Origin of the sequence: Moorena sp. SIO1G6 (genome assembly GCF_010672795.1) — a bacterium.
GTDB classification, from domain to species: domain Bacteria; phylum Cyanobacteriota; class Cyanobacteriia; order Cyanobacteriales; family Coleofasciculaceae; genus Moorena; species Moorena producens.
Map to the genome: position 1 here is coordinate 1 of NZ_JAAHFZ010000029.1, position 57,671 is coordinate 57,671.

Annotated in this window: 47 protein-coding genes and 6 pseudogenes (1 of these 53 running past the window's edge); 27 read left to right on the forward strand and 26 right to left on the reverse strand. The window is 43.1% G+C overall.

Annotated elements, in window-relative coordinates:
* From F6K63_RS23465 to brnA, 5 genes and pseudogenes are all read left to right on the forward strand, one after another.
* Nucleotides 1–483 (forward strand): annotated as a pseudogene (locus tag F6K63_RS23465) (tetratricopeptide repeat protein); the annotation flags it as partial.
* Nucleotides 456–1,541 carry a hypothetical protein gene (locus F6K63_RS23470; protein ID WP_287313236.1) on the forward strand — a complete coding sequence of 362 codons (1,086 nt, stop codon included), beginning with the start codon at nucleotides 456–458 and terminating at the stop codon, nucleotides 1,539–1,541. The pseudogene F6K63_RS23465 and the gene F6K63_RS23470, both read left to right, overlap by 28 nt.
* A gap of 35 nt (nucleotides 1,542–1,576) precedes the next feature.
* Nucleotides 1,577–4,576 carry a CHAT domain-containing tetratricopeptide repeat protein gene (locus tag F6K63_RS23475; RefSeq protein ID WP_287313237.1) on the forward strand — a complete coding sequence of 1,000 codons (3,000 nt, stop codon included), beginning with the start codon at nucleotides 1,577–1,579 and terminating at the stop codon, nucleotides 4,574–4,576.
* A gap of 114 nt (nucleotides 4,577–4,690) precedes the next feature.
* On the forward strand, nucleotides 4,691–4,966 hold the full coding sequence (locus F6K63_RS23480; protein ID WP_287313238.1) for a BrnT family toxin: 276 nt from the start codon (nucleotides 4,691–4,693) through the stop codon (nucleotides 4,964–4,966).
* Nucleotides 4,947–5,234: a type II toxin-antitoxin system BrnA family antitoxin gene (gene brnA, locus F6K63_RS23485; protein ID WP_287313239.1), complete on the forward strand. Its 288-nt coding sequence runs from the start codon at nucleotides 4,947–4,949 to the stop codon at nucleotides 5,232–5,234. The genes F6K63_RS23480 and brnA overlap by 20 nt, the downstream gene beginning before the upstream one ends.
* A 177-nt stretch (nucleotides 5,235–5,411) precedes the next feature.
* Here the strand turns inward: brnA and F6K63_RS23490 are convergent, their stop codons facing one another.
* Nucleotides 5,412–6,155 carry a Uma2 family endonuclease gene (locus F6K63_RS23490; protein ID WP_287313272.1) on the reverse strand — a complete coding sequence of 248 codons (744 nt, stop codon included), beginning with the start codon at nucleotides 6,153–6,155 and terminating at the stop codon, nucleotides 5,412–5,414.
* A gap of 146 nt (nucleotides 6,156–6,301) precedes the next feature.
* On the opposite strand from F6K63_RS23490, the gene F6K63_RS23495 reads away from it, so the two are divergent.
* The 3 genes from F6K63_RS23495 to F6K63_RS23505 all read left to right on the forward strand — a co-directional run bounded on the left by F6K63_RS23495 (nucleotide 6,302) and on the right by F6K63_RS23505 (nucleotide 10,055).
* Entirely contained in the window at nucleotides 6,302–8,041 is a 1,740-nt protein-coding gene (locus F6K63_RS23495; RefSeq protein WP_008189721.1) for a VWA domain-containing protein, read from the forward strand.
* A gap of 163 nt (nucleotides 8,042–8,204) precedes the next feature.
* Nucleotides 8,205–8,930 (forward strand): hypothetical protein, encoded by a 726-nt coding sequence (locus tag F6K63_RS23500; protein ID WP_008189722.1) that lies wholly within the window; start codon nucleotides 8,205–8,207, stop codon nucleotides 8,928–8,930.
* An 18-nt stretch (nucleotides 8,931–8,948) separates the two neighbouring features.
* Entirely contained in the window at nucleotides 8,949–10,055 is a 1,107-nt protein-coding gene (locus tag F6K63_RS23505) for a substrate-binding domain-containing protein (protein ID WP_071104013.1), read from the forward strand.
* Here the strand turns inward: F6K63_RS23505 and F6K63_RS23510 are convergent.
* Nucleotides 9,993–10,361: a hypothetical protein gene (locus F6K63_RS23510; RefSeq protein ID WP_271969197.1), complete on the reverse strand. Its 369-nt coding sequence runs from the start codon at nucleotides 10,359–10,361 to the stop codon at nucleotides 9,993–9,995. The two genes, F6K63_RS23505 and F6K63_RS23510, sit on opposite strands and share 63 nt — an antisense overlap.
* Between F6K63_RS23510 and F6K63_RS23515 the strand changes: the two genes are divergently transcribed.
* The 7 genes from F6K63_RS23515 to F6K63_RS23545 all read left to right on the forward strand — a co-directional run bounded on the left by F6K63_RS23515 (nucleotide 10,347) and on the right by F6K63_RS23545 (nucleotide 29,247).
* Nucleotides 10,347–10,481, forward strand: a complete 135-nt coding sequence (locus F6K63_RS23515; protein WP_267875591.1) for a hypothetical protein — start codon at nucleotides 10,347–10,349, stop codon at nucleotides 10,479–10,481. The two genes, F6K63_RS23510 and F6K63_RS23515, sit on opposite strands and share 15 nt — an antisense overlap.
* Before the next feature lie 119 nt (nucleotides 10,482–10,600).
* Entirely contained in the window at nucleotides 10,601–25,267 is a 14,667-nt protein-coding gene (locus F6K63_RS23520; RefSeq protein ID WP_287313240.1) for a hemopexin repeat-containing protein, read from the forward strand.
* Nucleotides 25,268–25,361: 94 nt separating this feature from the next.
* Nucleotides 25,362–26,765, forward strand: coding sequence for a hypothetical protein (locus tag F6K63_RS23525; protein WP_287254034.1), 1,404 nt, complete (start codon nucleotides 25,362–25,364; stop codon nucleotides 26,763–26,765).
* Between the two features lie 106 nt (nucleotides 26,766–26,871).
* Complete coding sequence (locus F6K63_RS23530; RefSeq protein WP_287313241.1) at nucleotides 26,872–27,363, forward strand: hypothetical protein; 492 nt, start codon at nucleotides 26,872–26,874, stop codon at nucleotides 27,361–27,363.
* 129 nt (nucleotides 27,364–27,492) lie between these two features.
* A complete protein-coding gene (locus F6K63_RS23535; protein WP_287256214.1) occupies nucleotides 27,493–28,164 on the forward strand; it encodes a TraB/GumN family protein in 672 nt (223 codons plus the stop codon).
* A 160-nt stretch (nucleotides 28,165–28,324) separates the two neighbouring features.
* The gene (locus tag F6K63_RS23540) at nucleotides 28,325–28,546 is read left to right on the forward strand and encodes a hypothetical protein (protein ID WP_287313242.1); all 222 of its coding nucleotides are present in this window, start codon (nucleotides 28,325–28,327) and stop codon (nucleotides 28,544–28,546) included.
* A gap of 11 nt (nucleotides 28,547–28,557) precedes the next feature.
* Nucleotides 28,558–29,247, forward strand: coding sequence for a hypothetical protein (locus F6K63_RS23545; RefSeq protein WP_287313243.1), 690 nt, complete (start codon nucleotides 28,558–28,560; stop codon nucleotides 29,245–29,247).
* Between the two features lie 414 nt (nucleotides 29,248–29,661).
* On the opposite strand, the gene F6K63_RS23550 is transcribed toward F6K63_RS23545, so the two are convergent.
* Both F6K63_RS23550 and F6K63_RS23555 read right to left on the reverse strand, forming a co-directional pair.
* Complete coding sequence (locus F6K63_RS23550; RefSeq protein WP_287313244.1) at nucleotides 29,662–29,964, reverse strand: helix-turn-helix transcriptional regulator; 303 nt, start codon at nucleotides 29,962–29,964, stop codon at nucleotides 29,662–29,664.
* Nucleotides 29,961–30,284 carry a type II toxin-antitoxin system RelE/ParE family toxin gene (locus F6K63_RS23555; RefSeq protein WP_287313245.1) on the reverse strand — a complete coding sequence of 108 codons (324 nt, stop codon included), beginning with the start codon at nucleotides 30,282–30,284 and terminating at the stop codon, nucleotides 29,961–29,963. Before F6K63_RS23555 ends, F6K63_RS23550 begins: the two co-directional genes overlap by 4 nt.
* Before the next feature lie 630 nt (nucleotides 30,285–30,914).
* Between F6K63_RS23555 and F6K63_RS23560 the strand changes: the two genes are divergently transcribed.
* The 4 genes and pseudogenes from F6K63_RS23560 (at nucleotide 30,915) to F6K63_RS37965 (ending at nucleotide 32,327) form a co-directional block, all read left to right on the forward strand.
* Nucleotides 30,915–31,253 (forward strand): DUF433 domain-containing protein, encoded by a 339-nt coding sequence (locus F6K63_RS23560; RefSeq protein WP_229419919.1) that lies wholly within the window; start codon nucleotides 30,915–30,917, stop codon nucleotides 31,251–31,253.
* Nucleotides 31,254–31,334: 81 nt separating this feature from the next.
* A complete protein-coding gene (locus tag F6K63_RS23565; protein WP_229419918.1) occupies nucleotides 31,335–31,496 on the forward strand; it encodes a hypothetical protein in 162 nt (53 codons plus the stop codon).
* Between the two features lie 335 nt (nucleotides 31,497–31,831).
* Nucleotides 31,832–32,050: a hypothetical protein gene (locus F6K63_RS23570; RefSeq protein WP_271969202.1), complete on the forward strand. Its 219-nt coding sequence runs from the start codon at nucleotides 31,832–31,834 to the stop codon at nucleotides 32,048–32,050.
* Nucleotides 32,043–32,327: pseudogene (locus F6K63_RS37965) on the forward strand (type II toxin-antitoxin system RelE/ParE family toxin). Before F6K63_RS23570 ends, F6K63_RS37965 begins: the two are co-directional and overlap by 8 nt.
* A 129-nt stretch (nucleotides 32,328–32,456) precedes the next feature.
* Here F6K63_RS37965 and F6K63_RS23580 read toward each other — a convergent pair.
* On the reverse strand, nucleotides 32,457–33,401 hold the full coding sequence (locus F6K63_RS23580) for a flagellar assembly protein H (RefSeq protein ID WP_287313246.1): 945 nt from the start codon (nucleotides 33,399–33,401) through the stop codon (nucleotides 32,457–32,459).
* Nucleotides 33,402–33,606: 205 nt separating this feature from the next.
* Nucleotides 33,607–33,831, reverse strand: coding sequence for a hypothetical protein (locus F6K63_RS23585; RefSeq protein ID WP_287313247.1), 225 nt, complete (start codon nucleotides 33,829–33,831; stop codon nucleotides 33,607–33,609).
* Nucleotides 33,832–34,007: 176 nt separating this feature from the next.
* Here F6K63_RS23585 and F6K63_RS23590 point away from each other — a divergent pair, with 176 nt between their 5' ends.
* Nucleotides 34,008–34,262, forward strand: a complete 255-nt coding sequence (locus F6K63_RS23590) for a hypothetical protein (protein ID WP_071107614.1) — start codon at nucleotides 34,008–34,010, stop codon at nucleotides 34,260–34,262.
* 131 nt (nucleotides 34,263–34,393) lie between these two features.
* Nucleotides 34,394–34,615 (forward strand): type II toxin-antitoxin system HicB family antitoxin, encoded by a 222-nt coding sequence (locus tag F6K63_RS23595; RefSeq protein ID WP_287255575.1) that lies wholly within the window; start codon nucleotides 34,394–34,396, stop codon nucleotides 34,613–34,615.
* Between the two features lie 82 nt (nucleotides 34,616–34,697).
* Here the strand turns inward: F6K63_RS23595 and F6K63_RS23600 are convergent, their stop codons facing one another.
* On the reverse strand, nucleotides 34,698–34,841 hold the full coding sequence (locus F6K63_RS23600; protein WP_287313248.1) for a hypothetical protein: 144 nt from the start codon (nucleotides 34,839–34,841) through the stop codon (nucleotides 34,698–34,700).
* Between the two features lie 82 nt (nucleotides 34,842–34,923).
* Here F6K63_RS23600 and F6K63_RS37970 point away from each other — a divergent pair.
* Nucleotides 34,924–35,031 (forward strand): annotated as a pseudogene (locus F6K63_RS37970) (type II toxin-antitoxin system HicA family toxin); the annotation flags it as partial.
* 255 nt (nucleotides 35,032–35,286) lie between these two features.
* On the opposite strand, the gene F6K63_RS23605 reads toward F6K63_RS37970, so the two are convergent.
* The 6 genes and pseudogenes from F6K63_RS23605 to F6K63_RS23625 all read right to left on the reverse strand — a co-directional run bounded on the left by F6K63_RS23605 (nucleotide 35,287) and on the right by F6K63_RS23625 (nucleotide 37,324).
* Nucleotides 35,287–35,553, reverse strand: coding sequence for a DUF2442 domain-containing protein (locus tag F6K63_RS23605; protein WP_008189761.1), 267 nt, complete (start codon nucleotides 35,551–35,553; stop codon nucleotides 35,287–35,289).
* Nucleotides 35,525–35,770, reverse strand: a pseudogene (locus F6K63_RS23610) (DUF4160 domain-containing protein). Before F6K63_RS23610 ends, F6K63_RS23605 begins: the two are co-directional and overlap by 29 nt.
* The gene (locus tag F6K63_RS23615) at nucleotides 35,724–35,981 is read right to left on the reverse strand and encodes a hypothetical protein (protein WP_137985248.1); all 258 of its coding nucleotides are present in this window, start codon (nucleotides 35,979–35,981) and stop codon (nucleotides 35,724–35,726) included. Before F6K63_RS23615 ends, F6K63_RS23610 begins: the two are co-directional and overlap by 47 nt.
* A 132-nt stretch (nucleotides 35,982–36,113) precedes the next feature.
* Nucleotides 36,114–36,329, reverse strand: coding sequence for a type II toxin-antitoxin system HicB family antitoxin (locus tag F6K63_RS23620; RefSeq protein ID WP_071102570.1), 216 nt, complete (start codon nucleotides 36,327–36,329; stop codon nucleotides 36,114–36,116).
* A pseudogene (locus F6K63_RS37390) lies at nucleotides 36,326–36,427 on the reverse strand (type II toxin-antitoxin system HicA family toxin); the annotation flags it as partial. The pseudogene F6K63_RS37390 and the gene F6K63_RS23620, both read right to left, overlap by 4 nt.
* 129 nt (nucleotides 36,428–36,556) lie before the next feature.
* Nucleotides 36,557–37,324: a peroxiredoxin-like family protein gene (locus F6K63_RS23625; RefSeq protein WP_287313249.1), complete on the reverse strand. Its 768-nt coding sequence runs from the start codon at nucleotides 37,322–37,324 to the stop codon at nucleotides 36,557–36,559.
* A 470-nt stretch (nucleotides 37,325–37,794) separates the two neighbouring features.
* Here F6K63_RS23625 and F6K63_RS23630 point away from each other — a divergent pair, with 470 nt between their 5' ends.
* Together F6K63_RS23630 and F6K63_RS23635 are read left to right on the forward strand one after the other, a co-directional pair.
* Nucleotides 37,795–38,163 carry a DUF433 domain-containing protein gene (locus F6K63_RS23630; RefSeq protein WP_287313250.1) on the forward strand — a complete coding sequence of 123 codons (369 nt, stop codon included), beginning with the start codon at nucleotides 37,795–37,797 and terminating at the stop codon, nucleotides 38,161–38,163.
* Nucleotides 38,164–38,171: 8 nt separating this feature from the next.
* Nucleotides 38,172–38,285, forward strand: a pseudogene (locus F6K63_RS23635) (ACP S-malonyltransferase); the annotation flags it as partial.
* Nucleotides 38,286–38,333: 48 nt separating this feature from the next.
* Here F6K63_RS23635 and F6K63_RS23640 read toward each other — a convergent pair.
* From F6K63_RS23640 to F6K63_RS23685, 10 genes are all read right to left on the reverse strand, one after another.
* Nucleotides 38,334–38,906, reverse strand: a complete 573-nt coding sequence (locus F6K63_RS23640; RefSeq protein ID WP_287313251.1) for a Uma2 family endonuclease — start codon at nucleotides 38,904–38,906, stop codon at nucleotides 38,334–38,336.
* 158 nt (nucleotides 38,907–39,064) lie between these two features.
* Nucleotides 39,065–39,331 (reverse strand): type II TA system antitoxin, ParD family, encoded by a 267-nt coding sequence (locus F6K63_RS23645; protein WP_287313252.1) that lies wholly within the window; start codon nucleotides 39,329–39,331, stop codon nucleotides 39,065–39,067.
* Between the two features lie 140 nt (nucleotides 39,332–39,471).
* Nucleotides 39,472–39,816 (reverse strand): type II toxin-antitoxin system RelE/ParE family toxin, encoded by a 345-nt coding sequence (locus F6K63_RS23650; protein WP_287313253.1) that lies wholly within the window; start codon nucleotides 39,814–39,816, stop codon nucleotides 39,472–39,474.
* 8 nt (nucleotides 39,817–39,824) lie between these two features.
* Nucleotides 39,825–40,085, reverse strand: a complete 261-nt coding sequence (locus tag F6K63_RS23655; RefSeq protein WP_287313254.1) for a ribbon-helix-helix domain-containing protein — start codon at nucleotides 40,083–40,085, stop codon at nucleotides 39,825–39,827.
* Between the two features lie 457 nt (nucleotides 40,086–40,542).
* Nucleotides 40,543–42,273 (reverse strand): ShlB/FhaC/HecB family hemolysin secretion/activation protein, encoded by a 1,731-nt coding sequence (locus F6K63_RS23660; RefSeq protein WP_287313255.1) that lies wholly within the window; start codon nucleotides 42,271–42,273, stop codon nucleotides 40,543–40,545.
* Nucleotides 42,274–42,277: 4 nt separating this feature from the next.
* Entirely contained in the window at nucleotides 42,278–42,496 is a 219-nt protein-coding gene (locus F6K63_RS23665; protein WP_287313256.1) for a hypothetical protein, read from the reverse strand.
* A complete protein-coding gene (locus tag F6K63_RS23670; protein ID WP_287313257.1) occupies nucleotides 42,469–42,678 on the reverse strand; it encodes a hypothetical protein in 210 nt (69 codons plus the stop codon). The genes F6K63_RS23665 and F6K63_RS23670 overlap by 28 nt, the downstream gene beginning before the upstream one ends.
* Nucleotides 42,679–42,696: 18 nt before the next feature.
* Nucleotides 42,697–43,389 carry a hypothetical protein gene (locus F6K63_RS23675; RefSeq protein ID WP_287313258.1) on the reverse strand — a complete coding sequence of 231 codons (693 nt, stop codon included), beginning with the start codon at nucleotides 43,387–43,389 and terminating at the stop codon, nucleotides 42,697–42,699.
* A 110-nt stretch (nucleotides 43,390–43,499) separates the two neighbouring features.
* A complete protein-coding gene (locus tag F6K63_RS23680) occupies nucleotides 43,500–44,090 on the reverse strand; it encodes a hypothetical protein (RefSeq protein WP_287313259.1) in 591 nt (196 codons plus the stop codon).
* A 297-nt stretch (nucleotides 44,091–44,387) separates the two neighbouring features.
* The gene (locus tag F6K63_RS23685) at nucleotides 44,388–44,657 is read right to left on the reverse strand and encodes a hypothetical protein (protein ID WP_287313260.1); all 270 of its coding nucleotides are present in this window, start codon (nucleotides 44,655–44,657) and stop codon (nucleotides 44,388–44,390) included.
* Between the two features lie 246 nt (nucleotides 44,658–44,903).
* Here F6K63_RS23685 and F6K63_RS23690 point away from each other — a divergent pair, with 246 nt between their 5' ends.
* Complete coding sequence (locus F6K63_RS23690; RefSeq protein ID WP_287255941.1) at nucleotides 44,904–45,056, forward strand: hypothetical protein; 153 nt, start codon at nucleotides 44,904–44,906, stop codon at nucleotides 45,054–45,056.
* Between the two features lie 49 nt (nucleotides 45,057–45,105).
* Here F6K63_RS23690 and F6K63_RS23695 read toward each other — a convergent pair whose 3' ends face one another.
* Nucleotides 45,106–51,591 carry a two-partner secretion domain-containing protein gene (locus F6K63_RS23695; RefSeq protein WP_287313261.1) on the reverse strand — a complete coding sequence of 2,162 codons (6,486 nt, stop codon included), beginning with the start codon at nucleotides 51,589–51,591 and terminating at the stop codon, nucleotides 45,106–45,108.
* Nucleotides 51,592–52,060: 469 nt separating this feature from the next.
* Between F6K63_RS23695 and F6K63_RS23700 the strand changes: the two genes are divergently transcribed.
* Nucleotides 52,061–54,841 (forward strand): CHAT domain-containing protein, encoded by a 2,781-nt coding sequence (locus tag F6K63_RS23700; protein ID WP_287313262.1) that lies wholly within the window; start codon nucleotides 52,061–52,063, stop codon nucleotides 54,839–54,841.
* A 29-nt stretch (nucleotides 54,842–54,870) separates the two neighbouring features.
* On the opposite strand, the gene F6K63_RS23705 is transcribed toward F6K63_RS23700, so the two are convergent.
* On the reverse strand, nucleotides 54,871–55,620 hold the full coding sequence (locus F6K63_RS23705) for a DUF928 domain-containing protein (RefSeq protein ID WP_008189805.1): 750 nt from the start codon (nucleotides 55,618–55,620) through the stop codon (nucleotides 54,871–54,873).
* Nucleotides 55,621–56,272: 652 nt separating this feature from the next.
* On the opposite strand from F6K63_RS23705, the gene F6K63_RS23710 reads away from it, so the two are divergent.
* Nucleotides 56,273–56,473, forward strand: coding sequence for a hypothetical protein (locus F6K63_RS23710; protein ID WP_083373530.1), 201 nt, complete (start codon nucleotides 56,273–56,275; stop codon nucleotides 56,471–56,473).
* Between the two features lie 720 nt (nucleotides 56,474–57,193).
* On the opposite strand, the gene F6K63_RS23715 is transcribed toward F6K63_RS23710, so the two are convergent.
* Nucleotides 57,194–57,671 carry the 3' portion of a sensor histidine kinase gene (locus F6K63_RS23715; RefSeq protein WP_287313263.1) on the reverse strand. The gene runs 1,457 nt beyond the window's last position, so the window shows 478 of its 1,935 coding nt (coding positions 1,458–1,935); its start codon lies beyond the right edge, outside the window — the gene reads right to left on this strand; it ends in the stop codon at nucleotides 57,194–57,196.

A 57,671-nucleotide genomic window follows, 5' to 3' on the forward strand; every position in this document is an offset into this window, starting at 1 on the left:
GATAAAGCCAGAACTCAATACCAATTCGCCGTAAAAGGCGGTTTTGTCAAAGCCTATAACAACTTAGGTCGCTTGCATATTCTGAACAACAAACCATCTTTAGCTATACCCCTACTCTTAAAAGGTTTAGCCAAGGCTGAGCAAGCCAGTATCAAAGTTAAATACGACCTGATGAAAAACTTGGGTTGGGCAAGGCTTAAGCAACAGCGCTGGTATGAAGCGGAGAAATTTATCCTGGGTGCTGTTTCTCTAGGAAGTAGTCAAGAAGGTAGTAAACGAATCTCTAATCGCGGTTCAGCCCACTGCTTATTAGCTCAGGTTTATCAAGGACAAAACCAGAAAACCAAAGCCCTGAACCAGTGGCAAAAATGTTGTCAATTCGGCTCAAGTGCTAATCCTGATGAGGATCTGTGGCTGGGCTTAGCTCATAAAAAATTAAAGGAGGACAATCAATCATGTGGTCAAAACAATCGAAAACCTTAATTGCCTTTGCACTGGGGCTAGGTGTGGCAGTTACTTTCATCAAACCTGCCCTGCCTCAAATACCAAGGTTTAACCTAATTATCGCCTTGGGTCCTCCAGGTGAAGTCAAATTCCAGAAGCCCAATTGGTCAAATTTTCAACCAGCTTCTATTGGTTCTGTACTCAGGGGGGATTATCAGCTGTTGGTAGGCTCAAATGCTACGGTTGAAGTGCTGTGTTCCAACTGGACAACCTGGAAACCTGAACCGGGAAAAACTTCCACCGTTAATGAAGGCTGTCCTGCCACCAGAGATAATAGAATAATTCACTCAGAGAATGATACCGCTCCTACTAGGGCAGCAAATAATCAAAACATTCCTTATCTATTAAGTCCGAGGAACACATCCTTACTCGACAACCGACCCACCCTACGCTGGCATCAGGTTGAAGGTGCAGAAAGTTATTCTGTTAGGATTCGTGGACAAGGATTAGATCTAGACTGGAAAACCAACAGTAGGGAGACAGAAATTCTTTATTCAGGGGAACAACCTCTACCACCTGGTTATTATTGGTTAATTGTTGAGACTGACAACGGTCAACGTTCTATAGACGAAGGGGTATTTGGTTTTCGGGTACTTGATAAAAAGAAAGCTACCACCCTATTAAAAGAAGTAGAGGAACTCCAGCAAAAACAGTTAAGTGAAGAAGCAAAAACCTTAGCCATAGCCCATTTTTACCTCAGCGAAGATTTGAAATATGATGCGATTGATATCCTCGAACAAAGCATCAAAGATGGGAATACTTTGGTAGCAACCTATCAACTGCTAGGGAATACCTACACACAAGTGGGGTTAAATCGACTGGCAAAGGAGCGTTACCTCAAAGGTTTAGAACTGGCTAAAGCAGCATCAGATTTAAACAGTCAAGCGGAAATACAAAAGAGTTTAGTAACTATCAGCTTAATTATTGACAGTAAAGAAGAAGCGTTACAATGGTTGGAAAAAGCCCAAGTTAGTTATCGGGCTTTAGGGGATGAATCAGAGGTGCGTCAACTAGAAGCGAAGAAAAGTAAAATTTGACAGGCGGTTCTGGATTTAAGGTATGGGGTATCGGTATGGTTTCAACTAAATCAAAAAGGCCAACAATTTGGGCAACAGCTCTAGTTAGTTTGATCTCAGTAGGGGTAATTACGCCCCTGACCACGGTGGGACAAACTACCATTGCCCAACAACAGGAGTCAGGACAAGAACAACTAGCGAAAGCTAAGCAACTGAATCAACAAGTCATTGAGCTTTATAAGCAAGGGAAATACTCCGAAGCGATTCCCCTCGCCCAGGACGCTTTGAGAATTCGAAAGCAACTGCTGGGGGAGGAACACCCAGATATAGCTACCAGCCTGAATGATCTGGGGTTACTCTACGATGCAATGGGAAGGTACGAACAGGCGGAACCCTTGTTAAATCAAGCTTTGGAGATGAGGAGACGGTTGCTGGGAAAAGAACACCCATCTGTAGCATTAAGCCTCAATAATCTGGCGGAACTCTACTATTCAATGGCAAGGTACTCAGAAGCAGAACCCTTGTATACCCAAGCCTTAGAGATGAGGAAACGGTTGCTAGGGGACGAACACCCTGATGTGGCGATCAGCCTCAATAATCTGGCGGGACTCTACTATTCAATGGGAAGGTACGAACAGGCGGAACCCTTGTATACCCAAGCCTTGAACATGTATAGACAGTTGCTGAGGGACGAACACCCATTGGTGGCTAGCAGTCTCAATAATCTGGCTTTACTCTACAAATCCATGGGAAGGTACGAACAGGCGGAACCCTTGTATACCCAAGCTCTAGAGATGAGGAGACGGTTGCTGGGGAAGGAACACCCATCTGTGGCTACCAGCCTCAATAATCTGGCGGGACTCTATCGTGCCATGGGAAGGAACCAACAGGCGGAACGCTTGTATGACGAAGCCTTGGAGATGAGGAAACGGTTGCTGGGGGATGACCACCCATCTGTCGCAACCAGCCTCAATAATCTGGCTTTATTCTACGATTCAATGGGAAGGTACTCAGAAGCGGAACCATATTATAACCAAGCTCTAGAGATGAGCAAACGCTTGCTGGGAGACGAACACCCTGATGTAGCAACTAGCCTGAATAATTTGGCAGCACTCTATTATTCAATGGGAAGGTACGAACAGGCGGAACCCTTGTTAACCCAAGCCTTGGAGATGGACAGAAAGTTGCTGGGGGAGGAACACCCTTCTGTTGCTACCAGCCTCAATAATCTGGGGGGACTCTACAAATCCATGGGAAGGTACGAACAGGCGGAACCTAAATATACCCAAGCTTTGGAGATGAGGAGACGGTTGCTGGGTAACGAACACCCATATGTGGCTACCAGTCTGGATAATCTGGCTATTTTACATCACAGTCAAGGAAACATTGACCAAGCCCTAGAGTTTCTGGAAGCAGGATTAGACATCCTTGAACTTAACCTGGAACGTAATCTTGTCGCTGGTGCTGAAAAGCAAAAACAAGCTTACGTCAAAACCATCTCTGGAACAAGAGATAGAGCTATTTCTCTACACCTAAACTCAGCTCCCGATAATGAAAGAGCAGCTGGTCTAGCGTTAACAAATATCCTACGTCGCAAAGGTCGTTTACTGGATTTCTTGACCCATAGTCAGCAACTGTTGCGTAAACGCTTAGATTTCCAAAGCCAAAAATTACTAGACCAACTAAACAATACTCGCACCCAACTCGCTAACCTCACCTACAACCCACCCGATAAGCTTTCCCTGAAAGAATATCGTAATCAACTCGATGAATTAACCAATCAGGAACAAAAACTAGTCGCAAAAATTAGTCGGCGCAGTCGTGAATTTGCCCAAATCAATCAACCAGTCACCATCGAAACTATTCAACAACTGATTCCTGAGGATACGGCACTGGTAGAATTTGTAGAGTACAAACCCTACAATCCCGAAGAGGATAGTTTTGGTAATCCCCGTTATGGGGTCTATGTACTCCGTTCTCAAGGCTTACCCCAAGGCCTTGATTTAGGGGAGGTAGATGCTTTGAAACCTCTGTGGGAGATACTTGAATTATCCCTTAAAACCGAGGATCTTACCATCGCTGAGGTAAAACAAGCAGCCCGCAAGGTGGATGAGAAGCTGATGGCGAAAGTCCGTCCTTTGTTGGGAGATAGCCGCAGGATTTTACTGTCTCCAGACAGCTACCTCAACCTCATCCCCTTTGAAGCTTTAGTGGATGAAGACAACCGTTATTTAGTAGAAAGCTATGGTTTTACCTACCTTACTTCTGGTAGGGATTTACTGAGATTATCCAATCCCAATCCCAAGCTCACCCAACCAGTACTTTTGGGAGCACCAGATTTTGAGAATTCGGCTCAAATTAGTGCCCTTGGGGAGGAAAACCAGATAGTAGCAACCCGCAGCTTACGTTACTCGCATCCTTCTGAGTTGGGCTTACCGCCTTTACCAGGTACTGCTGATGAAGTAAACGCGATCGCCCAGATGCTTGCTGTGGAGCCGTTGTTGGGTGCTAAAGCTAATGAAGCAGTATTAAAACAGGTTACTCGTCCGAGAATACTACATATTGCTACCCATGGTTTTTTCCAACCGAGACCTAATTCCGAAGATGAGGTAATTTTAGGGGATAATTCCTTACTTTGGTCAGGGTTAGCATTAGCAGGAATTAAGACTGATAAGCCAGACAATGATCTAGAAGATGGCATCTTCACAGCCTTAGAAGCAACGGGATTAAATTTATCAGGTACAAAACTGGTGGTGTTATCAGCCTGTGATACTGGCTTAGGCAATATCAGTGCTGGGGAAGGAATATATGGGTTGCGTCGAGCGTTGGTAATTGCCGGGTCAGAAAGCCAGGTAATTAGTTTGTGGAAAGTGGATGATCGGGCTACCAAGGATCTAATGGTAGCTTATTATCAAGCATTGCAGGATAACCAAGGGCGTTCTGAGGCTTTGCGAAGGATTCAGTTGCAAATGTTAGGGGGTGGAGATTATCACCATCCCTATTATTGGGCGAGTTTTATTCCTTCTGGGAATTGGCGTTCTATGGCTGGGGAATAGGGAGTAGGGAGTCGGGAGTTGGGAGTCGGGAGTAGGAAAATAGGGAGGATCCCCTAAAATTAGGATGGTAACAAAGCATAACAAGAGCGTTATTTTAGGGCGTTATGGTAAAAAATGCGATTTGATTGGGATAATCACAAAAGTCAACTTCTGAAGCGAAAGAGAGGATATTCGTTTGAGGAAGTCGCTACTATCTTGGCTGGCGACTATGTAGAACGAATGAAACAAGATGATCCTGCACAATTTATTGCCATTGGTTTTCTGGAAAATTCTCTTTTATCGGTCATTTATGAAGTGCGTTATGATGATGAAGGGGAATATATATGGTTAATCACGTATTGGAAAAGTACCAAAAGGGAGAGAGAAATTTATGAACAATATTTCTATTGAAGAAATTGAACAAAAAATTGAAGCAGGAGAAGAGGTTATAGACCGCTATTTTGACTCCACAACAACAAGAGTCGGAACACGCCGTCAGATGACTTCACGAAGAAGACAGGATATAGAAACCACAAAGGTGGAAATTCCTAGCCCTATGCTCACCGAACTCGATAAAATGGCAAAAGAACTCAACATTAGCAGATCTGCTGTGATTAAAATGATGCTAAGACGTGCCCTTGACGAACATTATCTTGCTAAGAAGCAGATGAAATTATAAATTTAGTGCCTTCGCTTTTAGCGGCTCCAAATACGATTATATAGCAATTATCATAGCTATGAGGTACACGATTTAGGGATTTTAGGGAACAGGGAACAGGGAACAGGGAACAGGGAGCAGGGAACAGGGAACAGGGAAAAACCCTGTCTACCTGATTACTAGGATAATGGTTAGAGATTATAGGTTAAAATCATCGGGATTTATCCCTTTCGCTTTTAATTGCTCCAACAATGCCTTCATGCGAGTTCGTTCAAGCTCTAAAGCTTGCTCCGCTTGTTCTGCCCGTTGGCGTTCTTGTTCTTTTGCCAGCCTTTCGAGCTCTGCCTGTTGTTGAGCCATATCTCTTTGCTCACTAATTTCCAAATAGCTAGCAAAAGGCTCACCATTGGGATAATAGAGTACCAATTGAGATGCTACTAACTCAAAGGTAATTCCTAAACGGGGACTAACCCAACCTCGCATCTGAGGGATGGGTTCTAGTTTTTTTCCTGAACGCAACCAGCCTTTCAGTTTTGTCCGATCTGGGTCATAGAGATAGTACTCTTCTACCCCATGGGTCTGATAAAACTTGAGTTTCTTTTCTTCTAATTCTTTGATGGTATTGGTTTCGGAGGCAATCTCAAAGGTGACTTGGGGATTAAGGTTATCTTCAACCCAAGTTTTATAAGAACGCCGATGCCCTTTCGGTCTACCGATAACTACCATTACATCGGGGGCTTGGTTGATTTTGGGTTGTCCTTGTATTGGATACCACAACAAATCCCCAGCAACGAATACATTGGGTTCATCTTTGAAGTGGACTTCCAGGCCATACTTAATGGTGGTAATTAGTTCAAATTGAAGGGTATTGTCGGCCATGGGTTTCCCGTCACTTTCGGGATAGAAGATATCATCGGTGGTGGGAGTAATTTGCTGAATCATAGGAAAAATTTTCACCAAATACTGGAAGCCTATTCTATCTTATCACACCCTATAAAAAACTACCATTTTAACAGATTTTTTGTAAAGCAAACGTGTTATTATTTAATTGGTGCTTGATCTTAGATTCAACAACTAAGGGATGTGTGATGTTTAATTATAGCAATCTCCCCAAGATTTTCTCTTCAATCTCTTGGAAACTATCTTTGGTACCGGTCTCTTCTGTTCTCTTGCTCCTTGGTGCTTGTCAGAATAGTCAAACGATCAACCAAACAGTCAACCGAGGTTTAGAAATTCGCTTTCTGGCAGGGAGTGACTTAAAAGATTTTTGCGATCGCGCTGCGACCAAACTCAATAACTCCCAGCCTAAACTAGAGGATGGTACTCCCTTTTATCTAACCTGCGATACTAAAGGAAGTGGGGATGTGGTCGATGAAGTTCTTAATCTTACGCAACAATTGCAATCCGGTGCGATCGCTCCTGAAGATTCCCAATTTCCTACTTTAATTTCTGTGGATGGGGAAATTTACCAGAGTCAGCTGATCTTCCAGATTAATAAAATTTTTCCAGGACAGAACTATATCCCAGATTTAACTGAATCACCTCTGCTTGCTTACAGTCCGATGGTTTTTATGACCCAAGCTGATTTAGCCGGAGGTTTAGCAGCAGTGGACGATCTCTATGTTTCCTTGGTAGAGGCGAAAAATCACCAGGATCTAGACTCCAAAGCGGCTCCTTTACCAATAACTTACGTTCACACTGCTCCAACCCGTTCCAATTCTGGCTTGCAAACCCTAGTGGCTCAATTTGCTTCGGTTTCCGGTAAGCGTCCTCAAGAACTCACCATAGCCGATGTTAAAAAATACCAAGATCGGGTTCAGAAAATCCAAAACAAAATCACCCGTTACGGCAAATCCACCGGATCTTTAGCGAAATCGATGGTAAAAAACGGTCCGTTTTGGGCTTCTGTGGGCTCTGTCTATGAATCTTTAGTGATTTCTGCCAACAGCCAAGGTAATAATACGGTTAACTATCAAGCGGTTTATCCTTCCGCTACCTTCAGTTCCAACATCCGCGCCATCCTCCCCAATGCCCCATGGGTGAGTGAAAAAGAGAAAGCAGCAGGGGAAAAAGTTATTGAATTCCTACGGCAACCAGAAACCCAAAAAATTGCGGTAGACTTGGGCTTACGTCCGGGGATTCCAGGGGTGCCCCTTGGCAGTAAGTTTTCCCCTCAATTTGGGGTACAAGCTAATCCTCAATACGATTCCTACCGTCCTCCTAAACCGGAAGTGGTAGAAGCGATGTTGCAAAGTTGGCAAAGCTACGCCAAAAAACCTTCCCAAGTTGCTTTAGTCGTAGATGTTTCCGGTTCTATGAGAGGTGAGAAACTCTCGGGTGTGCAGAATACGTTACTGAACTACGTGCAGAATCTCGGTTCAAGGGAAAAGATAGCAATTATTCCTTTCAGTAATGAGATTAAGCAGCCATTTATGGTGGAAGGAACACCCCAAGGAAAAGCTGAGGGGATAAAATTTATCGGTAGTCTGAAAGCTGGGGGAGGAACTCGATTATATGATAGTGCTATTTTTGCTCGGAACTGGTTAAAACAAAATTTTAAAACAGACGCGATTAATGCGGTGTTGATTTTGACCGATGGTCAGGATTCTGGCTCAGAAATCACTCTCGATAACCTCTCAAAACAATTACAAAGCAGTAACTTTGAAGCGGAGGAAAGTATTGCTTTTTTCACCGTCGGTTACGGCAAACAAGGAGAATTTAGTCCTAAAGTCCTGCAAACAATTGCTGAACTAAATGGGGGCTATTATCGTCAGGGCAATCCCGAAACAATTTCTAATTTAATCGCAGATTTACAAGTTGAGTTTTAAGTACAGCAGTTTTCAATTGGGTGAGGTACAGATTCTTGGGTTTTAGGGAACAGGGAACAGGGAACAGGGAACAGGGAAAAAAATTTAGATGTACCTCATTAAAATAGTTAACCATATATAGTTAAAGTAAATTATCAGTCGCTGATTACCGATTACTAAACCCATGTTAACCTTTGCAAATCCTCTTCATTATCCCCTAGCGGTCTTAGCAGGAGGTGTAGTCCTGGCGATCGCAGTACGAGTTGCTCGACTTCCGAGCCCCATTGCTATTCCCCTAGCAGGAGTGGTCACGGTGGCTAGTGCCACTGTTCTTAAGCAAAAGGAAAGTCAACCACGCCCGACCCTACAAAACCCTGCTTTGGAAAGGGAATTACAACAGGTACGACAACAGGCTCAACTGATTGCTCAAAAAGCAGAAAGCCTGCGCTCAGAATCGGAAAAACTTGCCCTTGCTACCACCGAAATGGAGCTACTTTCTACTATTCAATTCGCATGCGATCGCGCTTTGGAATTACCCAGCAAAATTGATCAATTCTCCCAACGTCTCCATGGTACAGACTCCCTGCTTTCAGTAACCGATTTACAGCAGCAGTTGCAAGAGGTAGAAGCCAAACAAAATAATAGTTCTGGAGTCGCTAGGCAACAATTACAACAATTAGCGACCAGCTTAAACCACAACATTACCCTTGCCCGACAAGGGGAAGATGCCAGACAAGCCCAGGTGATTGCTCTAGCTACTTTGATTACCGATACAGCAGGAGTTCTACAACAGTTGCAGAATAGCCTGCGGACAAGCAATTTACAAGATGCCCAAACAGTGGAAGAATTGCGCTCCCTCAGTACGGAATTGGCAGGTTTTCAAGACAATATGGCTCTTTTCCTATCTTAACTTGATGGATAATAATTCATGGATAATAAAACCACTAAAACAATTACCTCCCTGGGGATTATCGCTGTTTCCCTAGGCATTGCCTACGCTCCTTTACCAGCGTTACAACAAACCCTTTATGTGGTCACTGGAACAGAATTGCAAGAACCCCTTGCTGTTCTGGAACAACGTTTTGAAGAAACCCATTCTAATATTAACATCGAATTTAAATTCCAAGGCTCCCAGGAATTAGTGAATCGCTATCTCGATGAAAATAATGATTTTAAACCGACAATTTTAATTCCCGCTAATGGGGTTTTGTTGAATGAGTTAAGCGTCCGTTGGCAAGCCCAAAACACTAGTGAACCTTTTTATGATAACCCCCAACCCATTGCCAAAACCCTCTTAGTAGGTATTGCTTGGCCAGAACGGGGAGACGTTCTGTTTCCCGATGGTCGTTTTCAATGGTTAAGACTGGAAAATGCCATGAAAAAGCGCAATTGGCAGGAGATTGGAGGCAATCCTAACTGGGGTAGTTTTGACTTTGTCACTACGGATCCTAATCGTTCCAATAGCGGACAACTGACCTTAAGTCTTTGGACACAGAGTAATTCTGGGGGCGCAACCTTATCCCCAAGTAATTTTAATGGCCCGGAAATTCAATCTCTGTTCGGTTTAGTAAAGCGGTCTATCTATCAACCGCCACGGTCAACGGACACTCTATTGCAAGAGTTTATTACCCGTGGCCCCAATGAGGCAGATGTTGCTACTGTCTATGAAAGCATTGCCCTGTACCGTTGGCAACAGGCAGCCCAGACTCAAAGCAAGCCCTATCAGATTTATTATTTTAATCCCACCATTGAAACGGTTTCCACCGCAGCCATTGTGCGCAGAGATGTAAACTCGCAACAGGTAAAAGCAGCACGGAAATTCATCCAATTCCTGACAGCTCCAGAACAACAAAAAACCTTTGTGCAATACGGTTTTCGTCCTGTGCTTGGGGGTATTGATTTGCAATCTGTCTCCGGCAGTCCTTGGACAAAAGGTATACCCGGTGCAAAAACTGACCCTAATTTAAAAACCTTAGCACCACCAAATTCTGAGGTGATTGGGGAAATTCAACGGATGTGGAATCGGGTGGAGTAGGGAGTCGGGAGTAGGGAGTCGGCAAGAGGCAAGAGGCAAGAGGCAAGAGGAACCCACCCCTAACCCCTCCCAGGAGGGGAAGGCAAAAGGCAAGAGGCAAGAGGAACCCACCCCTAACCCCTCCCAGGAGGGGAAGGCAAGAGGCAAGAGGCAAGAGGAACCCACCCCTAACCCCTCCCAGGAGGGGAAGGCAAGAGGCAAGAGGCAAGAGGAACCCACCCCTAACCCCTCCCAGGAGGGGAAGGCAAGAGGCAAGAGGCAAGAGGCAAGAGGGGTGTGGGAAACCCCCTGATGAAGGCGCTGCATCGCTATTCCCTATTCCCTGTTCCCTATTCCCTGTTCCCTGTTCCCTGTTCCCTGCTCCCTGCTCCCTGTTCCCTGTTCCCTATTCCCTGTTCCCTGTTCCCTTTCCTATATATCGATTAATCTTTCTTAACAAAAAAGGTACCCGCAAGGGTACTGTGAAACCTGTATCAGGTCCAATAGTATATAAAGACGCACCAGTACAGAGTTGGTATAAATGCTCTGAATAAGTAGAGGGAAATATGGCTAAACAATTACCAAGCTATGAACGGATTTTTGGAGAAATTGATTTCAAAAAAGGCGATGAAGCCCGTTCAGTTTATTCTCCTGCTGCTTATTTAGCTGATTTATTACAACTGTTGGATGATGAGTTTAAGGAACACGGGTTTGACCAGCGTCGCAGTGATATCAAGGAAATACTGCTGGATGCTAAAAATACCTTTGAGATGCTACCTTACCTGGATCGAGTCAATGAGATCCTAGCCTCTAAAATCAAGAACAATGGAAATGGTGAGGCTTTTGAACAGATCCGTAAAGCGATTTATCCCTTTAACCTGCCCCAAGATATTGACTACGCAACAGTCAAGGTCTATCTTCAGCATCTTGGTGTAAAAGCAGAGGAACTTTATAGATTACTTGATGAGATGCCACAGCAAGAGCTGTTGGCAAAAGCCTATTTAGGGATCTTAGAACAAGAGTGGGCGACTCTGATCGAAACCGCCCGAACAGGCAATGCGATCGCACTGTGTTACGGTGTTACTAATTTATCAGACCTCAAGGTAAAGTCAAAGGATGATCAAGGTAAAGAGGTAATCGAAAATCATCTTGTAAGTGTAGATAAGTTTCTTACAGCTACCGGCATCAGTGAACTAGAACTTCGAGAAGTTTTATTTCAAAATCTTAATAAAAGTCAAGAAATTAAGAACGATAATTTAGCTAAATTTTTCTGTAATAGCTCTCAAATAGGGGCTGCTGATCTAACTGAGGATGAACAAGCCATTGGGTGGAAAATTCAAGATTCTAGATCACAGGGTGAAGAAATTGATTTCTGGCTAGACCGTGCCAACCGCTTCATCCGTCTCGCTAAGAAAACCGGGTTCACGTTTACCGAACTGGATATTATCCTACGTACCTGCTGTAACAATCAGTTAAACGCAAAAGCTATTACCCGTATCGCAGTTGTTCACTGGCTAAAGGCTAAGCTGGAACTGGAAGTTGATGAGATTTGTGCCTTGTTTGCTCCGATGAATATCCTCGGGCAAGGTAATGAGGAGATGCCGATTGACCTGTTTAACCGCGTTTACAATAACCCCTGTGCGATCGCTGATAAACAGTATATCTGGAATCACGCCAATATTCCTGAACAATTTTCTGAGCTAGGACTTTCCAAGATTGAATTCAAACTAGATATTCTCGATACATCCAATGATGGTTATCGAAAAAGGGTTGCCCACTCTTTGGATTTACCTACCAAGCAACTGACCTACTTAATTAAAAAGTTTCGTAGCCACTTGGATAACGATGAGCTTTGGAGCAAGGCGGATGAAGAAAGGTCAATGCTTACCACTTTCTACCGTGTAAGTAAGCTAGCCAATATCTGTGAGATTTCCCTGGAAGAGCTATTTATTATTTTCGATATCTTAGAAAAAGACCCCGCTGTTCGGCAATTTCAAAATTGCAACGTTTTAATAGACTTTAAGATAGATGAGCGGGATTGTTACCAAATCATCTCCAAGGATAATGTTGAAAACTCCATGTGGTTGATTCAAGTCGTTTATGGATTGACCCAATGGATGCAAAAGAACGACTTTTCTGCCCATGACTTGTTAAAAATAACCAGTGGTGCTTATGTCGATAAAATCGAATTGAAGAAAATTGATGACACCATGCCGGTTAAGAAAGTCAAAACCCAAAAGGAGATTGACGAGGAAGAGCAACTGGCGTTATTCAATAGTTGGCATCAAGCTTTTAAACCCTTACATTTTAAAGAATCATTACTAAAAGAAGCTGGGCTGGACAGCCGGACATCACGGCTGGTTTACGAAACCTTAAGCGATCGCAACTATCATCTGACGAAGAAAGAGCCTAGGCTGATTTCCTTTGATGCGAATCTTGTCAAAAAAGCAGCCATCGACGCTGTTAATAAAATTGACACCATTACCGAGAAAGATTTCTTGGGCTTGGGGATTGGGGAAAAAATAGCCGATAAAATCTATGACAATTTGATTCATAAAGGTCACTTGGATACTCAAGGCAGGCTGATTGAAGACCAACTCACTAGCGATGTGACTGAATTCCACATTGATACAGAGTTTACCCCGATTCGGTCTGAGCTGTTCAATCAAATTAGCCAGCTACATCAAGACCATCATGATGTTTCCATTTATCCTTCCGATCTCAAACCCTTGGAGTTAGAAGACTTTCAATCTAGAGAGCTCTACGAAAATCTAATTTTTAACGGTTATATCGATGAGGAAGGTGCCCTCCTTGAACAGTCATTCTTCGAGGATTCTGATAATGAAGAGAATTTTGAAGTTAATGCCAATATCGGTACCCAGTCAAAAGATGTATTCGAGATTCTGTCTAAGCGTAGTCAGGAGATAAAACTACACAAGATTGCGGTTAACAAAGGGATATTTTCTGAGTTAGGACTAACCGAGCTCGAAGTGGATGATTTGATTGAAAATCTCAAGTTTAACGACTATATCGATGAAAACGGGCATTTTGTCCATAACCTTAAACTAACTCAGCTCCCACTAAACGATTTTTCCCTGGCGTTGCAATTCTATCCCCATAGAACAGCCATATTATCAGCGTTAAAGCAACATATTGAAAAAAATCTGTCTAGTTATCTTCAGTTTAGCCGAGAGCATTTTATTGAAGTTGCCGATAAAATTGTGGCCAGATGGTGTTTCCAGGCGGTAAACTACCACTTTCTAGAAGGGGGTAAAATAGCCGAAAAACATAAAGCATTTTTCAGAGAAGAAGAAAATTCCGATAACTTCGATATTTGGTGGTCATTCGAGCCCACTGATAACCGGGTTGTGTTTAATACTTTGCGCAACATCGTACTGCTATCAGACAAGCTACAGTTAGTAGACCATCCACTAGATCAGCTGGGCTTCAGTAGCAGCGAAAAAGAGGAATTATTTGACCTTCTGATCAGTTTAGAGCACATCACCGATGACCGGAAAATCCCAGAGGATAAGCTTGACTATTTCCTAAATATCGACAATGCCCTGGCCATATCCCTAGAAGCATTTGAAGATTACAATAAAGATGTATTCTTCTTATTGCATGCCATTGCTAAAGAGCAATCGGCGATGGTTAATAAGGTAGTTAGCCTGGTTAAAACCCTAGCTGAAAAACAAGAAACCTTTATCTATAAACAGTTAAAGCAGACGTTTAACCTTAATGTGGATAGTATGCGAGTGATCTCTGCTGAGATGTTCAAAGGCAGTGATCATATTGCATCTGAATGGTTGTTACCCTTATTAAAGGCTGAAGATCTTCTCGGCAATATTACCAAACTGCCCAAAGAACAACGGTTCAACACTGCCTATCGCCGAACTCAACAGTTTGCCTTGCTGGCCAATAAACTCAAACTGACTAAAGAAGATATTGAGCTGGTCTTTCATGATCAGAGTTTAGTGGAGAAGTTTCCTGAAAAGCTGGCACTTCCCCAAAAACCTGAACCCAATACAACTACACCCAATACAACTACACCCATTACAACATTTGATGCCCTCCTGGAGAGCACCGATGGCAAGATCTACTTGTTCGCAGGTGACCGATATTGGATTTATGATGGCATAACCTATGAATTAGAAGAAGAAGAAGGAAAGGAACTTAAAGAACTTTCAGTTCACTTTGCCGGTAAAACCATTGATGCGGCTTTTGTGGATAATGACGGTCGAAACGTGATTATCGCTAACGGAAAATACTATCAGCAATCCAAAGATAATAAAGTTTGGGAACTAAAAGAACGAGAATGGGGTAAGCTCCATAATAACTTCCAGAACCTTGATAAAATCGATGCCGCTTATACTGATAGTAGCGGATACACCTATCTCTTTTCAGGTGACGAATATGTCCGCCAATCCAAGGGAAGCGACTATATCGATGAAGGCTATCCTAAAAATATTGCCCAACACTGGAAAAATGAACCAGGCAACGAACAACTACCAAAACCATTTCAAGAATCCATAGATGCTGCCTTTGTCGGACATGATGGTAAGACCTACTTATTTAAAAACGATCAATTTGTTAGCTCAGAGGACCTGACTAAAGCCCAGAGTATTCTCGCTAAGTGGGGGCGGACGCAAAATAATCTCAAAACTACCGGCAAAGTGGATGCGGCATATATCCACGGTAGTCAGATCATGATCTTCTGCGGCGATCAGATATTTAGCTTTAACGATTGCCTGGAAAATGATGGCGTGATGCCCACTGAAGGGTTCCCTAAACTCATTAAAGAACACTTTAACAATCTTCCTGCTGAGTTCCACCAAGATATTGATGCGGCTTTTAAAGATAAAAATGAAGTACTTTACCTATTTAAAGACAAAAAATCTATAACCGTTGACTCAGCCGGTAATCGTAACGGCCCCGTAGAGATTAAGGAGAAATGGGGTAAAACGTCAAACCCACTGACTGATGGAAAAGTGGATGCCGCCTTTGTTGGTCTTGATGGCAAAACTTATCTGTTTAGCGGCAATCAGTATTTCCGTTATTCCAGTGATGACTATTCCGAAGTGGATGCAGGGTATCCGAGAACTATCAAACCCGACTGGGGGGGATTAGAACAAGTTAATGCAGCCTTCGTGTTGGATGGAAAGACTTATTTATTCGATAATTATACTCCTAAACCGAAGTATATTCGCTATTCAACTAATGACTACAAAAAAGTAGATGAAGGTTATCCAAAACTTGTGGACAATAAGGATAATAACTGGTGGAATCTGCCTCAGAACTTAATTGATGCAGGGTTTACTGCCGTTGATGCGGTTTTTACTGATTACAATGGCAATATCTATTTGTTTTCTGAAAGCCGATTTATCTACTCTGAGGATATGCATCGTTGGTGGTCAGAACCCCAAAATATCAAAGATAAGTGGGATGATATCACCTTTGATACACTAGATGCCGCCTTTACTGGCAAAGATGGAAAAACCTATTTCTTTTCTGGCAATGAGTATGTTCGTTTTTCAGACAAAGAGTTTTGTCATTTGGACAACGGCTATCCCAGAAAAACTGAGAAATTCTGGGGCAACATCAAAAATAATATTTTAGAAACTGGAAAAATTGATGCGGCGGTGCGACTGCATTCTGAATGGGAGGAGGAAGTTAAAGGTCAAACTGAGACTCAGAAGCAAAGCGCAATTCATACTTATCTATTTTCCGGTTCACAATTCTTCCGATACACAGATGACAATTACGAGAATGTTGAATCTGGTTATCCGAAGTCAATCAAAGATGCTTTAGCCGATGAGCCTCGCTTTAAACAGCTAAAGGAAGATAAAGAGAGTCTCGCCTTAGTCGAAAAATTGACTGCCGCGTTTGCTGATCAGCGTAATGTTTATCTTTTTGCTGATCAACAGCTTCGCGTCATTTCCAATAGCAGATCAAAAACCTACAAAGACTACACTAATGCAACCTATGTAATTCAATGTGCCTTTATTCAAGACGGCTCGGTTTACATTGAGAGCCAAAACAGAGGTTGGGAGCATAGTACTAGCTTAGAAGGCGTAAAGTGGGACCGACTTAACAAACAGCCTGAATGGTTCACTAAACTCCCTAATGATTTCAAATCGGGTATAGACGCTGTACTCAAAGGCACAGATGGCAATACCTATCTATTCAAAGACAAGCATGTTTACAACCTATTGTTAGATGAAACCAGGGAGATAAAAGAAGAATGGGGTCGCGTAGCCAACCGCATCTATGAATCTGGACAGCTTGATGCTGGACTCGTGGGCCGGGATGGAAAAACTTATCTGTTTTCACAGGATCAGTTTTTTACCTATGAAAATAATAAACCCATGGATAACCCAGCGTCGGAACTACCGGAAATGATCAAAGATCATTGGGGTGGGTTAACTCGTGTGGCTCATGCTTATGTTCTCGATGGTAAGACCTATCTACTAGAACCCCCTAATGAAGATGGCGAGTTCCGATATGTTTGTTACTCATCCAACGACTACACAAAACCTGATAACGAAAACCCGATGCAGGCCGACCAGAGTTTTTGGAAAATTCCCCAGGAACATCAAGAAGAGGGTTTTGACCAGGTTGATGCTTTATATGTTGATGGTGACAATCTGATCTTGATCCATGATGGTAAATTCCTGGAACATCATCCCGATCCCGATCCCGAAAAGGATTATTGGTCTTATCCGAAGTCCCTAGAGCAGTTGTGGAAGGGGATTGCTTGTGATAATCACGTCATTGAAGAGTTAACCACTGTCTTCGTTGATAAAACCGGTGCTATGCACTGTTTCAACCCTGAGTGTTTCTTAACCATTACCCCTGATTCAAGTAATCCAGGGTCGTTTAAGATCGGTGATATCCACAGAACACGCTATCATTGGGGACTGGTTAAGAATATTTTAACCGAAAAAGTAGATGCTGCGGTTGTTGATACTAAAGGGATAACGTATCTATTCTCAGGTGACCAATACGTCCGTTATTCCAGTGATGACTATCGACAGATTGATAAAGATTACCCCAAATCTATCGCTATCAACTTACGGAAAGAAGCCAGCTTTAAACATCTACCGGATGAATTTGAAGAGAAGATAGCCAAAGACAAAGCCAAGCTAGCAGCAGTGGTGATCAATCAACGGAATGTGTATCTCGTGATCGATACCACCTTGTTTGTTGCCTCCATGGAACTGGCGGCTAATTACGACCTGACTAAACTGGCTTGCGGTGAACAACCCTTTTTAGCCAACGGTAAAATTGATGCTGCGATCGCATTTATTGATTCATCGGACAAGAAGAGCTATACCTACTTGTTCTCCGGTAACCGTTTTATTCGCTATTCCGGTGACGAATACGAATATATCGACAGCGGCTATCCCAAAACCATTGCCTCGGGCTTACTGGATGAGCCGATATTACCTCAATCTACTTTCTCTACAGTTCCGGTTGAGTTAATTGATGGCATCGATGCTGCCCTAAAAGACAAAGATGGGAAAGTTCATCTGATTAAGGATAGACATCTTTGGGTTAACGATAGCAACACTCAACTTAAGGTAACAGAGACCTGGTTAAAGACCAATAACAATTTTGAGGAACCCGTTACATCAATCGATGCTGCCATTATTGACCAGGAAGGTGGTTTACTGGTCTTTAAAGGCAATCAATATATCCGCTATGGTGGCCCATTACAGAAATATGTTGACCCAGGTTATCCTAAGTCCATTGCCAATAACTGGGGTAATCTGCCCAATCACTTTGAAAGTGGTATTGATGCAGCATTCCAGTTTGAAGGTCATAGCTACTTTGTTAAGGCTGACCACTATGTTCGGTTCATCAATAACAGCCATGAATGTCCTAAGATTATGGGGCCTTATCAGTTTAAGCTGCGATGGGGAGACTGGGCTGATTACCTGATCTCCGATATTAAAGTAATCACCGAGTTTAAACAGCTTAACGATACCTATGCTAGCGGTGATTCCACCTTGACCGATATCCTTCATCCGAAACAAGGCTATACCAAATTGCCCTATTTTGATTTAGCAGAGCTATTTGATTGGGATATCAATCAGCTCAAGTGGCTCAAGAAAAATAATGGCTTTATCCAAAAGCATAATCAATTTGAGAATCGGTTTAATATTGAGCTTATCCTACGGATATTCGATTTCTTCCAGGTTGCTCATAAAATTTCCACAGAGCCTAAGACGCTTTATTCACAACTACTGGTTAAACTCTTTGTAACCAAGGCCCAGTTCAATAGCGGTCAGCAGTATCCCAGTCATAGTAATATCGTTGCTGCCAAAGAGGAGTTAAACAAACTGCTGACCACAACCCACTGTGGTGCAAAAGGGGTGGAGTTGCTACACAACGAAATCCGGGATGAATTGAATCTGATCAAGCGTGATGCACTCTTACCTTATGCTATTCATAAAGATCAAGAGGTAAATAATGCTCGTGAACTTTATCAGAAATTATTAATTGATGTGGAAATGGGCAGCGAGGCATCCACTTCTAAGATCAAAGAAGCGATCGCAGCAGTTCAACTGTTTATGCATCGTTACTTTATTAATCTCGAATCCGCCGAGCTAAAACCAGATCAGGCTCAACGCCGTCAAGACTTGCTGAACCGATGGGAATGGATGAAGAACTATCGGGTTTGGGAAGCCAACCGTAAAGTCTTCTTGTATCCAGAAAACTATATTCGAGCGGAACTCAGAGATACCAAAACCCCAGAGTTTAAAGCCTTAGAGCAAGAACTCCTGCAAGGGGAACTGAATGAGGCCAATGTCACCCAAGCCTTTAATCGGTTTATCGACCAATATACCGAGCTATCACAGCTCAAGGTGGCTGGGGGCTATGTGTATGATCATCCCGACAATCCTGATGATAAAAACATAGTTCTGTTTGGTCATACCATCAGTGAGCCTCGACGCTATTATTATCGAAGCGCTACCTTTATCAATGGCGAAACCGACTCAGTTAATTGGCAACCCTGGGAAGAGGTTAATATTCAAATTAATTCCGAGCGGGTTTACCCAGTATATACCCTGAATCGGGTTTATGTTTTCTGGGCTGAAATCGAACAGAAAAGCAGTATAGGTTCAGATACAGGGGTCAATATCAGTTCAGAAAATAACAACACTAAGGTCGAGTCTAACGCTGTCACCGAATCTGTTTTGCAGATTTATTACTCCTATTATGATTTGAACAAAACTTGGGTTCCTGCCCAGAAACTAAATCATCAGATGACATCCAATTACACCATTACTAACTATTTTATAGATTTTAGTGGTTCAGAAAGGAGTAAGGCACTCAATCTGGATAGTATTCTAGTACACTGTCACTATGTGACCGAAAAACAGATTAAACCGAAATTGAATGCAGATGGGTTCGCAGAAAGGGAAGAACTTATTAAGGCGATTGAAAAAGCGTCTGTGGATGGTGACAGTAAAGTCTATCTGAAGGCAACCAACACTGATAGGCTTCATCTGGTCAATTATGAAAAGGATCTTCTAAGTTACGTTAAACGGATTCTTCCTGGAGATGCATTTGAAGCACCAGAAAACCAGTTTAAAATAGTTGAATCTACCCTCGATAAAAATCGCAATGATCTTATTTCTATCAAGTCCACTGCAACAGATAAGCCGGATTTCTATCTCAGGCATCAGGGAGATCGAATCAAGCTTCACGAACAAGCAGACGATAATTTATATAAAAATGATTCCAGTTTTCAAATCGTTAAAGGCTTAATTGGTGACGGTTACACCTTCGTATCAGTCAATTATTCCTACGATGTATTGTACTTTGATAATGATGGTGCGATGTGGAAGAAAGACTGGCGAACACTTACGTCTCAGCAAGAAAAACGCCATGCCACCTTCCAAATTATTGCTGATCGCAGAAACGAGGTTAGCAGTTTTAACTTCTATCCCGAAACCAGAGATGTAAAAATTAAGGCAAGTCAGTCTAATACTGCTGGTGTCAACCGTTCTGGTATTGATACCTTTAAAGAATTATTTCCTACTGAAAAAGTGAATAAACTTGAACCCCCTGTACTGTTGCATGTTCCAGAAAACAAAAACTCACTCACCTGGGCATGCTTCTATTACAAAGGGGCGAGCTTCCTGTGTAAACCAGCTTCGGGAGCAACGGATACTTATACGAACGGAGACGTTAAAACACTAGATACTACAAAAGTGTTTACTATGAACGCGGCCTTTGTTGCTAATAATCAGTTGTACGCATTTTCAAAGGAAGGCGAATATACGACAACTAGTATTCCATCAGAGTCAGAGAATAAGAAGATGGAGGATCTTGTTATTTCTTCTGTAGAAGCGACGAAAGATAAGTGGGGTAAGGTCAATAATAATATTCAACAAAATAACCATGTAGACGCTGCAATGGTTAAAGGAGGAAAGACCATATTGTTCAGCGGAGACCAGTACTTCGTCTATTCTACTTCCTTTGAACAGGTTGATGATGGTTATCCAATAAAACTAAGTGAAAATAAAGATAACCTACCCCAGTGGGAATCCATGGACGCTGCCTTTGAATATGGCAATAAGTCGTATTTTATCAAAGGAAATCAGTATGTCACATCCGATGATCTTAACAACCCATTAAAGATTTCGGATAAGCTCTGGCCACCGACTGATGACGCAAAAAGTATTAGAAACGCATTTGATTATGGACAAGATACTTATTTGCATGATACCAGCGGAACTCTCAAGAAGGCGTCAAGTAAAGAAGAGTTACTTAGTAAGCTTGATGGATTATATACTGCTAATATAGAACAACTGAACTTAAGTCAGGTTACCGAAGCGTTTGTGGTTAATGAGGATGCTTTCTTTATCGCCGACAATCAGTTCTACAAAAATAGCTCTACTAGTGATGCCTATCTACTACACTATATTGCTGAAATAAAAAGTTCACGGAGTAAATCCCTCGTCGGGTTATCCATATATGGGGAGCACTTTATTTTAGCGGTTAATGATCCTCAACCGAAACTATTTGTATTTCATAAGGACTTTGCCAGAAATGTTGATGGAAGAAATCAACCCACAAGGTCACCTATGAAAACTATTCATGTTAACGGAGTGCCTTCTAACCAGTTAACAGGAATGTATATTGACTCCCAGGGTCAACTAATGCTTCTTTCTGCGCAAAATTACATAATGGGTCCTAGCTTTAATAAGGTAATGAGTTCATTGCTTATTCCATGGTCTCAACCCAAGAATATTGCAAATTATACATCTAGGGCAGATACTGCCGTTTCATCCATTGACTATGCCTTAACCAAGAGGGATTCCACCGGTAGCCAAATCTTGTATTTGGTGTCTGGCAACCAATACATTAAGTTTGTTGGCGACCCATCATTGTCTCAGCCTGTTACGGGATATCCAAAGAAAATTTCCCAAGGCGGAGAAGATGGTATTCCCAACGAAAATGGAATTAATGCTGCTTTCTTTAGCTCTGATAATAAAATCCGATTTTTCCAAGGAAATATTTATTTCACATCTGATAATGCCTCGGATACAAAGACCATTAAGAAGGATTGGGGAAAAGTAAAAAATAACATCCAAGATGGTAAAGGTGTGGTTGATGCAGCTTTTACTCACAACGAAAAAACATACCTCTTTTCCGGGGACCAGTATTATCGTTACCAGGGTACTGAGTTCGATAATGTCGAACCGGGATATCCTCGACTATTGAGGAATAATACGGAAGGGTTGCCTCGATGGAATGGACCGGTTCGAGCGGTATTTGAATTGGATAATAAGGTTTATCTCTTCGACCATAGTCAATACGCAATTTTCGATCCCGAATCCAAAGCCACCAAAGAAATTAACAATATCCAAGGTAACTGGGTATGGCCCGAGGGATTCGATAAGTTCGACGCTGCCTTTCAACAGGGTAGTCATGCCTACCTAGTATCAGGAAAGGAATATGTGAGGGTGGAGGAATTTGTCACTAAGCAAAATGCTAAGTATGACATCATTCGTTTGTCCTCGATGACGGGAAGTAAATTGAGTCAAAAATTGTTTGCCCATGGCATCGATGACCTATTTAGCCTACAGAATCAGGAAATCGATGAACTCCCGATGTTTAAAAAAGTAGACTATGACCCTAATAAACCAGCAAAAGAAAGCCCTGATACTATTATTGAAGTGAATCCCAAGAGGGTCGAAACCCTTCCCTTGCATTCACACTTGGAATTTCGGGGTGCGAATGGCCTTCACTATTGGGAACTTTTCTTCCACGCGCCATTGCTGATTGCTCAATCTCTGAATACTCAACAGAAGTTTGAAGAGGCGAAGAAATGGTTTGAGTTCATCTTTGACCCGACCGATGAAGTGGAATATTGGAAATTCTTGCCGTTCTTATCAGTGGATATTGAGGCTTTGATTACTCGGATCACGTCTTATGCTAGGGCATTAAACCTGGATGCAACCGGAGTCATTAAATTGCTTGAACCATACGAGGAGGTGTTTGAAGGAAAACACGAGCTTGACAGAACAGAAATGCCTGATAAAACCGATTTGACGGATTTGAAAAAATTGCCTACAGAATCAGCAATTACCACTCTGAAAACGCCTGTTGATGCTCTGGTGAAAGATAACCCTAATGCCAAAGCTTTAGCAGAAACCTTGGAGATAGTCAAACGACTTCCCATCAGGTATGGATTTATGGTTCCCGATGAAACCATTAGTCAGCCCCAAATCCAAGCCTACCTGAAAGACCCCTTCGACCCTCATGCCATTGCCCGACTGAGACGCATTGCCTATCGACGCACCACAGTGATGGCCTATATCGATAATCTGATCGACTGGGGGGATCAACTGTTCCGTCAGTACAGCAGGGAGAGTATCAACGAAGCCAGGATGCACTATATCTTAGCGTACGATCTCCTCGGACAAAAACCCGAAAATACCGGCACCAGATTATTGTCTGACTCAAAACCCTTTGGCCGTGATGGCAACAATGGGATTGAAGGCATTCATGATCAGGGCGCAGAGCAAGATAGCAGTGAATATGACTTTTTGTTTGATGTGAGTGGGGATAACCGAGATCAAAAGAGTCTAACCTTCGCAGCTAATATTCATAGCTCTGTCACACAACCCTACTTCTATATACCCGAAAATCAAAATTTAATTGACTACTGGGACAGGATAGAAGACCGGCTGTATAAAATCCGCCATAGCCTAAATATAATGGGGATTAAGCAACCCTTGCCCTTGTTCCAACCTCCCATTGACCCGATGGCTTTAGTACGGGCGGTAGCTGGTGGCGGTGGTATCGGTGGCGCGATCGCAGGATTGTCAGTTCCTGTACCTCATTATCGCTTCAACTTTATGTTGAATAAAGCGCGAGAGTTGGTAGGTAAACTCAATCAATTCGGTGGGGATTTGTTGGGAGCGATCGAAAAGAAAGATAGCGAAGCCCTGAGTTTGTTACAAAATCGTCATGAAAAAGAAATTCTCGAAGTTACGAGCCGGATTAAGGAAGCGCAATTAAATGATGCACTAGAAAACTTGAAATCCCTTGAAGAAAATAAGAAAAGTGCTGAAGGGCAACTTGAGCATTATAACAAACTGATTGATCAAGGAATGATTGCTTCAGAAATCGTTCAAATTGCCATGATGACCGCATCAGCTTATATGAACTATGGAATTTCCGGTCTCAAATTTGCAGCAGCGATTAGTGGGGCATCGCCAGAAGTAGCTGTTGGTCCTCCATTTGCCTCTTATATTGAGCACGGCGGTATGCACTTAAGTGACATATTAACTACGACTGCTGATGGTATATCGTCTATTTCGGAAGCAATAAATATGGGAGGTGAGATTGCAGGTCTATTTGCCCAGTATCAACGCACAAAAGAGGATTGGGAGTTACAACAAACAATGGCTGAAAGTGAAATCAAGCAACTGGAAGCCCAAATCGAAGGGGCGAAATTTCAAATCAATGTCGCAAGGCTAGAGATACAGTCAACCGAAAAGGAGATCAAACAAAATGAATCAATGAAACGCTTTATGACCAGCAAGTTCTCAAACGAACAGTTGTATCAATGGATGACGAGCAAGTTATCAGGCTTGTTCTTCCAAACCTATAAGCTAGCCCACGATATGGCAAAATCTGCCGAAAAAGCTTATCAATTCGAGCGCGGTCTTAAAGAGAGTGAGGTTTCGTTCATTGGCGGTATGTATTGGGACAGCTTGCGGAAAGGTTTACTCAGTGGTGATTCCCTAGGGCATGACCTAGACCGCATGGAGAAGGCTTATATTGATACCAATAGCCGTTCTTTAGAAATCGGGAAACATATTTCCTTGGCGGAGCTGGACCCCATGGCCTTTATTCAATTAAAAACCAAAGGCACATGTGAGTTCAACCTCTCGGAAGCCTTATTCGATTACGACTTCCAAGGGCACTATAACCGACAAGTTAAAACGATTGCCATTGAAATCGATGCGGGTGAAGGAAAAACCGTGAATGCCACCTTAACTCAACTCCGTCATAAAACAGTGATGGAACCAGACGTGAAAGCGGTGAAATACTTACTGAATCCCAAAGGTAAGGAACCGATGTCAATCCGCAGCGATTGGCGCACCACTCAGCAAATAGCCTTGGGTGACATAGGAGAATATGACGAACCGAACGGTTTATTTGAACTGCGATTAGATGATGAACGTTTCCTTCCCTTTGAAGGAACAGGTGCGGTATCAACCTGGCGATTAGAGTTAAGCGGTAAGCGTGGCAGCTACAACTTGAACGAACTGAATAAGGTGACTATCAAGTTGAAGTACACTGCCCTTAATGGCGGTAACTCATTCGCCAGTGCGGTGAAGGGGATGTTAAAGCCCTATCCCACAGCTGTTTATATAAATATGGCGGAAACATTTCCTCAAGAATGGCAGGCGTTTATTAGTGACGAAACTGAAGAACTCGACATTATGGTCAAGCGGGAGATGTTGCCAAATTTATCGGGAAGTAAAATTACTGGGTTGGTGCCTCATTATGAAATGCAAGGGGAAGGGCAGGTGAGTTTGATTATGAATGATGATGATGACCTGACATTGAAGCATGGCAAGTTTAATGAGGCGAATGGGTTGATGATCCGAAGCTCAGGCGCGAGTTGGAACTTTAAAGCGAAGGGGGATAAGAAGAGTTTGAGTAATTTGGGATTGGTTGTGATGTATAAGGCGGTTGTTTAATTGATTTAGGTTGAATTAATTGGTTGTTTTACCGCTTAGTTAATTAACTACGATAAACCAAACTAAAAGAGTAAAAGGAGGAAATCTGAATATCATGCGTGACATTCTATTAAGACAAGCCGATAAAGGGAAAAAGAAGAGCATTGCTCTTAACGAAGAAGAAAAAACGACGCGGGAGAAATACAAAAAAGCGTTAGTAAAAGAAGAGCTATCTGCTCACGGTTTCTCGGAGCTTGATTCCAGATTTCCGGAATATGTGAAAAGGCGAATACAGGAAGGCGATGATGCTAGCACCATAGCAGAGGCTCTAATACGCTTGGACTATTCTGCGTTGCCACAGGTGAAACAAGAACTTATACAATCGTTCGGAAGTGATAAGGGGAACATCAACCTGGATCGATATGCCAGCGTGATCTTACGCAAGTATGATTCTGGCACTTCTTTAGGAGAAATAGCCAGAGAAGTGCTAAAGGAGGAACAAAAGGCAAGCAGTATAGCCAGGATGCAGGCGCTCGCAAAAAAATATAATCCTTTGCGCATAAGACATTTGTCCCACCAAGCCAGCACAGGGTTCAACACAGAGGACCTATTACAGTATGGCGAAGGATTTAAGCTAGAGCAGTTTGAAACAAGAGTTTTAGGATTGGTTAATACCCAACCCGCGCCGGGATTAATGAATTTTGGGTTTTCCGAATGGCGACAACATATAGATAAAGAGCATATGGAAAAGCTTATTCATTTGCTTAGGGATGATTACGATCAGATATATCTATTTAAGCTGAACAAACTTGTCGATCTGACGCCGGAGCAAATCGCCAGCGCCTATGAAGCAATGGAACGTGATCGATTAAGTTCCTCACCAGCCCCTTTGGATCGAGAGCAGTCGAAGCAATCGCTACATGGACAGCTCGTTAGTTTGGGTCGATTAGCGAGAGGCTCAAGAATAGAAGATGTTGAAGAGGCGCTCGAGAGTACGATGCAAATGCTTACCAATATGGAAAAGTCTATCAAAATTGGGCAACAGCTCTTGGGGAAATTAACTTGGAGCGGCTCTGTGGACAAGGACAGTGAAACCGATCTAAAGCAATTGCTGCAAGAATCCAACCCACGGACAGAGCCTACGGTGATGAACTGCTGGGAGTGTATAGCCTATTTGTCATATAAAGCAGGTTTGTTATCGTGGAACCAACTCAAAGTGGTGGTGGGTAATCGAGAAAAAGGTCCCGATCAGGAGAGTTTTGGATTTCTTAATGGTGGGATGGATCTGGATTCGCGCCTGTTGAAATATCCAGATCTAATGGACAAATACGTACCAAAGGGAGCGGTTATCCGATGGGGCGACAATGACCACTTTGCGCTCTATGAGGGAAACGGTAAGGTTTTAGAGCTATGGAGTCGCACTGGAACGAATAAATTGTCCTCGGTGGAGATGAAGTACCACGTTGACACTACGGTCACACTGTCGGTGGGTATCCCAACGTTTGACACCTTAAGCTAATAATAACCGAATAATTCGGGTTTAAATCCTGTGAAAGTCTAAGACCAATCAAACCATTAAAAAAAAGATCCACCAGGATAAATTAAATGTCTATCAGGAGGTTTGTATGTTGAGTCGGATCAAACAAAAAGTTGAAGAGGGAGCAAGTAAAGCACTAAAGAAAAGAAGAGGAAAGAAGAAGGGAGAGATGGAACGGGCTACTAAACCCGTTGCTCCCGAAACTGAGGAAGTTGCGCAGGGGGTTGAAGAGGAAAGCCTTGATCAAGTTGAAATAGATGAACTTGCTGCGCCAGATTTAGGTGCTGGATCTTCATCGAAACCTACTTTTGATAGTTTTCAAGATAGGGGATCAAAACTAACCATAGTAAAGGGAAGAGAAAATGTTGATAAGCTTAAGAAGGCCCTAGAAAATTACAGAGTTGAAGCTGATCCAAATTTTGTATTTGAGAAAAATAGGTTTTCAAAAGATGTTTTTAAAATAAAATACTCTGGCCAGCAGCTTATAGATCAATACCCTGAAGTTGCTGATTTAATATTGCAGACACTGGACTTGAGCCGCGATCCTAAGTTTCCGAATCACAAGAGTGGCATCGCTTAATTTTTCGACGATTTATTTGGAGAAGATGATACCAAAAAGAGACGAAAAAAAATTGATACTGAACATAAAGCACTGCTGCAAGAAGGAGTCAAATTCTCAAACAATTTTAATTTTGAGCAAGAAAAGAACTTGAAGGACAAATGGGTACAAAATAACCCAGATCCAGAGAATAATACAATTGCGACAATACTTAAAAATGAAGAAGGCTTAATTATTGGTGAAGTGCATTCTGATGATGCTGCTAGAAAACAGGTAATTGAAAATCTCGACAATTTTGTTGGGATGGGAGTTAAGTCTGTCTATCTGGAGGCCATAAGGTCAGACTATCAGTCTATGGTTGATGATTATTTAAAACTAGACGGTGAACTCTCACCGGAACTTCAACGCTTTTTAATAAATAAAACAAAAAAGGATAATTACAGTTATTTAGATTTATTGAAGGCTATAAAAGCTAAAAATAATAAAGAACAAGCTGATATTCGGGTTATCGGTATCGACTCGCCTGCAGCATCCACAAGACCCTATTCTTCCGTAGCTGATCGAGAGAGGGCCAGGGAAGCCACTATGAATATATACGCAATGAAAGTAATTAAAGACAGTCAGAATAGTGGTAAATACATAGCTCTAGTGGGGAATGCACATCTGGAAACTCAGACAGATAAAACAGATAAAGAAGAAGATAAAAACACGTTAGGCTTCGACAAAGGAGTTCCCGGTCTTTCAGAAATGCTTTCAGTGCCTGCCGTCGCAATTAGGACAGAGGTAAAGATGAATTTTAATTTCGGCCAAAAAGGAGAATAAAATGGGAGGAGAAAGAGAGGTACTGAATGCGATCGCCTCTCTTGTTGGGTGTGTTAATAACGCACATACCAAATAGACAAGGCAGGCGATAGAGCAGATAAACAGAATAATCCTCCACGCTCACCAGATCAAATGATAATAAGCCAAGAAACGACTATATATGTCACTCCCTAGTAAAGTCAAAAAAATCCGCAAGAAGAAAAAAGACCCTGAGAAAGCAAAAGCGACTTCAAAAGCATCTTCAGATTCTTCCAACTCCCAATCCCAAGGAAAAATCAATCCGATCACCGGTATGACCACCGAGGCGGAGATTGAGAAATTGAGTGAGGCTCTTGCCGGTGCTTCTAACCTGTCCCAAGATGATGCAGCCTCTTTGTCTTGATGCAGTCGCTCATGGGGGAAACCACGGCAGTCGCTCATGGGGGGAACCACGGCAGTCGCTCATGGGGGAAACCCCCAAGACCGCGCTGCCTCCCCAAGACCGCGCTGCCTCCCCAAGACCGCGCTGCATCGCTTTTAAAGCAGGCGCAAGGTCTGAGAGACAAAAGGTCAAGTGGTCAACCCATCTCAAGGTCGGAACTAGCCTCTTTCAAAGACTCTACGGGGGATATGTTTAAGAAATTGGAGGATGTAAAAGGTTTCGATCAATTAAAAAATCCATTTACCATGACCGAGAGTGAGGTCAATCAACAAGTGGATCAACTCGCTCAGGCGATGGAGAAAGCGGTAAAAGTCCCTTCAGACAATACCAAAAAAATGCTCAAGGATACCTATGCTTTAATGGATCATTTAACCTATACCAAGCGTGACAGCGATTCTCCCGATAGTGGAACTAAAGATGACTCAGATACCAATACCTCTGACCCTGATTATCAAACCTTACTCAATAACTTCAAGGAGTCTTATAGCCAGCATTATGATGCCTTAGGGTCCAGCCAAGCCGGTAAACCGATTGGTGGTCATTTGTTTAATATGACCAAAGATGAACTGGATGCTGAGATAAAGGATATTAACAAAAAAATAGCAGACGCGAGAAAACTTCCACCAGAGCAAATTAGTTTGTTCGTGATGCCTATGCCTTAAGAGAAAAGCTATTTGAAGTTTCTAAATCCGCCGAAAATACTGCTAGCACCGATAGCTCTACTACAGAGGATAAAGAAGAGAATGCTACAGCGGAAGAGACGATATATCAAGCGGTTCAGGATAAAAATTCACCAGACGTACAAGTTTCGAAAAATGAGGTATATCGAGATATAGGGGAATTCAACCAAAAACACGCTGGCACGATGGAGGAGATAGTGCGGGCGTCACTCTTGTAGGGTGCGTTCGATTACAAAAGATAAAACTTGAAAATTATTGACCTCAGATAAAGAACGCACCATCCCATAAGGGACTCGGTGGATTACACTGTCGCCTTCTCCACCCTACTGGAGAGTGCGATCGCCAATAACCAATGAAATCCAAGAGCCAACTCATAAATATGGTTATAGGTTCAGGTTAAGGAGAAGGTTCAATTGGCACAAAATTAATTTCTACCTTATATCCAACCGCCTGAGCATAGTCTTCGATCGTCGAGAGCTTGGGAGAATAAGATGAATTAACATTCTCTAAACGGGAAATATTGCTCTTTTGTGTATTTATAATTTTTGCCAATTCTTCTTGAGTTAAACCGGCTTTTTTCCTTAGGTCAATAAGTTTCTTTCTAAGATCGTAAGCTACGGCAAGAGCTTGATACTCTTTTTTAACTTCACTATTTTCTAGAGCTTTTTCTTTAAACTTGGCAAAGGTTGGACGGGTCACTTTTTTATCTCCTTCATAGGTTTTTTGGCCAGCTCTAATTCTTTTTTTGGTGTTTTTTGCGACTTTTTAATAAAGGAATGCAGAATAATTACTTCTCTTCCTTTGATCATACAGTAAAGAGAGCGACCAATACCTTCTTTACCTTTTGACCTTATTTCAAAAAGTCCGCCACCCATTGAAGCTGTGTATGGTAACCCGAGCATCGGACCAAACTCTTCAATCATCTCAGCGATGTGTAGAAAATTAGCGAGGATGCCTGGTGGAAAGTTCAATGTTTCTTGTTCTACTTTCTCGTTGTAGAAAGTAATTTGCCAGTTCATAGTTACAGGTTATCATATTTGATAACTTTTGGGTGATGTCTTAAGATAATGTGCGTAGGCCATTCACCATATGATCGAGTTGCGAAAAATGAGGTTAATCGAGAAATAGGTGAATTTAACCAAAAACATGCTGGCACGATGGAAGAGATAGTGCGATCGTAGCTCTTGTAGGGTGGGTTATCAACAGCCGTTAGCACCAACCAACCACCAATCAAAGCGATCGCCTTCTGCAACTTCCAGCGGGTCGGCTGGGAAGTGTGGGAACTGTGGAACCCGCGCGGGAGGTGTAGTGCGATCGCGTTATATAGCAGTCGCCAGGGCAGTTAGGACATGACAAAAGTCTCAAACCTAAGTAAGCGATGCAGAGGTGCGACCCGTGGCGAATTTAATTCGCCAACGGAAAGCGCACCTAAGCGGTCTTGGGGGTTTCCCCCATGAGCGACTGCATCAAGAAGCGCAAGAGTTTGACTTCTGACTTCGTTCCTTCTGACTTCTGACTTCTGCTATACTAAGAGCATCCGTTAGGATCGGAAGGTAAATTAACCGACAATGCAGACCTTACCTTAAAGATGGCATCCTACTCCCTTAACTTGCCGCTTCAACTTCAGCCAAGTTGTAGAACAATGTGCTTTGCGTCAAGGCATTCCCCTCGACGACTTGATTTTATGGGCAGTGGCTGAAAAAGTTGCCGAAATCAAGCATCAATTCCATGACCCAAGCTTTCCCCACATTACTTATCGTCAAGGAGCCAGTGGTCACCCCGTCTCAGTCATTCGTGGGACAGGGATTCGAGTCCAGACAATTGCGATCGCCACCCACCAATGGGGAATGTCTCCCAACCAGCTGGCCGAGGAATATGGGTTAACTGAAACTCAAATTAACGACGCACTAGGGTTTTACACCGCACATCAAACCGAAATTGACAGCGCGATCGTAGCTGAACAAAAAAGCGAAGTAGCCAATGTCTAAACTTCGGCAACACCAAAGATGAAGGGGAATATATCTGGTTAATCACATCTGGTCAAAGCACGAAAAGGGAGAGAGAAATTTATGAACAATATTTCTATTGAAGAAATTGAACAAAAAATTGAAGCAGGAGAAGACGTTATAGACCGCTATTTTGACTCCACAACCACAAGAGTCGGAACACGCCGTCAGATGACTTCACGAAGAAGACAGGATATAGAAACCACAAGGAGTGGAAATTCCTAGCCCTATGCTCACCGAACTCGATAAAATGGCAAAAGAACTCAACATTAGAAGCGTAGCCCTTTGGGCTAATCTTGTAGCTTGTAGGGTGGGCACTTGTGCGATAATCTTTGATAAAATCCTAGATTTACAAACACAAGTGCCCACCATTATAGGCTTGAATTGGTAGCCTGCTCTTGTAGGTTGGGTTGAGGAAGGAAACCCAACATTTCCAACTAACATGGCCCTTTCTAAAATTCTGATTTGGGAAAGTGCGATCATTTGTTTGGGAGTGTTAAATTGAATATAATGAATAAATTAGCTTAGAGTAAACTAAGAGTTTGGCAAGAGAGTAAAAAATGATGCAAACCATTCAATTCCATCAAATTTTAGAAATGATTGACGCTCTTTCTTTAGATGAACAGAACGATTTAATTAATATTGTAAGACATAGACAAATTGAAAAAAGAAGAGAGGAAATCGCTGTTAATATAACTAAAGCTCACCAAGAATATCAACAAGGTAACGTTTTTCGGGGTACAGTTGATGATGTTATCGCCGAATTAAACAATGACTAATTTAATTGTAACATCATCATTTAAACGAGCTTTTAAGGCAATCATTAAACGTCAACCGAATTTAAAACCAAAAATTGAAGCCAAATTAAGATTACTGGCTGATAATCCTTATAATCCTATACTACGCACTCATAAACTCAAAGGTAAATTATCAGGTGCTTGAGCTTGTTCGGTTGAATATGATTGTCGTCTTATTTTCAACTTTGAACAAAATCAAGACACCTTAGAAGAAGAAATCATTTTAATTGATATTGGCACTCACGATGAAGTTTATTAGTGCGTACGCTCTTGTAGGGTAGGTTCGATTACACAAGATCTATCAAGAGATTTATTGACCTAATATCACAGAACGCACCATCCCTTACTGGGCTTCATTCATTTTTAATTTTTAATTTTTAACTTTGAATTAATCACTGAATCTTGCTAATAATTCCTCACGGGATAGCTGAGATAACTGTAAAATTAAAGCGGAAAATTCTTGATTAGATAAGGACAGCATTGGTTCAATAATACCTCTAAGTTGGTCATCAATAGAATTAAACCGAACTCTCAACAAGTTTTCGATAATCGCAGTGCGCTCCATCCTCAGACCCTGCTGCATACCTTGTTGTATACCTTGTTGTATGCCCTGCTCTATTCCTGACTGAGTAGCAGCTTCTAATTTTTCTAATAAAAGTGGTGATAACCGCATAATTAACTCCCTGTCTTGCTGTTCTAATTCTGTACTTACTTCCAAGTTACTACGCAGAGAAGATAACAACAATAAAGTATTTTCCCGAAATTGATTTGTTTCTGGCAGTGCTTCTAATTCATCAATGGCCTGTTGTTGGACCCTGCCTCTGCCTAACATTCTCAACCATAGTGTGTCTAAGGTCTTTGGTAATTTATGTATTACGACTAATCCAGTCCTTAGGAAAGAGGGTAACAAATAAATCCCCTCACCCCAATGGTCCGGATCACTCTTAGCACCAAAGCCTTCTAATATTTTAACAGATGCTGTCGGGGTCAAAATCCATAATTTTGGGTAATTCTCCTCATTGAGGCGAGTATTCTCTCGATTACCTTGACGAATAAAATCTGTGTGTACCTCTAATAATTTCAGGAGGCAAGTCCGAATTTCGTTAATAGTAACCGGATTTCTAAAGGGTTCAAACAAACAAGGCGTTGTAGCTAATTTCCCTAATAAGCCTAAGGCTTCTGGGTAATTTTGTGCTTGATTGGCCGGGGCAAAAAATACATCGACTTGTCGGATTTCGCTGCGGATTTCTAGGGGAGCCTGACATTCCCCAAATTGTGATAACAATTCTTCTAAATAATCTTTGGCAAATTGGTCGTGGATAAATCGGGTCATTAGATAAATAGTCTTGACATTTCAGTGACAACGCAGCGCCTTTTGGATTTGTAATTAAACCAACAGGGGCCGAATCTAAAACTATCACTTTGCTCATCTTAGGTTAAATCGAAACTCCTTTGATCGATTTAATGATTTCCCAAGTTTCTTTTTGGTCTTCTTCTTCGTCTAACTCATTCCACGATTTAAATAACTGCTTTAACTTTTATTGTTGCTGTTTTCGTTGAATTGGATCAGATTTTTCCAGCTGAACCATCGCTTTTTGCCAATGATCTACAGATTCTTTATTCGTCATTTGGCTTTGACGAAATAAACGAAGGATTTGTAATAATTGTGGAATCTGTTCGTCGGGTATTTTTTCAATTTCTAATAATATATCGTCACGCAACTCAGTAAGCGGACGTGTTAGCTCAGAACTCGAATGATTCATGATTTATCTCCTCAAGATCGAGAGTATTAATTTGTTCAGGCTTGACAATTTGTTGCACTTTTATATTATAGTGCGTACGCGATCTTGTCGGGTGGGTTGAGGAAATGCTAAAGTAACGCCCCCCACACTTTGCTAGAATGCAGCATATAAGCAAAGGTTGGGAGGGAAGTAGCTCGATGACAATTGTTCTTACCCTATGCTCAGAATTAGAAGCACTACTGCGTGAATATGCTGCTCGGCGAGGTCAAGATGTTAGCTTGGTTGCGTCCGAATTGCTGGCTAGTGTCTTAGAGTCGGAGGTGGAAGATTCACAGGAGGCTATCAAGGGCATTCAAAAAGGACTGAATGATTTCCAGGCAGGTCGATTTCGGTCTTTCCATGAGTTTGCCCAAGAGCAGCGTCGCCAGTATAACCTGCCAGTCGATTCATGAAAGCAAACCCGTGAGTGTTGAACTAGGCTGATGCCAATTAGCTCGTAATCTAACATCTGCACCGATTACTCTTTGTTGGGTCTTTCAACGATAGAATAGACAGCCAAAAAAATATCTAGATAAAAACAACAATGAAATCCATAAACGACTATAAAATTATTTTACGTCCCGATGACAATGGAACTTTTGTCGCCTATATTCCAGCCATTAAAGGATGTCATGCCTGGGGAGAAACTCCTGAAGCAGCCCTCTGTGAATTAAATCCTGTTTTTGAGATGATTCAAGAAGAATACCTCGAAGAAGGCAAAAATTTACCTGATGATGTCGAGGTAACTGTTTCTCATGCCAGCTAAAGCTAAAGCCTTAGAAAAAGTTGCTAAAAAATTAGGCTTTCAGAAAGTTCGTCAAAAAGGAAGTCAATCGCTTGACCGTAGGTCACGCTTTCGGCAAAGCCGACGCTCCGCGAACGCGAACGCTCCAATTCAAAATTATCAATTCAAAATTAAAAAATACCCTATCAATGAATTCGGTGGCTTGTATCCTTAGGTGCGCTTTCCGTTGGCGAATTAAATTCGCCACGGCTCGCACCTGTGGAAACAATTCAAAATTAGAAGGCGATTCATTTTGAATTTTGAATTTGGCATTTTGAATTCAAAAATGGTCAACCACTATTCCTGTTCATGGTAATGCTGAGATTGGAGGTTGGTTATTTCGAGAAATACTCAAGCAGTTAGGAATTAGTGATCAGGAATTTGATCAACTCAAATAAGTGCGATCGCCCGTAGATTTTATTGACAAAAAAAATCTGTAAATTTCTGTTATCTTTATGGTGTATACAACTATGACTATCTCAAAATGAAAGCAATTACGAGCAATCAAGCCAAACACCAATTAGATGAACTTATTGATCGGGTCATTCTTAGGGTGCTTTGTCCAAAGTCCAACATACCAATATTTGGGGGGAACTCGATCGCCTCTGAATTTCCCCAATCATTGAACGTTAGGGTCCCTGACCTCGATTAACTCATAAATTTCTGGAGGATGGGGCTGGCGCACCACGCAGCATCCCTTCTGTACTCAAATCCTCGTCTATGTCGCTCCAGTGGATGCCATAACCACCACCGCAAACTTCCCAATTTGAACGTTGATCGGGTGTGGCGTTAAGTAGCCTTGGGTACCAAACTAGAGGTACGGTAATTTTCCGGCCATCCATTAAATCAACACTAATGGTTTCTTCAGTAAAGTAGACATTCTTAACTCTCTCATCCGCTCGAATTGCCAAAATACCCATACCAAGCCTCTAATAGATTTTTCTGATTTTCCTGGACTATCCCTTGCAATTTCCGAAGTTCCTTAGCACTGAAACCAACATTGCTAGCTAGACTGACTGGTTCCAGCTAGAATTTAGCAGATGAAGCATCACGGTCAATATGGATGTGCGGCGGTTCATTCGGCTCATGACTATAAAAGTAGAAACGATTTGGACCGATCCGTAAAATTGTTGGCATAATGGAATAATTCTAACACTATGCTGGTTACCATGTCTTGAACTTTGGCTTGCAGCACGATCAAGTCGTCTGGTAGTGCGATCGCATAAGCGCGGAAGCTGAGGCCGTAGGCCACGCTTTGCGTTCGCGTAGCGTCGGCTTTGCCGAAACGCTTCATCGCGTAGCGTGGCCTACGGCCAATCGCTCTTGTAGGGTGGGTTCGATTACACAAGAGCTATCAAGTGCGTACGCTTTTGTAGGGTGCGTTCGATTACACAAGATCTATCAAGAGATTTATTGACAGAATATCACCGAACGCACCATCCTACCCAATAGATCTTGTAGCATTTTGATAAACTAGGGATTAAGCTGCTATTTCTACAAATCCGACTTTGGTTTGAGGTTGAGGAATTTTTTCTCCTTTTTCGACCAAAACTTCCAGATAAAGTGCGATCGCCTCTTTAACATTTTCTTGGACTTCTTCCAAAGTGTCACCAATACTAACACAACCGGGTAAATCTGGCACAATTGCCCCCCAGTTGGTATCGCCTTTTTCATAAATTACTGCATATTTTTTCATCGTTCATCTCCTAACTGTGCTTGTTTCCAAATTGCACCTAATGTTCCGATGGGTATATCATCACTTAGCTTACCTGGAACTACTACAATACCTGGCTTTTGAGAAGGAATTTGATCAACTCAAATAAGTGCGTTCGCTTTTAGCGGCTCCAAAGGAGCATCGCTCTTGTAAAGTGCGTTCGATTACACAAGATCTATCAAGACATTGTTACTATCGCTTTGGTAGAGCTAATCTAATAAAAACGACAGTGGACGACTCATATTCTGGGCAAAGCCAAGGAGTCCGCAATCCCGGTATTGGTAGAGTAATTTCCCCTGTGAATCGAATAAGAAGGTTCCCCCTCGCTGGGTCAGATAAGCCCCATTGGGCACATAAGTATTCCAGTGGCTTAAAACCTCTGTCATATTCCGCAGCCGCAGGGTTGCCAATTCAAAGGGTCTTTGAAAACCTTTGCCACCAGCCAGCCGGAAGAATGAGCCCTTGATAGGGGGAAGTGGTATACCTCGCACAACCTCCTCATCATCGAGCAACTGCGGAGCCTGGCTATCGCCCCAATAGCCTCGAAATACTTCAGCTAGAGTGCCAGGACTACCAATACCCGCACACATCAGCAGCAGATTAAAGTAGGCATTTAGGGTTATTGAGAGCCCTGGTAGCTTGAGGGATAGTCCTGGATAAAGATTAAGCTGGTGGTGCAGCTGTGCATTGGGACAGACAAACAGCCAATCCCCAGAAAACCCCGTATAGTTGCAGAATCGCTTACCAGAATCGCGATTGCCAATACCAACAGCTCGTATTACTATACCCTCGCCCTGTAACCTTTTTGCTTCCCGTTGCAGCCACCAAGCGTATTCGAGACTGTCGAAATCTCCAAGTTGGGGCCAGACAAGTACCAGCTGGCGGGTGGCTGACTCACAACCGCTCAGAAGTGGCAGGATGACTCCATCACTTACCCGCTGGCACTGGGTCTGATTTAAGATTGTGTAAGGATTCATTATAAACCGGTTGTTTTAAGGGGAATGTGGTATTAAAAGTAAAGCACGCTTCGACATTGGTTTGAGCTTTGCGAGTCACGCGTTCGCAAAGCGTGGCCGAAAGGCCTCAGCTTCCGCGCTTATGCGATTGACATGCAGGTCACGCTACGCGATCGCTTCTTCTATAATTTCTTGAATTGCTGCTAAATCAGGAGGCTGTTGGTGGCTCTCCATTCCCAGCCAAACCAGATACTCAATATTACCAGCAGGTCTACTCAAATTGCTGCCTCAATCAAAGGTATTTATCGGCCTCGATTGACATGCAGGTCACGCTACGCGATCGTAAATTCGGGACTTACTTCAAAGTACCATCGAGTTGAGCCTGGTACGATCGCCAATCAACTCAATGAGTAAGCGAACGGGCTTTGAATATAATGGACATTGGGTATCAAGAGAATAGATAGCTATCCAGCAGGGATAAGAGGTTTAATATGGTGTCAGCACCTACTGAAGAACCAGCAATCATTCGGACAGAGCGGGGATTAACAATCGCAGGTACACGCATCACTCTTTACGACCTGATGGATTACCTGAAGGTTCAGTATCCACAACAGTTGATCTCTGAAAAACTCGGTCTTAATCATGATCAGATTCGTTCAGCGCTAGCCTACATTGAAACTCATCATATTGAGTTTGAAGCGGAATACCAAGAATGTCTACAAACAGCAAAGGAAATTCGGCAATATTGGGAAGACCGAAATCGAGAACGATTTGCCAAGATTGCAGCAATGCCTCCGAAGCCAGGTCAGGAAGTCCTCCGTGCAAAACTCCAAGCATGGAAAGCGCGAATTGAAGCCTAGGCATAGCCATGAACTTTCTGATTGACTACAATTTAACTGGCGATGCTGTTCTATTTTGGGGAACACTCTCTGCTGAAGGATGGCTGGAACTGTTACCTATTCGCTTCTTTACATTTCAGGACTATTACAACCTATAATTTTGGTGATATTCTTCAGTTATACGTGCTGTTTTACTTAACCGGAAATAAGTGATTGATTAGTACAACAAAATTTGGTAATAAAGGAGAAGTTAACTCATCCTGTTCAAATAAGGTAGCAACTAGAGTTAATTTCCCCTTGTCTCGGCGATATACCTCTACTTGCTTACGAAAACGATCCACAATCCAATATTCTTTTACTCCTTGAATTGAATATAATTTGACTTTCACTTCGCGGTCGCGTTTTTCATTTTCTTTACCAAAAGAAATTACTTCCACCACTAATTCTGGTGCTGCGGTCAGATGTCCGGCTTCATCTTCTATTTGAGCTAATCTTTCTTGGCTTACCCACACTACATCAGGAATCACATTATCGGCATCTGAAAAGATGATTCCGGGAGTAATAATGGTTTCCCCATTATCTGTTGATTCTGACCAATTATTCAAATAACTAAAAATTCTGCCACAAATTTGTTGATGTCGTCGGTGAGGCGTACGAGTCACAAATAATTCTCCTTCGATTATTTCGTATATTGTCCCTTCAGAGTGAGGCAATAGTTCTAAATCATCGATTATCCAACTGACTCGATCAATCGTTTCAGTCATACCAATTATCCTGAGTTAATCTATCTTAATTTTATCAATTTCAGCTTTAATAATGAGACCATTCATTGCCTATAGACCTGTTACAAAAGCGTTTTGATACCAGGGAATCTGCGGGATTCAGACCACTTTTGCAAAACGTCTAATCAGGGCATCTTCATTCAGGACTGGATGTTGTTACGTGCTTTCTGCTTAATATCTGCAAAAGTGCTGGGGGAGAATTCACCCCGTTCAGCCGCTTCTATTCTCGGCTTGAGAAAGGCAGACAGTTGAGCGAGGGCTTCTTCCGAGCTTAGTTCTGGGTTGATGGGCACATCAGGCAGACAGCGTTCAAGCACATATTCCTTAATAGTTTTGCCGCTCAGGGCTGCAATCGCTTTGAGCTTCTGATGCTGTTCTGGGGTGATCTCAATCGAAAGCCTAGGCATGGGAAATCCCTATGTTGTTCAACAACAAGAACATCTTAGGAAAATAAAAACATTTGTACAATAACAACTTTTGTTGCTTATCCGCGTCCCCGCGTTTCCCCTCTCCCCATTGATGCTTAAGAAAACATCACCTTACCTAACTAAATCCCTTCCATATCACTCATAAGACGCGATGGTATATCCATTTTATGGGCATACAGGACTTCCACCAGGATGGTTGCGTTATCTTCTAAGCGAAACAGCACCGCATGGGGAAAACCTTGCAAGCGCCATTTTCTGAATTGATAGACTTGCAGATCCTCGTATCCTTCACCGGCATCGTAGAGAGAGCAGGCATAGGGATTGTTTTTGATGAAATCCAAGGCTTGCTCTACGGCGGCGATGAATCGTTCGGCCACATCTACTCCAGCACGGTTTTTGTAATTCTGTGCATAGTCCCGCCACTGTCGCATAAACAGGGCACTTTTTTGCATGGAGAATGTCATCGTGCTATTTAACTGAGGCTATGGCGAATGGTTTCGGCATCATCCTCTGTCAGAGGGGTATAACTGTTCTCATGGAGAGACTGCCGCAATAAGCTGTTTATGGCGTATCGTTCAGCCGCAGCAGTTTTTTCCATATGTTTGCGAATGAGATCCCGAACAAATTCACTGGGGGTTTCGTATAGCCCGTTTTCTCCTGTCATCTCGGCGACAAATTGCGCTAGCGGTTCCGGCAATGTAGCGTTGATGCGTTTGGGGGGCTGATTGTTCACAGACGGCATAGCACGCTCCTTGACAGCAAGTGTTTATAAAAACTCTAACATTACATCAGCTAAAGGGCAATATTTCGCATATATTGCCCTTTAGCTGTCACCAGTCACACAGTCACTGCCTACTCCCTAAAACAATGAAGCTCCCAGGCTTCCCTCAAGGTAATCCCGGTAAGTGTGGTTATCGACACTAAGAGCCTAACACTACTAATCTCAGCTCATCCCCCTAGTTAGCAAAGCCTATCCAGAGAGATTCACCTTTTGAGTTTTATTAATGGGTACAATTGCTCTGATACTGATCTGATGGTGGTCTTGAGACGATTACATATAGATTGTTAGAGGAATGCGTTCGCGTAGCGTGACCTGCATGTCAATCGCTTTTAGCGGAAGCTGAGGCCTTTCGGCCACGCTTTGCGAACGCTTCATCGCATAGACTTTTGCTCAAAAGTCAGCTGTGAACCTACGGCTGATAGCCCACTGAAAAGTGGAAACCATTCTCTTGTAGTGAATTTCCCCGGTTGTTGACCTCAATCAACGGGATACCATAGTCTAAGCGCAAATCTAAACCAGAGATAATCTGCGATCGCAAACCTACTCCCAAGCTAGCAATGGTGGCGGGGTCAGGGTCAGGATCTAGATTATTCCAAGCTGTACCGATTTCAAAAAAAGGGGCTAGTTGTAGTTTGCTAGGGTCTGAGGTGAGAGGGATGCGGACTTGTACCGAACCCAGGATACCGTTATCAGCAACCAGTTGGTTTTGTCGATAGCCTTTGATAGTATCCACGCCACCGATACTGAAGCGTTCTAGGGAGAGCAAAGAATCTGGGGTTAACTGAGCATTAATTTGTGTGATCAGCGTTGTTCTCGGTGACAACTGTTGTACCAATTGGAATTGTCCCAACCAGCTAAAGAATCGCCCGTCAGTCCCAGTGTTGTTGATAGTTGCATCAAAGGCACCCAACCCAAAACTAAACTGAGAGCGAGCAGCTAATATCCGACTAGGGCTACTACGGTCTATCCAATCTTGAGAAAATCGCAATACCGTTACCTTGGATTCGCCGTCTTCTGGACCAACTGAGAAAGAAAAAGGTTCCCCAAGTAAGAAGGTTTGACTGCGACGCAAGTCTAGGGCTAAACTCAGAGCAAATTCAGTTTCTGGGGAGCGGAATATCGGTTGGCGAAAACTGACAGAAAAGGTGCGAGTTTCGCTTTCGATATCAAACTCCTCAAATTCATCTTCGATAATGCCGCTGTCGCTGTTGTTGTAGCGTACAGTAAGGGTGCCATTGTAGGGATTGACGGGGATAGAATAGTTGATATCGTAGAGGTCTAACCCTTCGGTAAAGCTGTATTGAGTGCTGAAGCGATCGCCAAAACCCAAAAGATTATCATGGGCAACAAACAGCCTGGTTTGTAGTGAACCAATGCTGGGAGATTGGTTGTTGGCCGTAGAAATACCAGCGTGAAAGGCAGACGCTTCTTTGAGTTTGACTTGCAAAATATTGCTACCAGAGCCGCTTCCTGCAGTTAATTCGGCATCCACTTGATTGAGTAAAGGGTCAAGTTGCAGCAGTTTCAGGGCTTCTTCTAAGCGGCTTCGGTTTAATGGTGGGTTAGTGGCCAGTTCAAGGCGACTGCGCACATATCCTTCCCGCAGACGGTTTAATCCCTCCAGTTCAATCCGTTCTAAGTCACCCTCAACCACCTGGATTTTCACAACACCTTTGCTAAAGTCTTGGACGGGCAAAAATGCGCCAGAAGTGATGTAACCATTTTTAATGTAGAGCTCAGTAATGGCAGAACGCAGTTGAAGCAACTCTTCAAACCTTACTTCACGGTTCTCATATGGGTTTTTTTTATCTGCAATTTCTTTTTGCAAAACGGTATTGCCCAACACCTCCACTTCTGTGACGAAGAATGGCACACTGGATGGAATTGTAACTTCAGGGAGTTGGGGAGAGGAAGGAATTTCCAGACTTGGATCCGGTGGTGATGCTGGAGATTCTTCACGAACAGGAGGAGGTAAATCGGATGGCTTGGGAATAGTTTCCTCAATCCTCTCAGGGGTTTCGGTGGGAAGGTTCACTCCTGGGGGTGGAGTAGACTGAGCAACTGCCCCCATAGTTAGGCTCACGATGGGAATAATGCTAGAGCCTGAAATTACAACAATCGATTTCAGTGTATGATACATAGTTTCAGCCTTGTTCGCATTGCTGAATCTTCGGATGAATAGGAGTGGGGTGGGCATGCTGCTTGCTCGGGAATGAAATAGGCAAGATGCCTGCTCGCAAATGAAACAGGCAAGATGCCTGCTCGGGAATGAAATAGGCAAGATGCCTGCCTGGTCGGAAATGAAACAGGCAAGATGCCTGTTCTACTAAGAGGCTCATGCCACAGCCAGATGCCCATGCCACAAAACTATTAAAATCATCCCGCATTTATGCAACGCCACAGAAAAAGCGATCGCAGATCCATAAACAAAAGTACTAGTTGGTAATTCTCCATATTCCCGACTCCCTCGGTGCGCTTTCCAATGGGCGAGTAAATCGCCCTTGGGTCGCACCGCTCCCGACTCCCGATTTTGTGGTCTACTCAAATGAAAACTGCTGTCAAGCTACTCTTGTTCCATAGATAAAACAAAAACACTTCCCTGAGTAATTTGGACAACTCTCACAACTTCGGAGTTGTCTTGAGGAACGAATGTTGATATTAAAATACCAGCTGTACCACCAATACGTTGAGAATCACTACTGCAATCTTGACCAAAGATATCAAATACGCTGTCTACTAAACAACCGATTGCCATCCCTTGTATTCCAGAAGTACGAGTACGTTTCTTGGCTTGCTGATCACTATTATTGACTGTGATTTCACTAGCGGGAATTACTGGACTCTCCGCTCGCAATGGTAACAATTTACCTTCTACAACAATTGATTCAACTAATATCTTAGCTCCGCTAGCTGAGGGAACTAACTTAGCGGGCACTATCGAATTAGCTGGAATAGCGATTTTGCCAGAATTATCTTTGATTGGCTGGGCTAAAACTAGATTCAGTAATAAACTTTGGTTTTCCTTAATTAGAAAATCAACATGATTAGGAAAAGCAACCACAACAGCGGAGTTTTTGGGAATAACAACAGCAGGCTCCGGAGTTGATTGATTCTGATCACTACTCTCGATTTTATCGGTAGTTGATTGATTCTGATAACTACCCTCGATTTTATAATCTTCCTCAGCTAAGGCATTTGTATAATTACCTAAAATAGAAATAACTAGAGCTGTACCTAAGATTAATTTGCGCTTCATGACACTTTCCAAAAAAACGAAAATACTTGGGAATCTGTTCAATAACGGTCTCAGACAAATATCTTGCCCCTAAGGTAGAGGCTTGCGTTTACCCTAGGGGTGTTTCGAGACTACGGATTCATCAACATGTAGAAAAAATTATTCTGTAGTTGACGTTCTAGTTCTAGACGATTCATACTCTCTTTAGCATCAATCGCATGATGTTGAACATCAGCATTGAGTTGTGTTGCTTCTATATACGCAGCACCTTTAACGAATGCTTCACAGTTTAATCCAGCTACTACGTTGGTAACACTTGAGAGATCGTGATGATAACGCTGTCCATATTGCTGATGATTCCGACCACTTTGGACTTGATTTGTAGCTTGACTATTGCGACGATTTGTTTCTTTTTTACCATTAGCATTACCTCGAATTCCAAAAATACTGACACCACCTCCACCTCCAGCAGCGCGGTTATAGAAGCTGTTAGATTCTTGAGAGTATTCCCGATTAAACTGATGGGATAGACTGCTAGTACTCTCAGTAGAAACAATATTATTTTGCCGATTAGCAGCTACAATATCGTTGCAATAGGTGCGTGGATTATCAGCTAAAGCATCATGGTTAATCCAAGACCTGTAGGGTTCAGCATAGGCAGGTATAACAGAAGTAATGATAATGGTGGCTGTGATCAGAGAAGAAAATAATCCAAACCGCATTTGTTTCTCCTTAAGTTGAAATAATCAGTCTGTTGCTGATGAAGATATAGTGGTTTTCAATTAGTGCGTAGGGTGTGTTAGGGGCGGACTTGCCCTTATTTTTAGCCTCGTAGCCAGGGTTGGGATAGTCCGCCCCGTAACGCACCACCAAAAGGCTGGCTCTGATTTTCCACCTCTTTCCCAGTGTTGGGACAGCCCGTCCGAAAACTGTAACAGGCAAGATGCCTGTTACACTCACCGGGTCAAACAGTAAAAATGAGATGCACCCTCTCGGTTAGAGTTTTGATTAGGAGTGTCTTAAAACAAAGACGGATCGTAAGACTGGTCAAAAATACCGTCATTATTACTATCGCGCCAATTTTCTGGGGAGAAAGACGGATCGTAGGACTGGTCAAAAATACCGTCATTATTACTATCGCGCCAATTTTCTGGGGAGAAAGACGGATCGTAGGACTGGTCAAAAATACCGTCATTATTACTATCGCGCCAATTTTCTGGATAATTCTGTGCTGAAGCCGAACTAATTAGACTTGTTACCAACACTGTACTAATAGCGGCAATAGTCATGATCGGTTTTGACTTCTCTATCATGAAAATCATCTGGTTTATCCTTCACATTCTAGGTATTTAATGAATTCTATAGAACCCCAATATCTAGCCAAACTTAAGGCTTAGATATTGGTCGTTAGTTGTTCAAAAAAAACAAATTAATTAGAGATAATTTGTTCAGCAACTCCCTTAGCTTGTTGCTTAATTTCAAGAATAAAGTTAAGGCTGATATAATTCATTAACCATATCTACCAATGTGATCGCTTGGATATACAAGACTCATGGCAGGATTTGGTCAGTGGAATTGCTGAAAACTACATACTGCTAATTAAACCGTTTACCCTGTTGGGTGGTGCGTTACGGGACGGACTATCCCAACACTGGCTACTGAGAAAATCAGGGCAAGCCCGTCCCTAACGCACCCTACGCACTCAAACCTTTTGCCCAAAATCCCTAACCCCCAGCCTCAAGAACATTCCCGCCCCATCACTAGGCGTCCATTGGGCAGTTGATACACCCCCGTTGCTTCAACAATTGGGTCACCCTTTTGCCAAGGACGAGAGGCACTCTCACTGGGTACCGTGCGTACCTCTCCAGTGGGATAACGTGAAACGGAAGCATCCCCAGGGCGGGTGGGTAAGTTACCACCACCGGTAATGATGAATTGTCCCTCTTGTTCACTGGTTCGGACAATGCAGCTATTGGCTAGCAGATTGTCGGTGTCAATCAGATTGTCCGGTAACTCTGTCAGGCTGTTTTCGATAAAATCGAGGTTGGGTAAACCCTGAATAACCCCATCGGTAGCACCACTGGCATTGATATCGACTCGGTTATTATTATCTAAAGTGGCTGGATCAGTGCCTTTTGGTGCTGGACGGAAGGCAAAGCCGAAGAAGATGGGGGTTTTGAAGGTAATATCACCTCCTCGGCCATCACGGGCAAAGGCCAGGATGTCACTGTCAGCGAAGGCAATGAGCGAGTCAGTGGTGATGGTGATATTGCCCCCGTTGTCAGCACCGCTGAAGACACTGGTGGTGATGTCACTATCACCACGTAGCCTAATATCTTTGGCTATGATTTTGATCTCACCTCCGGCAGATTGAGTAGTAGAAGTAATGATATTGCCGTCAGTGGCGCTGAAAAGTTCTAAAGCCTCAATGGTGATGTTACCTGCATTACCTTGTCCTAGAGCCTGAGCAGATATCTCGGCTTCATCGCTCAAGTCGAGGTTGGTCGTGCTTAAGTTTATATTTCCACCAGTGCCAGTGCCTTGAGTTTTTGCAAACATCCCGCTGGCAGAACCTGCATTGACAACACTGGCTACAACCTTAGGAGTATCAAGGGAAACCTGGAGATTGTAAGCCTGTGAATCACTAATCCCAACACTTCCAGATTGGGTAACTTGGATGAAGTAGGTACCGGGCAAAGTAATGACGTGCCTGAGATAGGAGTCATTATTACCCTGACTACCAAAGGCACCAAGGGAAGCCGGAGCATCCTGATTAGATGCCAGTAAGTTGCCTTCACTGTCAAAGAGGCGGACTACTGTGTCTAAATTTGGGGAATTACCGAATGTATCGATATCGATAATTGCCCGAGTCCCTGCTGTTCCAACTTCAAAGGAATAGTAGTCAGATGTAGCTGGCTCAGAACCTGTACCCCATACTGATACATAGGGAATTCTGGTGGAAAACTCGACTAAAGGGTTGGCAGCATCGGGACTATTAATTGAGAAGGAACTATCAAGTTCTTGGGCTTGAGTGATTGAGTTATTTGGCTCAGCTTCAAACAGAATTGTGGGGCGACTAACATCAATATCATTCCTAAGCAAGGGAGTAGGGTTAACTCGTTGAGCAAAGTTAGGATCACTGCCAGTGATAGTAACCTTATCACTGGCAGTGACTATAATATTACCTGCTTTTCCGCTGCTAAAAGTACTGGTGAGGAACTGTCCTCCGTTCCTAAACTCCAGCGTACTGACAAGCACGGTAATATCACCACCATCAAAGGTGCTAAAAGTCTGAGCACTAAAAACCGCCCCATTTGATACCAGCAGGTGATCCGCATTAAGTTCGATATTCCCACCCTGGCCACTATTGGCTGCTTCGGAGGAAGTAAATATCCCACTCAAGAATCCATCTGAACCCACTCCAGAGACAGTTACAGAATCTAAAACATTAATCGAAATGTTGCCTGAGTTTCCCGTGTCATTAGTCAAGTCTCCTGTTCCAAGAGTTAGGGCTTGCAATTGGGAGCCATCTGTTATCAAAAGAGAATAGGCATTGATAGCAACATTACCTCCGTTACCTACTGCTCCAAAGTCCACAGCCGTGCTAATGTTGCTGCTGTTTTTTAGCCAAACATTACCTCCAGCTTCGAGAGTTACACTGCCTGCATTCCCTTCTCCAGCAGTAATGCTAAAAACGGCACTACTGATTAGCGAGACAAAGTCCTCCGCCTTGATCGAGACCTTGCCCGCATTTCCCTGACCAAAGGTAGCAGTATCGATGGTGAAATCAGACAGAGAAACTGACCCTCCCTCAATGCGGATGTCACCTCCCTGACCAATTGCTCCAGGTTCCAAAGAGGTGGTAATACGGCTACTATCAAGGGAAACAGAACCAGGAGTTGTGAGGATAACACTGCCACCATTTCCGTTTCCAGATGATCTGGTAGTCAAATCTGTGTTGATTATGGAAACCGATTGCCCCTCAATTTTAATTTTGCCGCCACTGCCATTGCCAAAACCATTGCTGTTAATTAGACCATCTTTCAAGGATACTTCCCCTGTTCGGCTGGTAAGAGTAATGTTACCTCCAGGCCCACTACCAGAAGCGTCGATCAGGGGAGAGAGAATGAGATCGCGATAAGCATCAAGAGTAACGTTGCCACGATTCCCCTCTCCTATTAAAGAGTTGCCAAAACCACCAAAATCAAAAGAGCCACCGGAAGAGATGCTCCCTGTAGTAATTGACTCTGCTGTGCTAGTCAGGTTAATATTTCCACCATTGCCAACTAGAGAGCCAAAAGACCTAGAGTTTAGATCGCCTGTGGTAATGTTGTCTCTGGCTTCTAGGGTAATCTCTCCTCCATCTCCTGCATTACCGTTATTAGAGCCAGCCTCAGATTTAAGATTTCCTGTCGTGATAGTTCCATGAAAAGCTGCTAGAGCAATGATGCCCCCATCACCCGCATCTCCCTCGACAGAAACAGTTCCAGCATCAAAATTTCCAGTAGTAATACTGCCAGCAGCAGTTTCCAAAGAAATCGCTCCCCCATTCCCAGAATTACCACCAGCCGCTGAAATTGACTCCGAATCAAGATCTTCAATGCGAATGTCACCTAATGCAGTGAGATTAATTCTACCACCATTGCCTGTATTGCCATTACCAGAGCCAGATTCAGAACTAAGATTCTTGGTGGTGATGGTACCAGTGATTGCATTTAAAGAAATCTGACCCCCATCACCGGCATCGCCATTACCAGCAAAAGAGTCGGAACTAAAATTCCCTGTAGTGACGGTATTAGCAGCGTTTAGGAAAATCGCTCCTCCATCACTGGCATTACTATCATTAGAAAAAGATTGGGAACTAAAATTCTCGGCAAAGATACTGCCAGCAGCAGTTTCCAAAGAAATCGCTCCCCCATTCCCAGCATCACCACCAGCCACTGAAATTGACTCCGAATCAAGATCTTCAATGCGAATGTCACCTAATGCAGTGAGATTAATTCTACCACCATTGCCTGTATTGCCATTACCAGAGCCAGATTCAGAACTAACATTCTCTGTGGTGATGGTACCAGTGATTGCATTTAAAGAAATCTGACCCCCATCACCGGCATCGCCATTACCAGCAAAAGAGTTGGAATTAAAATTCTCGGCAAATATACTGCCAGCAGCAGTTTCCAAAGAAATCGCTCCCCCATTCCCAGAATCACCACCAGCCACTGAAATTGACTCCGAATCAAGGTCTTCTGTAACGTGAATGTCACCTAATGCCCTGAGATTAATCCTACCGCCATTGCCTGCATTACCATTATCCGAAGCTGATTGAGAGTTAAGATTATCTGTGGTGATGGTACCAGTGATTGCGTTTAAATAAATCTGACCTCCATCACCTGCATTGCCATTACCAGCGAAAGAGTTGGAATTAAAATTCTCGGCAAATATACTGCCAGCAGCAGTTTCCAAAGAAATCGTTCCCCCATTCCCAGCATCACCACCAGCCACTGAAATTGACTCCGAATCAAGATCTTCAATGCGAATGTCACCTAATGCAGTGAGATTAATTCTACCACCATTGCCTGTATTGCCATTACCAGAGCCAGATTCAGAACTAACATTCTCTGTGGTGATGGTACCAGTGATTGCATTTAAAGAAATCTGACCCCCATCACCGGCATCGCCATTACCAGCAAAAGAGTCGGAACTAAAATTCCCTGTAGTGACGGTATTAGCAGCGTTTAGGAAAATCGCTCCTCCATCACTGGCATTACTATCATTAGAAAAAGATTGGGAACTAAAATTCTCGGCAAAGATACTGCCAGCAGCAGTTTCCAAAGAAATCGCTCCCCCATTCCCAGCATCACCACCAGCCGCTGAAATTGACTGCGAATCAAGGTCTTCTGTAATGTGAATGTCCCCTAATGCCCTGAGATTAATCCCGCCGCCATTGCCTGCATTACCATTATCGGAAAGTGATTGAGAGTTAAGATTATCTGTGGTGATGGTACCAGTGATTGCATTTAAATAAATCTGACCTCCATCGCCTGCATTACCATCATTAGAAAAAGAGTTGGAACTAAAATTCTCGGCAAAGATACTGCCAGCAGCAGTTTCCAAAGAAATCGCTCCCCCATTCCCAGAATCACCACCAGCCACTGAAGAGGAATCAATACTTCCTGTAATAATAATGTTACCACCCGCTTCCAGGGTAATCATTCCTCCATCTCTGGTATCACCGTTAACTACAAGAGATTTGGAATCAACACTACCTATAGTTATGTTACTGCCCGCCTCCAGAATAATCGTGCCTCCGTCCCCAGTATTGCCGTTAACAGAGACAGAGTCCGATTCAATACTCCCCGTGGTTATGTTACCGCCCGCCTCCAGAGAAATCACGCCCCCATCCCCAGAATTGTTGTTAACAGAAGTCGAGCCTGATTTAATACTCTCTGTAGTAATGTTGCCACCCGCTTTCAGGGAAATATTACCTCCATCTCCGGCATCATCATCTAAAGCTAAAAAGAAAGAGTTAACATTCTCTGTGGTGATGTTACCGACGGCATAGAGCGTAATTAGTCCACCAACACCACCAGTACCTATCAACGAAAAGGAAGAGCTTAAATCACCATTAAGTTCAATATCACCACGGGAGTCAATTGTGACTGCACCACCTTCTGATACTTCTCCTAGTCCAACTAATCCGGGGTCAGTAATTATTCCTCCAACTTGAATATCTCCACCTAGTAATGCGTTATTTGGTTGGTACTGATTCGTTAAAAAAACAGTTCCACTCTCCTCTTCATTGAAGATATCCCAGGCCATAATAGAACCAACAGTGATGTCTGCTCTTGTCCCAGGGTTGCCAGTATTAGGAGGCATGGGAAAAAAAATACCCGTGCCTGTAATTCCAGGTGGATCAAACGCTGTAGTTCCAGCTCTAATATCTACAGTTGGCTGAGTGCTGCCATCAATGGCAATTACAGTTACCCCATCAGACAGGGTGACATCTTCCTGAATTGAGTTAGCTGCTGTGTCTGTGTCCCTGATCAAAACAACGCCCGGAATTGTTACACTGCCACCTGCAAAAATGTGCAATGAGGCTCCTATGTAAACGTCGAAACTGACATCACCCCTAGCGCGAATAATTGGGTCATTGGGGCTATACAAATCCCCCAAACTTCCATCCAACTGCTCAATCCGAAAACTGCCCCCACTCCAATAGTGAGCATCACCCCCAACTTGAGAAGGACTTTGCAACACCATATCCCCGCCAGAAAACAGCCCACTATCGGGATGATTCAGGGCAAAAATATCAACCGCTTCATTCCCCTGCACCAAAAACTGCCCTCTCGCTGCTGCAATAAAAGGTGCGATCGCGCTATCCCTTATCCGCACCGTATCCTGAGCTTCCAGGGTTAAATCCCTTCCTGCATATAGCTGACCCTGCAAATCAAGATTGCCAGCCGAGAGCGTTAAGTCTTTACCCACTGACAAATTACCAGCATTAGCGATCGCACCAGCTTGATTCGTCCCATATTGCAATCCCAAAGGCACACTCACCGTTAACAACGAGGAATTGTCGGGATTGGCACTAAAGGATGACCCATCCCCAAAGGTGATCGAATTCGCTGTACTCGCCACAAAGGAACCCTGAATATCCAGTTGAGCATTGGCTCCAAAGATAATCCCATGGGGATTCAGTAAAAATAGATTAGCAGCACCATCGACTCCCAAGGTCCCCAAAATACTTGAGGGATTAGTGCCAGTCACCCGTGAGATAATATTATCAATTCCTGCTGGATTAGCAAAATAAACCCGTTGTAACTCCTCAACATTAAAATCAGTAAAACTGTGGAACAGATTTGCCCCTCGTTCTGCTCCACCTTCTATCAAATCCGCTAGCCCTCCCCTAACCTCAGCATCAGGCGTAACCCGAGAACTTTCAGCCCCTAAAGTCGTATCTGGTGTAACCTCAGCCAAGGCTTGATGTTTATCAAAGGGAAAAAACACACCAATCGTTAAGCAACTGGCTACCTTCAATAAGCCACAGTAACGACCCCAAGATTGAGCGTTGCTTAATAATGGAATGATTTTAAGAGTGAGGTGGAATGGGCATCTTGGTGGAACTGGCATCTTGCCAGTTTCAATATATTTTCGGGCGGGCAGGATGCCCACTCTACTTCTATTCATTACTTGATTCAGCAACCCCCAAGATTGATTAACCATGGAATTATTCTCCTTGCTCCCGTTTTTACTTTTTTGCTCCCTCAGAAGGAATTATAAGGTATTCGGTTAACCTATCAGGTTAACTATTCCTACAAACTTGATTGCCAATATAAGCAAGGGTACTTGCGCAATTGTGCAATTATTATTGTCAGCAGGTATAGCGTCTGTATCTAGGTTGTTAACACAGGTATTGCATGAAAAGGCTTGCATACAAGAGGGAAAAGGCAAGAGGGGCAAGAGATCCTCAGTTTTATTTCCAATAAAAGACCATACAGGTTTACATCTCAAATACAGCTGATGCAGTTGCAGTACAAATTACTGTAATATCATGTCAGGATAATTACCCTTAATAAAAATCTCCCTATCTCCCCATCTCCCCACATCTCCCACCCTCTAATAAATTAAGGGTATTCAACCAAACTTGATATAAGATTTGTGTCCAGATACTTAGCACTGGAGAATCCTATTAATGTCCAGAAAACCTAAATCCAGGAGCGATCGCTTTTTAGGAATACTATTCCTGTTTAGCCTTACCGTTTGTATAGGGCTAGGTCATCTTCCCTCAATCGCTCAACCAGCTGAACAGGGAAATATGGCAACCACCCAGGCTGACAACCCCAGTCAACTCGTGCAACAAGGGGTTGAGTACTACCAAGCCGGAGATTATCAAGGTGCCATAGAGCCCTGGCAAAATGCCTTGAAGCTTTACCAACAGACCAACAACCACAGCAACGCCGCAATTGTCCGGGAAAATCTGGCCAGAGCCTATCAAAAGATTGGTCACATCCAGGAGGCAATCAGTAACTGGGAGCAAGCCATCCTTGACTATCAACAGCTAAGGAACTGGCAACAAATGGGGCGAATGAAAACGGAATTGGCTCAAGCCTACAATAGCTTTGGACAACCGAGAAAAGCGATCGCGCTTCTATGTGGAGCCCCTGATACTGATGAAAATTCTAAAAACAAACCCAGTTGTGTCAAAGACAGTGCCTTAAAGGTTGCTCGTGCTCATCAGGATTGGAAGGGAGAAGCTGCTGCTTTGGGAAGTCTGGGAAATGCCTATCTTCTCAGAGGGGATTATGACCAAGGGATTGAATATTTACAAACTGGTTTAGGCATTGATAAAAACGTTGAATTTGATATCAGCCCCCAACGCACAAAAGACTGTATAATAGATATATCTGGCAAAAAATACACAGCCAATATTTCTGCCGATAGTCCCTATGGCAGTTCATTTATTAACGACCTAGGTAATGCTTACTTTAGCAAAGCTCAGCGTTGGGAGCGCTGGGCTAGCTCTGCCAAAGAGCGGTCAGCGAAAGAAACAGAAGATAAATTTACAGAAAATGCCAACCATAATTACAATCAAGCTCAGAACTGTTTTCAGCAAAGTCTCAAAGTAGCTCGCACTCAAAATGACCAACCTGCTCAAATGCGAGCATTGCGCAATTTGATTCGACTGTCCTACCGCCCACAAGAATTAATATCAATCGAGGCAGCAGAGGAGCGGAACCAATGGGTTCAAGACGCTCAGGAATTGTTCAACGAACTACCGGATTCTCAGGATAAAGTCTACGCAGCCATCGATTTAGCTAAACTGGAGCAACCGATCACCCTGGTTACTGACACGTCCCAACACAATTCCTGTGGCAAACGTCAGCTAGAAGCAGAGACTGAAACACTCCTCAATCAAGCCATCTTAATTGCTCGACACCTTAAGGACTACCGTTCCCAGTCTTTTGCCCTCGGTGAATTGGGTCATCTCTATTACTGCCGCCAAGACTATAACAACGCCCTAAAATTCACTCAAAAGGCATGGTGGATGGCTGACCAAAATCTATCCGCAAAAGATAGCTTGTATTTGTGGCAGTGGCAGCTGGGTCAAATTTTCCAAGCCCAAGGTAACGAAGTTAAGGCGGTCAATGCTTATAAAGAAGCGATCGCTACACTCAACGATATCAGAAAAGAGCTTCTGATTGCAGAGCGAGACTTACAGTTTGACTTTCGGGATGCCATTAATCCTCTCCACCGTGAATTGGCTAAGTTAAGGTTGGAACGTGCTGAGCTACTCCCCAAAGATAGTAAGGAGTACCCAGATGAGCTAAAGTCTGCCCTCGAAACCATTGATTCCCTAAAACTAGCAGAACTGCAAAATTACTTCGGCAATGATTGTGCGTTAATACTCATCAGTCAGAAACGAGTTGACGAACTGGTTGGGGAAAAAACCGCTGTCTTTAGCTCGATTATTTTAAGCGATCGCACCGGTATTCTAGTCAGTCTTCCCAAGGGCGAAAAGCGACTGGAGTGGATCAATGTTGATAGTCAAACTCTTAGAGAAGAAATCAACCAATTTCGCCGGGGACTGGAACGCAGACGTGATATTAACTATAACCTCAAACCAGCCCAAGAGCTGTATAAAAAGATTATTGCTCCTTTTACCAAGTATTTAAAGTCAGCACAGATAGAAACCCTTGTTTTCATCCAGGATGGCATCTTACGCAGCATCCCAATGGCTGCCCTCCACGACGGTGAAAAATTCTTAGTTGAAACCTATGCTATTGCCACAACCCCCAGTCTTAAGCTGACCAATCCCCAAGCCTTGAACCGTCAAAAACTTCGCGTCTTAGCCTTAGGGTTAACTCAAGAAAGTGAAGTCAACGGACAAGGGTTTTCAGCTTTGACCAATGTTGAAAGCGAACTCAAGGCAGTCGAGACTCAATTTCCAGGTAGCAAAACCCTTTTGAATCAGGATTTTACCCAAGAGCGCTTAGAAGAAGAACTGGCTCAAACCGTTTACCCCATTCTTCACATTGCCACCCACGGTCAATTTAGTGCGATTCGAGAAGACACCTTTCTCGTCACTGGAAATAATGACAAGCTCACCCTCGATGATCTGGAAAACACCATCAGCGGCGTTAGTCGTAAACCCGACTCAGGGGAATTGCTTGCCCTCACAGCTTGCCAAACGGCAGTGGGAGATGACCGTGCTGCTCTGGGTTTGGCTGGCATTGCCGTGCGAGCCGGTGTTAGCAGTGCTTTAGCCTCTCTTTGGTCTGTCAATGATGCCTCTACGGCTCAGTTAGTGACAGAGTTTTATGCCAACTTGCGCCGTCCTGGAGTAAGCAAAGCCGAGGCTTTACGTGCAGCTCAGCGAAAACTGATTGAGGCTGAGGACACAGAGGAGATTAACGACCAATATGCCCACCCCGCCTACTGGGCACCGTTTATCCTGATCGGGAACTGGCTTTAATCCTATGATTGACGGCGGGGTGGACTCAATTACCGCAGGCTACTGGCTATTTGCCTTAAGTTCTCAATCCGTTCATACTTCTCGTCAGTCAGTGCGGCTGCCTCTAATTCAGCCAGGTTTTCTAGTAGGGTTGAACCCACCTCTCCCAACCTAGATTCGTTAGCCAACTTCAGAGCTTCAGCTAAAGCATCGTACCATAAACTTGCCTTGGCATAGAAATCGGATTTGTTTGAGCCATCGACAAAAGTGCTTTCCAAAGTAGAAGGCATCTCTAGAACCTGAATATCTGCCCTAGCAATTAAATCACTTGATGCGTTATCTGGGTCACATAAGATGGTGACTTGCCAAAGATAAGTGCGACCTACTCTAAGTTCTGGTCTGTCCTCTGGTAGGGTTAATGTCATAACTCCTGGCCAACTCTTCAATGGAATTGCCTCACCCATTAATTTGGGTTTACCGTTTGAGTCATATTCATAGAGCGTGAATTCCATCTTTTTGGTGGTCGAGTCAGGAACAAACCAAGCAAAAGTCGGGCGAGTCGAAGCCGTTTGTCCAACATGACTTAGAGGAACTAGGGCTGTTAGGGGTATCCCTTCACCTTCGCACCCATCTCTGGAGCCTGCTTGTCCTGTATAGTCACTTGGAGGTTTCTGATCGGAAGGGAATTCGTACTCAGCTAGAGCAGCCGGAGTTATGACCAGGGATAACCCTAAAATACAGCTAGTTACTAGTTTAGCTTTGATGCATTTATTAAGGAACCAAAAAATTTGAATCATCATAATGTTGGCTCAGTAGATATTTACTTATCTCAGACCATACTAGGAAAAATAGTGAGTTCACATCGCCTATTCTCACTAACTTGATGACTAGCTCAAGTCATTCTTATTGCTGAAAACTACAAACCCGTTGCTCAAACTACCAAATTCACCACTAAAATTTGCTAAAACTACTTCCATTTAACTTTTAGTAATTCTTTTATTTTTATCAGAGTAGTAGGGTGCGTTAGGGGCGGAAAGCCTCTGATTTTTCGCCTCGTAGCCAGGGTTGGGATAGTCCGCCCCGTAACGCACCAGCAATTAGCGTTTCTGTAGCGTATATTTCAGAATATAGCACTACGCATTCAGGTTAGGACATTGTCTTGATGCAATAGCGAGTGGGGAGGGGCTGTGTGCGGAACCTGCGTCCGCACCGCTGTTTGCCCCGTGGAAACCCCCGCATGAAGGCGCTGCATCGCTCCTACACTCCGAAACGTAAGTAATTGCTTACTTTTGACTTCTGACTTCTAACTTATGACTTGCGCGTAGCGCTATATCGCTAATTTTTTATTAATCCTAAAACTCCCAAAAAAAAAATTCTAAAAACCCTTGACAAATTTATTTATAATCATTACAATAATCATTAAATGACCACAATAACTTCACTTTTTTATCCATGTCACGAAAATTTCGCCAAAACTTCAAAAAACAACCTGCTCAGCACACCTTGAAAGGGTCTCGTCAAGCAGTAATCTATAGTATGCAAATGCTTTATTCACTAGGCTATGCAGAGATAGCGGAATGGACCCCTCTGGAGCCGACCGACGTTCCCGGGGAAGTGATGACTACAATAACCAAGTATTGGTTGTTGCCGTAACACCTTAAACTTCTAGGGGGGAAACCCCCCTAGCAAAGGTCAATCAGATCGAATCACATCAGGTTCGGTTTAGGAACTCAGTGACATAGCGATTTAAAGGAACTTATTGTGGAGTTAAAATAGCCGTGGATATTATTTCTACGGCTATTTTTTTTTATTTTTAAGACTTATCGGGAATTTAGAATTTAAAATTTAGAATGTAGGGTGCGTTAGGGGCGGGCTTGCCCTCATTTTTAACTTCGAGCGCCAGTATTAGAATAGCCCGCACCGTAACGCACCACCAAGTAGAAGTTAGAAGTTAGAAGTTAGAAGTTAGAAGTTAGAAGTTAGAAGTTAGAAGTTAGAAGTTAGAAGTTAGAAGTTAGAAGTTAGAATTTAGAATTTAGAATTTAGAATGTAGGGTGCGTTAGGGGCGGGCTTGCCCTCATTTTTAACTTCGAGCGCCAGTATTGGAATAGCCCGCACCGTAACGCACCACCAAGTAGAAGTTAGAAGTTAGAAGTTAGAAGTTAGAAGTTAGAATTAGGAATCGGGAATTGGGCTCTCCATGAGCGACTGCATCAAGACATGAGAAAAGTTTCTCTGGTCAGGAAAATTTGCAGAGACTTTAGATTTATTTAGTTTGAGCCGGTGGTGCGTTACGGGGTGGGCTATTTCAACGCTGGCAAAGAGGCGGAAAATCAGGGCAATCCCACCCCTAACGCACCCTACGCAACTATTTTAGAATTTTTTGGGATATTTAAAAACTTTCAAAAAAAGAGTTTTCAAGCCATAGCTAACTTTAGCAAGACTCCAGTTACGACCTGCTAGAGGCCAGGTTAACTCGCACAGAGTTCCGTGGGGAGAAATGGGCTCTCGCTTAAATGTTCCTCCTAGTTGTTTCGCCAAAGCTTTAGCTTGCTGTGTTCCTCGGTTTTCAGAAGATGAACACATGCCAGAGCCATTATCTTTAACACTCAGAGTGTACCGGTTCTCATGTAGCTTACCAATGGCACTAATACGAGTTACTCCTTTAGCATGTTTCCCGACATTGTACAAAGCTTCTTCCAGAAACTGGCAGAGTTCTCGATTTTGCTCAATAGTTAAATATTGTTCCGGGATCTCCTCAAATTTAAGGGCTTTAACCTTAAGGGTATTAAAATGAGGAAGATGCCGTTCCAGCGTATCTCTACAGACTTCATAGAACAGCTTACTTATT

What these genes read in the sequence shown, in the direction of transcription:
- F6K63_RS23470 (WP_287313236.1), top strand. Translation starts at nt 456, where the DNA reads ATGTGGTCAAAACAATCGAAAACCTTAATTGCCTTTGCACTGGGGCTA.
- F6K63_RS23475 (WP_287313237.1), top strand. Translation starts at nt 1,577, where the DNA reads ATGGTTTCAACTAAATCAAAAAGGCCAACAATTTGGGCAACAGCTCTA.
- F6K63_RS23480 (WP_287313238.1), top strand. Translation starts at nt 4,691, where the DNA reads ATGCGATTTGATTGGGATAATCACAAAAGTCAACTTCTGAAGCGAAAG.
- brnA (WP_287313239.1), top strand. Translation starts at nt 4,947, where the DNA reads ATGAACAATATTTCTATTGAAGAAATTGAACAAAAAATTGAAGCAGGA.
- F6K63_RS23490 (WP_287313272.1), bottom strand. Translation starts at nt 6,155, where the DNA reads ATGATTCAGCAAATTACTCCCACCACCGATGATATCTTCTATCCCGAA.
- F6K63_RS23495 (WP_008189721.1), top strand. Translation starts at nt 6,302, where the DNA reads ATGTTTAATTATAGCAATCTCCCCAAGATTTTCTCTTCAATCTCTTGG.
- F6K63_RS23500 (WP_008189722.1), top strand. Translation starts at nt 8,205, where the DNA reads ATGTTAACCTTTGCAAATCCTCTTCATTATCCCCTAGCGGTCTTAGCA.
- F6K63_RS23505 (WP_071104013.1), top strand. Translation starts at nt 8,949, where the DNA reads ATGGATAATAAAACCACTAAAACAATTACCTCCCTGGGGATTATCGCT.
- F6K63_RS23515 (WP_267875591.1), top strand. Translation starts at nt 10,347, where the DNA reads ATGAAGGCGCTGCATCGCTATTCCCTATTCCCTGTTCCCTATTCCCTG.
- F6K63_RS23510 (WP_271969197.1), bottom strand. Translation starts at nt 10,361, where the DNA reads ATGCAGCGCCTTCATCAGGGGGTTTCCCACACCCCTCTTGCCTCTTGC.
- F6K63_RS23520 (WP_287313240.1), top strand. Translation starts at nt 10,601, where the DNA reads ATGGCTAAACAATTACCAAGCTATGAACGGATTTTTGGAGAAATTGAT.
- F6K63_RS23525 (WP_287254034.1), top strand. Translation starts at nt 25,362, where the DNA reads ATGCGTGACATTCTATTAAGACAAGCCGATAAAGGGAAAAAGAAGAGC.
- F6K63_RS23530 (WP_287313241.1), top strand. Translation starts at nt 26,872, where the DNA reads ATGTTGAGTCGGATCAAACAAAAAGTTGAAGAGGGAGCAAGTAAAGCA.
- F6K63_RS23540 (WP_287313242.1), top strand. Translation starts at nt 28,325, where the DNA reads ATGTCACTCCCTAGTAAAGTCAAAAAAATCCGCAAGAAGAAAAAAGAC.
- F6K63_RS23545 (WP_287313243.1), top strand. Translation starts at nt 28,558, where the DNA reads ATGGGGGAAACCACGGCAGTCGCTCATGGGGGGAACCACGGCAGTCGC.
- F6K63_RS23555 (WP_287313245.1), bottom strand. Translation starts at nt 30,284, where the DNA reads ATGAACTGGCAAATTACTTTCTACAACGAGAAAGTAGAACAAGAAACA.
- F6K63_RS23565 (WP_229419918.1), top strand. Translation starts at nt 31,335, where the DNA reads ATGAACAATATTTCTATTGAAGAAATTGAACAAAAAATTGAAGCAGGA.
- F6K63_RS23570 (WP_271969202.1), top strand. Translation starts at nt 31,832, where the DNA reads ATGATGCAAACCATTCAATTCCATCAAATTTTAGAAATGATTGACGCT.
- F6K63_RS23580 (WP_287313246.1), bottom strand. Translation starts at nt 33,401, where the DNA reads ATGACCCGATTTATCCACGACCAATTTGCCAAAGATTATTTAGAAGAA.
- F6K63_RS23585 (WP_287313247.1), bottom strand. Translation starts at nt 33,831, where the DNA reads ATGAATCATTCGAGTTCTGAGCTAACACGTCCGCTTACTGAGTTGCGT.
- F6K63_RS23590 (WP_071107614.1), top strand. Translation starts at nt 34,008, where the DNA reads ATGACAATTGTTCTTACCCTATGCTCAGAATTAGAAGCACTACTGCGT.
- F6K63_RS23595 (WP_287255575.1), top strand. Translation starts at nt 34,394, where the DNA reads ATGAAATCCATAAACGACTATAAAATTATTTTACGTCCCGATGACAAT.
- F6K63_RS23605 (WP_008189761.1), bottom strand. Translation starts at nt 35,553, where the DNA reads ATGGGTATTTTGGCAATTCGAGCGGATGAGAGAGTTAAGAATGTCTAC.
- F6K63_RS23620 (WP_071102570.1), bottom strand. Translation starts at nt 36,329, where the DNA reads ATGAAAAAATATGCAGTAATTTATGAAAAAGGCGATACCAACTGGGGG.
- F6K63_RS23625 (WP_287313249.1), bottom strand. Translation starts at nt 37,324, where the DNA reads ATGAATCCTTACACAATCTTAAATCAGACCCAGTGCCAGCGGGTAAGT.
- F6K63_RS23630 (WP_287313250.1), top strand. Translation starts at nt 37,795, where the DNA reads ATGGTGTCAGCACCTACTGAAGAACCAGCAATCATTCGGACAGAGCGG.
- F6K63_RS23640 (WP_287313251.1), bottom strand. Translation starts at nt 38,906, where the DNA reads ATGACTGAAACGATTGATCGAGTCAGTTGGATAATCGATGATTTAGAA.
- F6K63_RS23645 (WP_287313252.1), bottom strand. Translation starts at nt 39,331, where the DNA reads ATGCCTAGGCTTTCGATTGAGATCACCCCAGAACAGCATCAGAAGCTC.
- F6K63_RS23650 (WP_287313253.1), bottom strand. Translation starts at nt 39,816, where the DNA reads ATGACATTCTCCATGCAAAAAAGTGCCCTGTTTATGCGACAGTGGCGG.
- F6K63_RS23660 (WP_287313255.1), bottom strand. Translation starts at nt 42,273, where the DNA reads ATGTATCATACACTGAAATCGATTGTTGTAATTTCAGGCTCTAGCATT.
- F6K63_RS23675 (WP_287313258.1), bottom strand. Translation starts at nt 43,389, where the DNA reads ATGAAGCGCAAATTAATCTTAGGTACAGCTCTAGTTATTTCTATTTTA.
- F6K63_RS23680 (WP_287313259.1), bottom strand. Translation starts at nt 44,090, where the DNA reads ATGCGGTTTGGATTATTTTCTTCTCTGATCACAGCCACCATTATCATT.
- F6K63_RS23685 (WP_287313260.1), bottom strand. Translation starts at nt 44,657, where the DNA reads ATGACTATTGCCGCTATTAGTACAGTGTTGGTAACAAGTCTAATTAGT.
- F6K63_RS23695 (WP_287313261.1), bottom strand. Translation starts at nt 51,591, where the DNA reads ATGGTTAATCAATCTTGGGGGTTGCTGAATCAAGTAATGAATAGAAGT.
- F6K63_RS23700 (WP_287313262.1), top strand. Translation starts at nt 52,061, where the DNA reads ATGTCCAGAAAACCTAAATCCAGGAGCGATCGCTTTTTAGGAATACTA.
- F6K63_RS23705 (WP_008189805.1), bottom strand. Translation starts at nt 55,620, where the DNA reads ATGATGATTCAAATTTTTTGGTTCCTTAATAAATGCATCAAAGCTAAA.
- F6K63_RS23710 (WP_083373530.1), top strand. Translation starts at nt 56,273, where the DNA reads ATGTCACGAAAATTTCGCCAAAACTTCAAAAAACAACCTGCTCAGCAC.